Below are 57671 nucleotides of genomic sequence, written 5' to 3' on the forward strand. Positions count from 1 at the left end.
ATGAGTTGACCTGGCTGACCAATCCAGCCGCCCGCGCGCTTAATCCGGACGAATTATCCGCAAAGCCCGTCGATGAATTAATGCTGGTGGTGAAAAAGGCTTATCCTAATGCCCAGGTGATGGGGGCGATGTCCTTTGAACCCTATCTGGTTAATGCGATTACCTTTACGGATGCGGATAAGCCCTATGCGATCGCCTATGTAAATCAATACACGGGGAAGATCCAGCAGATCAATGAAGGCCTCACTTTTATTGGCTTTATGCGTTCCCTACACGGTTGGTTATTATTCCCTTGGCAGAGTGGTTATAGCCTAGGTTATTACCTAGTGAGTGTGATGTCGCTATTGATGTTGGCCTCACTCGTGACGGGGCTAGTGGTTTATAAACGCTTCTGGCGCAGTTTTTTTGCCCCTAAACTGCGACTCACGCAGGGGAAAAAGACTTTACTCGCCGATTTACATAAATTGTCGGGTGTGTGGTCTATCTGGTTTATCGCTATTATGAGTGCGACGGGATTATGGTACTTAGTCCAAGCGATTTTTTGGCATGCCGATATTGATATCGAACCCCATGCACCTATGATTGCCGCCGAACAAGTTCCGCTGTTGCCGCAAGGTGCTACGCCATTGCCGAGTGCCAAAATCGCCTTTACCGAGGCACTAAGTTTAGCAAAGCAGCGCTTCCCCGATTTTCAACCCAGCTATGTGATGTTGCCTGAGCATCAACGGGATATGTACCATTTAAGCGGTAGCGGCGATCATATTTTTTACGACCAATATTCCTATAATCTCAGTATCAATCCGTGGACGGGGGAAATTGCCAGCGCTTCATCGCCCGAGACCATGACGGGGATGCAAACCTTAATGCACATTGCCGATCCGCTGCATTACGGCACCTTAGGCGGAATTTGGACTAAATTTATTTGGTTTTTCTTTGGGCTTGTCCTTTCTGGCATGTCGATTACCGGTTTTATGATGTGGGGATTACGCCATGTTCGCGCCTTTAAACAATCTGAAACCAAAGACTTAGCCGCAGATATGATAGGGGAGGTTCGCTAATGGCATCATCATCCGTGTTTTGGTTAAAACATAAGTACAAACTCAGTGGGTTGATTTTGCTCTTACCCTTAGTGTTTCTCTATCAATCGTTAAACCCGACATTTCCCCCCGCGTGGCCGAGCCAGCAGCTAGGTGAGTTTAAGATTGCACCTATGCCCTTAGATTTGAAGGCACCCTATAAGCACCATGATGATTATGTTAAAGATTTTATGTTGATTTTTGAACAGGGGAATGTGGCTCATATCCGTCAAGCTTATGCCAATATCGGCCCCGAGGCGTTGCCGCTCGAGAGGCTACAAGCGGGTGAAAATGGGGTGTTGCATGGCAGTAAACATGGCCAGCATGTGCATGCGATTACGGGCGCCAAGTTAGCGGTAACGGACAGTTTGTGGGTATCCATCCAAAATTGGCAGGGTGAATGGTTGGTCAGCCAATGGCCAGTGCCCGAGACTGTATTAGCACAATAATTTTTAAGTAATCGCTTAAGCAGCAAAATAACCCTCAAGAGTGAATAGTTGCTTGAGGATCATTTTTATGGGGATGTTGGCGTGATTATGCTGTCTATTCTATGCACGAGCACACTGATTGCGGACATATAGCATCATCCTTACACTGTCGATATTGCCTTGATTGTGAGCTTATTCTTCGGGATAAACCTTCTCTTTAAACTCGCATAAATCTTCAATAATACAGCTGCCACAGCGGGGTTTGCGGGCAAGGCAAGTATAACGACCATGCAGAATAAACCAGTGGTGCACATCGACTTTAAATTCGGCGGGTACCACTTTTAGCATACGATCTTCCACTTCGACCACGTTTTTGCCCGGGGCAAATTTAGTGCGATTGGCGAGGCGGAAAATATGAGTGTCGACGGCGATAGTGGGCCAGCCAAAGGCGGTATTGAGCACCACATTGGCGGTTTTACGGCCCACACCGGGAAGGGATTCGAGGGCTTCTCTGTCTTCTGGCACTTCACCGTTGTATTTTTCGATTAAGATCTCACAGGCTTTGATCACATTGATGGCCTTGTTGTTATACAGGCCAATCGTCTTGATGTATTCCTTTAAACCCTCGACACCTAGGGCATAGATACTGTGGGCCGTATTCGCGACGGGAAACAGTTTATCCGTCGCCTTATTCACGCTCACATCCGTGGCCTGGGCCGATAATGTTACCGCCACCAGCAATTCAAAGGGGCTGGAAAAATTCAGCTCGGTTTCGGGTTTGGGATTGTTTTCACGAAGTCGAGTGAGGATCTGGATGCGTTTTTCTTGGTTCATGGGATTCCTGCGCTGTGTGGGTTGTTACTTTTGCGGTTTAACTCCACTTTTTATATTGTGCTATGGGGCGCGAGTATTTAGCGCCCGTTTATCCGTTTGTTAACCGACCTTAGTGATCCGCGCCCGTGTCACGCTCGGCTGCACCGCCGCCTCAGGTTGACGTTCTTTCAGTTTTTTATCGATCACATTCTTAAGGGCGATGAATAAACCCATAATGATAAAGGCGCCCGGAGGTAACATGGCGAGCAGGAAGGGCGTATCGACTTGCCATACGTGCATGGTTAAAGACTTAGCCCAAGGGCCGAGTAGTTGATCGGCACCATCAAACAGTGTGCCTTGGCCAAGAATTTCCCGCGTTGCACCCAACAGGGCAAGCACTAAGCTAAACCCCAGCCCCATCATCAGGCCATCGAAGGCGGCGCTAAAGGGGTTATTACGGGAGGCAAAGGCTTCGGCTCGGCCGATGATAATGCAGTTGGTCACAATCAAAGGCAAAAAGATCCCTAGGGATAAATACAGGCCGTAGGCATAGGCATTGATCAGCAGTTGTACTGTGGTCACTAGGGCTGCAATGATCATCACAAACACCGGAATACGGATCTCCTTGGGCACATAATCACGCACCAGTGAAACCAAAATATTCGAGCCAACCAGCACTAGCATAGTGGCGACACCGAGTCCAATGGCGTTGGTGAGTGTGGCGGTGACGGCAAGTAACGGACATAAACCTAATAGCTGCACTAGGCCGGGGTTATTTTTCCACAGCCCTTGCCAAGCAATATCACGATAATTAGTCATGGTTGGCCTCACAATTTAGTGGCTGGCTGAAAATCTGCGTTTGATTTTGATTGAAGTACCATAGCGCACGTTTAACGGCTTTGACATAGGCGCGTGGGGTAATAGTAGCACCAGTAAATTGATCAAAGTCACCACCGTCTTTTTGCACTTGCCATTGCTTGTCATCTTCAGATTGAAGCACTTTACCGACAAACTGGGTTACCCAATCGGATTTGCGTAACTCGATTTTGTCACCCAGCCCAGGGGTCTCTTGATGGGAAAGCGTGCGCACGCCCAGCACTTCGCCTTGGGTATTAATACCCACAATCAGCTTGATATTGCCGTTATAGCCATCCGGTGCTATGGCTTCCATGGCGATAGCAACGGGCTTGCCGCTGTGGGTGGCAATATACGCAGGCATAGGTTCATCTGTGCCTAAGGCCTCTTTATCCTGTAGCAGAGTGCACTGCGCCGTCAGTTCATTATCGTGTATTGCATCGGGGATCAATTGATGCAGTACTCGCATTAATTCCTGCTGTTCTTGCTGTTTTATTTGGTCAAAGGTTTGTTGATTGACGACGGCGACGAGGCCGGTACAGATCAAGGCAAACAGTGCCAATAAAAAACCATTTTTAATCATTGGATTGTTCAATATTCTTTCCTCAAGCTTGCTTCTCTTGCCCGCAGAGTGACCCTTAACCGACAGAATGGCCATAGGTACGAGGCCGTACGTAATAGTCGATAAAAGGGGCGCACAGATTCCCCAGTAATACGGCAAAGGCGAAGGCGTCAGGGTAACCGCCCTGAGTGCGGATGATATAGACCAATACTCCAATCAAGGCGCCGAAAATAAGGCGTCCGCGTGGACTGGTGGCCGCGGTAACGGGATCGGTTGCAATAAAGAATGCCGCTAACATGGTTGCACCGGAAAACAGATGGAATAGGGGACTCGCTTGAGTGTCTGGGGACAGCAAAAAGCCAACACTCGATGCCACAAACAATCCGAACAATACGCCAGTGCTGATATGCCAGCGGATCGCTTTCAGTTTAAGCAACACTAGACCGCCGGCGAGATAGGTTAAATTTACCCAGAACCAACCCACGCCAGTACTGCCATCAAAAATGGCCTTGGCCATACTTTCAGTGCTCGTTAATCCCATGGATAAATCGGTTTTTAGGGTATCGAGTGGCGTTGCCATGCTGATGCCATCGATCCCTAAACGGAACTGTTCCATATTCACCGCGCCAACATTGAAGATCAGTTGTAGGCTTTCAAGCAGGCTGGGTGAATGCAGTGCTATGGTACTCGGTGCTATCCAAGTGGTCATTTGTACGGGAAAAGAGACTAACAACAGTACATACGCTGCCATGGCAGGGTTGAACAGGTTATGACCTAAACCGCCGTAGAGGTGTTTGACTATGATAATGGCAAAGGCTGTGCCCATCACTATCATCCACCAAGGTGCCAACGGTGGGATGGCGACACCAATTAACATCGCGGTCAGCATAGCGCTATTGTCGCTAAGGCTGGCTTTGATGCTGCGATGACGCAATTTCATCACCGCGGCCTCGCAACTTAGGGCCACAAGTATCGCCAGCAGCACTTGAACGAGTGTGCCCCAACCAAAAAAGGCACATTGCACCACAAGGCCGGGGAGTAAACATAACATCACCCTTTGCATAACCGTCGAGGTATGCAAATTACGGGTAACATGGGGTGATGAGGCTATTTTAAACGCCATTCTGATCCCTTTTATCTGATCTTGAGTCGCCAATCTTTAAGTTGCTGATTTTAAAATAAATTATGCTATTCATTTGAATCACTCGTCGCATCCGCTTCCCTTGCCACTTTTTTCGCCTTTGCCTTGGCAACGGCTGCCGCTATCCTAGCTTTTTTTAGCGCGTCTGCGTCCTCTGCCGGCAGTATTGCATTGACCTCTACCACAGTTTGAGTCGCAGTGACTGCCTCTACGGGCGTGTTATCGACTGTGCTATCCGTGTCTGTTACGGCAAGTGTTGAGTCCGCCTGCGCGGCTTTTTTCGCTTTTGCTCGGGCGACGGCGGCAGCGACTCTGGCTTTTTTATCATCCTCAGGACTCAGTGCAGCTGTGCTTGGTTCAGGCTCTGTGGCAGGTGTCTCCACAGTTTGAGCTGTAGTTGCTTTAGTCTCTGATGTTTGATCTTCGCTTAGGATATTACTCTGCTCGGCCGCTTTCTTGGCTTTAGCACGGGCAACAGCTGCGGCGACTTTGGCTTTTTTATCGTCCTCAGTGTTCGAGCCTACTACATTGGGTTCAGTGTGGCTTGCCTCAGTGTTGTTTGCATCCAAGGGGGGCGTTTCACTAGCGTTAGCATTCTGCTGTGCGGCTTTCTTTGCCTTAGCGCGGGCGATGGCTGCAGCAACGGCGGCTTTTTCCTTAGGCACTGCATCGGTTAGGGCTGCGGTTGCAGTTGCCGTGTCGCCCGATGCCTGCGCCGCGGCGGCTTTTTTCGCGGCGATACGAGCCATCGCCTCGGCGACGGCATTTTTATCTGTGCCCGTCATGGTGGCTTGTCGACGCTCGGCGGCTTCTTTGGCTTTCGCTTCGCGGGCGAGTTTTTCGTCCTCTAGGCGATGTAAGCGTGCTTCGAAGCGGTGTTTAGCCCGTTCAGCCTGTTGTTTCTCATCGGCGGCTTGTTTCAACGCGGATTTAGCGATGCGATAGTATTCCACCAAGGGAATATCACTCGGACACACATAGCTACAACAACCACATTCAATGCAATCCTTTAGGTTGTAACTGGCGGCTTTGTCATATTCCTCGGCTTTCGCATGCCAAAACAGTTGCTGGGGTAACAGCAGTGCAGGGCAAGCATTGGCGCATTCACCGCAGCGAATACAGGCCTTTTCTTCTGGCGTCGCGCCAATCTCTTGGCTACTCGGTACTAAAATGCAGTTCGTGCCCTTTAAAATCGGCACTTGGATGGTTGGCAGTGCATGGCCCATCATAGGCCCGCCAATAATGACTTTTTGCGCCGCTTCGGCCTTAAATCCGGTTTGGGCCAGAACATGCTCAACGGGCGTACCTATGGGCAGCCAATAATTACCGGGTTTACCGACATTTTGCCCTGTGACTGTGACGACTCGCTCTATAAGTGGCTTACCTTGGGTAACGGCCTGATGAATAGCAAAGGCGGTACCGACATTATGCACAACTATGCCAAGTTTGGCTGGAATGGCGCCCGAGGGGACTTCACGGCCGGTGATGATCTGAATCAGCTGTTTTTCACCGCCCGAGGGGTATTTAGTCGGAATAACCGTCACGCGCACTGTGCCTGCAGGGATTGGACTGTGTTTGACCGCCTCTTGCATGGCGCTAATCGCTTCGGGCTTATTATCTTCGATGGCGATAACGATGCGTTTTGGTATTAATAACCGATAAATAATACCAATACCCGCGAGGATATCTTGGCTGTATTCGCGCATTAATCTGTCATCGGCGCTGATATAGGGCTCGCACTCGACACCGTTGATGATCACTAAATCGATTTCACTGACGGGATTGAGTTTGATATGGCTCGGAAACGCGGCGCCGCCCATGCCCGCAATACCTGAGGCATGGATTTTCTCGATAATCTGTTGATCGTTAAGGCTTTCAAGCTCACTCTGGGCTAACTCGCACCAGGTATCTTTGCCATCGGCGGCGATCACACAGGTATTGACGGGCAGGGCCGAGGCATGATTACTGGCCCTTGGTTCAATCGCAATAATAGTGCCAGAGGTGGGCGCATGTACGGGCAAATGCCAAATAGACGTGCCTTGGGTTAATGGCATTCCCTTTCGCACTTTATCGCCAACGCTAACCGCAAGTGTACAATTTTCGCCGACCTGTGGCACAGGCACTAAATATTCCTGCGCTAAGGGTAACTGTCCTATCGGCGTCGTATTGGAGAGGAATTTGACTTCGGGTGGATGAATACCGCCGAGTGAGCGCCAAAGGGTTCCTTTATCGAGTTGATCTAATAAAGTTAGCACCGCTTATCCTCTCTTTTCTTCGTGCTGGCTCTCTTGGATAAGAGTCACGGGAATCGTATTTAAACGCCAGTTCCAATTTTTAAGATTCTGAGTCACAGGGATCATATCAATACAGTCGACGGGGCAGGGTTCAACGCAGAGATCACAACCTGTGCAATCAGTGGTCAGCACTGTATGCATCAATTTGCCCGCACCTATGATGGCATCCACGGGGCAAGCCTGAATACATTTAGTGCAGCCAATACACTCATCTTCGCGGATGTAGGCGACTTTTTTAACCTGAGATTGCGCCTCGGCATTGAGCGGCTCGGGATCGACGCCCATCAGGCTAGCCAGCTTTTCCATGGTGGCAGTGCCACCCGGAGGGCATTTATTGATGTTATCGCCATTGGCAATGGCTTCAGCGTAGGGGCGACAGCCGGGGTAACCACATTGGCCGCATTGGGTCTGTGGCAAAATGGCTTCTAGCTCATCGACAATGGGATTACCTTCAACCTTAAATTTAAGGGCGGCAAAACCGAGTAACACCCCAAAGACCAAGGCCAGTAGGGTCAACAATATGACTGCAATTACAATGGTGGACATCTTACTTAACCAATCCTGTAAATCCCATAAAGGCCAGCGACATCAGGCCCGCGGTGATCATGGCAATGGCGCCGCCCTTAAAGGGTAAGGGCACATCCGCGGCGGCTAAGCGTTCACGCATAGCCGAGAAGAGAATTAACACTAAAGAGAAGCCAACCGCCGCACCAAAACCGTAGATAGCCGATTGAATAAAATCGTGTTTTTCGTTCACGTTAAGCAGGGCTACACCCAATACCGCACAGTTTGTGGTGATTAGTGGCAAATAAATACCGAGTGCACGGTGCAGGGTTGCACTGGTTTTTTGTACGACCATTTCAGTAAATTGCACGACAACGGCAATCACTAAAATAAAACTCATCGTACGTAAATAGCTCAGATCAAAGGGGAGTAATAGGTATTGATTCACGAGATAGCTGAGTATCGAGGCTAAGGTCAACACAAACGTGGTGGCCATAGACATACCAATCGCGGACTCCAATTTACTGGAGACCCCCATGAAAGGACATAAACCTAAGAATTTCACTAAAACGAAATTGTTGACCAGTACAGTGCTGATCAACAACAGGAGATATTCACTCATCTCAATACTTGTCTAAACGGATCTTGGCCGTATTATCGACTTTTCCGTTTGTATAAACAACATATAGAATGCAGGGTTAACCATCTTTACTGTAAATATTGGCGATGAATTAACCGAGTGTACAATTAAACTTGGTCGCTAATAGTTAATGCCTGGGGCTGGGCAATATAATAGCCCTGCAGGCCATCGACTAAGAGTTTTTCGAGGGTTAATTTTTCCTCCTGCCGCTCGACACTGGTCGCTATGACGCGAATACCAATACGCCTTGCGACATCTACCATCATACGAACGAAAAATTTATTATTGCTATCTTCATCAATGGCGGTGGAATAACTACCATCGAGCTTAATGTAGTCAGGGCGCACCTCGTTGAAGAATTTGAAGGAGGTAAAGCTCATCCCAAAACGTTCGATGGAGACCCTAGCGCCTACACTGTGCACTTCCCGGACAAACTTGAAACTGGCACCTAAATTTGCCTGCATACCCGCCTCGTTGATCTCAAATACCAAACGTGAAGCGATAGATTTATGTTTGCCTAAAATATCTTTTAGCCAGCCAACAAAGAGTTCTTGGTGGGCTGAAAACGCACTCATGTTGATGCCAAAATTACCGCTGAAGGTGGGGTTTTCCTTAAGCATTTTTAATGTGCTGATCACTACTAATTTATCTAATTCCGTACTTAACCCGTGGCGTTCGGCCATAGCAATCACTGTGGTGGTCGGTAAAAATTTGCCCTCACTATTATAGAAACGGGCCAACAGTTCGCGATATACCTCAACATCGTTGCGGCAGGGCTGGATCGGTTGTTGGTAGAATTTCAAGGCTTGGCGAGTGATGAGATCAAGGATTGCCAGTTTCCAACGATCATCGCCAAAATGTTCATCACCATTGAGTTTTTCTTGAATGTGGTAACTATTTGGCCCCAAGGTTTGGGCAATACTCACCGCAGTATCGGCAAGGGTGAGTAGGGTAACGGGATTAGCCCCTTGCTGATAGGGAACTAAACCTGTGTGCGCTGTGGACTCAGTCTTGATTATCTGTTGGTATTCATCGAGAAAAATTTTGAGTTGTTCTAAAAATTTAGACCCATCCTTAATCACAACATCGGGAATGAATACGGCAAAATCGGCGCTAGAAACGCGGAAACATTCGGCATTTGGGTATTTCGAACAGGCCTTACGAATACAATTGGCCACGTTAGATAAATAATCATCCCCTGCGGTGCGCCCCTGCAACTGATTGACATGGGCGAGTTCTGTGGCCTTTACCATCGCCAGCAGACCCAATTGGGGGACGTTGGGCTGACTAATGTTCTCTAATTTACTGGTGAAACGCGGGCGACTACCAAAACCGGTAATAGGATCCTGATAGGCGGCCCGATGCAATTTTTCGTTTTCCTGGGTGAGTTTATCTAATTGCGTTTTAAGTTGAGTGCGACACTCTTCTAACGCCAGCTTTATCGGGCTCATCTCACCAGAGAGTTTGGATGTGGCAATGGCGGAAAAACTCATGTCAGGAAGATGGGAAATATACTGGGCGGCATAACCAATGGTGGCTTTCATCCTCGCCATTAATGCCACAAAGATGCCGAGCAAAATCAAATAAGCGACTAGCAGCATTAGCCCCAATTTCTCTGTATTATTAATGGCCTCTTCAATGGCTTGATTGGCGCTGAGTTTGATCTGTAGACGACCCGTCGCAATTTTTTGGGTATGGGCTAAGTTAAGGGGGAATAAGCCCGCAAGTGGATGGTCATCCTTCGCCGTGAGGCTGCCCTCGGTATGATTAAGCTCGCCATCGGTATCATCCACATATTGAAAAAATTGGAACCGATAGTCACTCGATAGCAGTTGATACAGCTCTGCGCCACTGCCTTGCCATTGGGCAAAACCGCCAAGGTGTTTTTTGAAGCCATCGAGTTCTTGCTGTTGCTGGATTTGCAATTGGCTATTCTGGCTCTGATAAAACCAACCCAATAGCGCCAAAAAGATCAGTAATAAAAAGACGGGATATGATTTTGACATGGCCATAAAAAATCCGCTCTCAACTTATGGGAGTATAAAGACAGCAAAGCCCATGCAATGTAACTAGGCTATCTTTGCAATAGGCTATCTGTGTGATGATACTCAGAATTTTGGTTAATAAATTGATCACAGTGTAACTGTATTTGATTTAAAACAGAAATTAAAAAGAGAATGCCAAATGGTCAAAAACGGAGTGGAGTAGGAGATTATGCGAAAGATTGGCTCCCCTGACTGGACTTGAACCAGTGACATACGGATTAACAGTCCGCCGTTCTACCGACTGAACTACAGGGGAGTAGAGGGTGCGATATGATTATCGACTTTTAAACACATGCTTGACTTAAAATGGCTCCCCTGACTGGACTTGAACCAGTGACATACGGATTAACAGTCCGCCGTTCTACCGACTGAACTACAGGGGAGTAGAGGGTGCGATATCGCTATCGACTTTAATAACACATGATTGCTTTAAAGTGGCTCCCCTGACTGGACTTGAACCAGTGACATACGGATTAACAGTCCGCCGTTCTACCGACTGAACTACAGGGGAATCATTTTAACGCGGCAGTGAAATAGTAAGTGGCTCCCCTGACTGGACTTGAACCAGTGACATACGGATTAACAGTCCGCCGTTCTACCGACTGAACTACAGGGGAATCGTTGTTACTCTTACTGCTTGTTCCTACGCATTGATACACTCGCTGAAAATGGCTCCCCTGACTGGACTTGAACCAGTGACATACGGATTAACAGTCCGCCGTTCTACCGACTGAACTACAGGGGAATCGTTTCACACAGTCGTATCGACTCGTTGAGAACGGAGCGCATAGTAAAACGCTCTGTGGGATGAGTCAACTCGAGTTACTAAAAAAAGTGTAATTATGCTGTTAAGTGCTCATCTAATGTGCATCGTGGTGTAGAAATCATCATATTGATGAAGAAATAACTTAACTTTTCGCAAGATAGCGTTTCTTGCTGGGATTATTTGCTGGGTTTGAGGAGGGGTAAAAACAGAGCGGCCTTCGCTCGGCTAGAACCCTGCACTGCAAGAGTCGAGAATAGGTTCTTGGTTCTAGCAGAGAGTGAAACGGTTCCTCCTTTTTATACAACCCTTAAACAAGGAGGCTGTGTCGTTAGTGCATCACTGTGATCGTTATAGCATTTAGGATCTCGCACTCTAATTAGGAGCTAGCACTCTTACAAGGCGCAGCCCATCCTAACGAGCCCTCGTGAACTACACTGTTTTTGATCTAAGGGCTATGGAGACAAGTAGCAACATTTATCAAATGTAATTAAATTACCAAATGTTGTTTTGGTGTTATTTAGGGAGAGGGTAGTGCTCTATCCCGCATGGATCCTAGGTTATTTTGACTTATCAACAAAATCTGTGGATAACCCTGTGGGTTGTGCTTTAAAACAGGCGTCAAAGCCTTGCAGTATGGGCGATGGACTTAAATTGCACTATTTTGGCGACAAAAAAATAAACTCAATAAATCCAATGTTATACCAAATGCAACCGCTATTTTATTTGGTCTTCCGTCAGGTTGCAATTTTGTAATAGAGTAAAAGCCCACTCTTGTGTATTAAATTGCCATTTCCATTGCGTTTTAGGGTGTTTTTTAGCCAATTTCGGCCTCAAAAAGGTGTGGTCAAAAAATTTCATTTTTCAGCCATAAAATTGTCATCTTGTGACGGTATCGGGAGCCGGTATTGGTATATTGCGCCGATAACTGCTGGAGCTTAACGGGCGACTTGATTAGAATGGGGACGACTAACCACAAGGATATGTACGAGTGTCAGAATCTGTTTTTCAGCTTGAATCACAATTTGCCCCTGCGGGTGATCAGCCCACAGCTATCGCGAAATTAATCGATGGTCTAGAGTCAGGACTCGCCTGCCAAACCTTGCTCGGGGTCACGGGGTCGGGTAAAACCTTCACCATTGCGAATGTGATTGCCAAATTGGGGCGGCCAACCATTATCATGGCGCCGAATAAAACCCTTGCAGCACAGCTTTATGGCGAGATGAAGGAATTCTTCCCCCATAATGCGGTGGAGTACTTTGTCTCTTACTACGACTATTACCAGCCTGAAGCCTATGTACCCGCTTCTAATACCTTTATTGAAAAAGATGCCTCTGTGAATGCCCATATTGAGCAGATGCGGCTCTCGGCAACTAAGGCACTGCTAGAACGTAAAGATGTGGTACTGATCGCTTCTGTCTCGGCCATCTACGGTTTGGGTGATCCCGATTCTTACCTCAAAATGCTCCTGCATCTGCGCCAAGGCGATACCATGGGGCAGCGGGATATTCTGAAGCGGTTGAGTGAACTGCAATATACGCGCAACGATATTGAATTGCAGCGCGGTACTTTCCGTGTCCGTGGTGAAGTGATTGATATTTTCCCAGCAGACTCCGATCGCTATGCTATTCGCGTCGAGTTATTTGACGAGGAAATCGAGCGTTTAAGTGAATTTGATCCCCTGACGGGGCAGATCATCAAACGCATTGCCCGCACGACGGTTTATCCTAAGACTCACTATGTGACCCCGCGGGAGAAAATCATCGCCGCCACTGAGTTCATTAAAGAAGAACTGCGCGAGCGTAAACAGTATCTACTCGATAACAATAAGTTAATTGAAGCGCAGCGGATCCATGAACGGGTGCAATATGATGTGGAGATGATGGTCGAGCTGGGTTATTGTTCCGGCATCGAAAACTACTCCCGTTATCTGTCGGGCCGTGCCCCGGGCGAAGGGCCGCCAACACTACTGGATTATTTGCCCGCCGATGGTTTACTGATCATCGATGAATCCCACGTCACAGTGCCGCAAATCGGCGCTATGTATAAAGGCGACCGTTCCCGTAAAACCACGCTCGTGGAATACGGTTTCCGCTTACCGTCGGCGCTGGATAATCGGCCACTGAAGTTTGAAGAGTTTGAGCAGTTGATGCCGCAGACCATCTATGTGTCTGCCACCCCTAATCCCTACGAGCTTGAAAAGAGCGGCGGCGAGATTGTTGAGCAAGTCGTTCGGCCGACAGGTCTGTTAGATCCCGAATTGGAAGTGAGGCCCGTTGGCATACAAGTCGATGATTTATTATCGGAGGTCGCTAAACGTGTCGCCGTCAATGAGCGGGTATTAGTCACGACGTTAACCAAACGAATGTCGGAGGATTTGACCGAATATCTAGACGAGCACGGGGTAAAAGTACGTTATTTGCACTCGGATATCGATACGGTCGAGCGGGTCGAGATCATCCGCGATCTGCGTTTAGGTAAGTTCGATGTGCTGGTTGGAATTAACCTGCTGCGTGAGGGCTTAGACATGCCAGAGGTCTCCTTAGTGTGTATTTTGGATGCCGATAAGGAAGGTTTCCTGCGCTCCGAGCGTTCGCTCATTCAGACCATTGGCCGCGCCGCTCGAAATGTGAATGGCAAAGTGATCCTCTATGCGGATCGCATCACTAATTCTATGGCAAAGGCGATGGGTGAAACGGAACGTCGCCGTGAAAGGCAGCGTGCCCATAACTTGAAACACGGCATTGTGCCTAAAGGTGTGGTGAAACGGATCACCGATGTGATGGATGTCGACGATGGTCGTGATAGTAATACGGTTTATGGCAAAGTGGCTGAGCCTAAGTCTCATTACCATAGAGCCGATGCGGCTGAGTTGAGCCATCAAATCGATCAGCTTGAGAAGAAGATGCATGAACATGCGCGCAACTTAGAGTTTGAACAAGCGGCGGCAATGCGTGATGAAGTCAAGCACCTGCGGGAGCTGTTGATCAAAGCCTAGATTGATTCTTGTGCTCAGCATTAAAAAAGCCGTCCAGCAATCTTGCTGCGACGGCTTTTTTAATATTTTGACTTGGGTTAAGCAGAGATTTTTGATGGGCTCATTTTTAGCTTGATAAACATCACTAAAGCGCAAATCAGTCCGCAGAGTAAGCCGACCAGATGCGCCTCGGTTGCTACGCGCGCACCTATCATGGCGGTGACATCACTGCTGGCACCATAAAGCTGTTCGTAACCGACCTTGATGATAACGCCAACGAGCAGCAGATAGCCTGAGCGCAGCTTACGAACAATATCCTGCACTGCGCCGTAGGCGAACAAGCCATGCAACATACCGCTTAAGCCGACATAGCCGAGCAATTGCGGATAGCTTAAATACAAGCCTATACCCTCAAGCAAACATAACACGAAAAATAGTGCACTTAAGCCTTTGAGATGATAATGAAAATGGTGCAAAAATAGCACCACCCACAGTCCTGCAAGGTTCATCAAGAGGTGCCAATGGTTGGTATGCAGTAGGTTCCCGGTAACGAGTCGCCACCATTGACCATCTGCAATGGCACTGCGTCGATAGGGCAATAGTTCATCGATAGAAGGCGTAGCCAGCCCTGCGAAGTACAAGCCTCCACAGAGCAAACTGACGACCAATGCTACCCAGTAGGGGCCAAGTTTCACGCTTGTGGCTCGGCTTTTTCACTGGCTTGCGCAAGCGAAGCCATAACCGCCGCTTTATTCTGTAGATAGTCATCTAATCCACGTTTGCGAAGATGACAGGCAGGGCAATCGCCGCAACCATCGCCAATCACGCCGTTATAGCAGGTGAGGGTATGATGACGCACGAGATCGAGCTGTTGATATTTATCCGCCAGTGCCCAGGTTTGTGCCTTATTAAGCCACATCAGTGGGGTAACTATCTGGAGTTTTTTGTCCATCCCTTGTACTAGGGCCGATTCCATGGCTTTGACAAAATCGTTGCGACAGTCTGGATAGCCAGAAAAGTCGGTTTCGCACACGCCAGTGATAATGGCATCCGCACCTAACTGATAGGCATAAATGCCTGCTAGGGTTAAAAACAGAATATTACGCCCGGGCACAAAAGTATTAGGCAGGCCATTTTCCATTAATTCGTGTGAAACGGGGATCGCATCGCGGGTGAGGGCAGATATAGCTAACTCATTGAGTAAACTCACATCCATCACTTTATGGCTGGTGATGTTTAGACGTTTTGCGAGGGATTTTGCGACTTCAATCTCTTCGCGATGACGTTGACCATAGTCGAAGGTGATCCCGTGGACTTCATCGTACTGGGTGAGGGCCTGAATAAGACAAGTGGTTGAATCTTGTCCACCACTGAAGACTACGACAGCCTTTGAAACCCTAGCTGTTGACCCTAACGCGTTTGCGCCTAATTTGTTTGCCATAAACCGATCACCGTTCACTGAACTGAACACAAAAAAAGAGGCCGCTAGTGTAACTCAGGCATTAGGCCTTGAAAACTCTTTGCTCCTAGCACAACGCCTGAGTTGTCAGTGTAAAAACTTGCAGCTTGGCTTAAAATCCTCTATAAATGCCGCCCCAGAAAAATGGAACGCCAGCATGAACTATCCCGTCAACGAAGTCTTTGAAACCATTCAAGGTGAAGGTGTCTTTACCGGAGTGCCCGCCCTATTTGTGCGCCTACAAGGTTGCCCCGTGGGATGCGCTTGGTGCGATACTAAACAGACTTGGGATGTCCTTGAGGCCAATAATGTCGCGCCAGAGCAAGTGATTAGCGTGGATGGTACCGTTGGCCGCTGGGCAAATCACAGCGCCCAGAGCCTTATCGCGGCCTTTAAGGCTAAAGGCTTTACCGCGCGCCATATAGTGATCACCGGCGGCGAGCCTTGTATGTACGATTTACGCGACTTAACCGAAACCTTGCACAGCCAAGGCTTTGCCACCCAAATTGAAACCAGCGGCACCTTTGAAGTGCTCTGCGACGATAGCACTTGGGTCACGGTTTCACCTAAGGTGAATATGAAGGGCGGTTATCAAGTTTTGACCCAGGCCCTTAATCGCGCCAATGAAATTAAGCATCCTATCGCCACCGAAAAACATTTAGATGAACTAGATGAACTATTGAAAGATATCGATATTTCATCCAAGACCATCTGCCTACAACCGATTAGCCAAAAGCCCAGAGCTACGGCACTGGCGATGAAGATCTGTATCGCCCGCAATTGGCGCTTATCTATCCAAACCCATAAGTATTTAAATATCGACTAATATCAAAGCGTTAGTCTGGATTTATACAAAACGCCCCATACAAATATGGGGCGTTTTTGTTATGTTTAATCTCTTGGAACAAATATTGATGCGATAGGGCATGGGAGCATTAAACAGTATTTGAAAGTGATAGCGAAAGCTTGGCTATGTTGACTGCTACCGTGCTTGGCAATGTAAAGTGAGGCTAGTATAGAATGAAGCTAGAGGAAAAACTAAAGACGAAAATATAGTTACACTAAGGTAAGCAATGGACTAAGAAATGGTGGAGGGAGAAGGATTCGAACCTTCGAAGGCTGAGCCGTCAGATTTACAGTCTGATCCCTTTGGCCACTCGGGAACCCCTCCACAAAACTTTCTTTTACAAACGCTTAAACATTTGGCCGTGTTTAAGTTTACTGCAGATTTAACTCATATCACTACGAACAAAGCCACATATGACGATTGGGATAAGATGGTGGAGGGAGAAGGATTCGAACCTTCGAAGGCTGAGCCGTCAGATTTACAGTCTGATCCCTTTGGCCACTCGGGAACCCCTCCACGAATATCTCAATCGTTGTCGTGCTTACTTCAGTGCAAATGGTGGAGGGAGAAGGATTCGAACCTTCGAAGGCTGAGCCGTCAGATTTACAGTCTGATCCCTTTGGCCACTCGGGAACCCCTCCTCAATTGCGGCCGCCATAGTAGTCAGAAACCTTTTGCATGTAAAGGGCCAAGATAAAAATTTTCCTAAAGTTATGTCTCAACTGGTCGATTAACTAACAACGAATTGTTTTAATGATGTTTTTTTATGCATATTGATGTTCCTTTAGTCAACGAAGCCCAAATCGGCACCCGCTTAAATGCGGCGATAGAACACAACAGGCGAGGAGAATTTGCCCTGTTGTTGTCCTTATTGTCGGCTGACGCTCGGGACATGGCGCAGTTTCAATGGCAAAAAGAACTTGATAGTGCACAAAAATTACAACGTCAGTTCGAACTACCGCCCAAACATCCCTTATTGGTGGACTTATCCCTAGGCGAACCGATAGTCGATAATAGCCCGCTTTTTAATCAAGCAGGGGCGAGGGCATTTCAATTACAACAGGCGATATGCCCAGAGGCGTTGGTTATCCGTGGTGGTGAGTCGATGGCAATGGCCGAAGTGCTTAGTAACTGCGACTTGACCACTCAATTACGCCAACGTGGGCAACTCACCTCCCCTAAAATTGACATTATGCATTTTGCCGATCAATTAGCGATCCAGCGCAATTTAGTTCCCCTATTAGCCACAGCTTAAGGGGCAAAGTCACCCTAAAATCGCCATTAGTGACATTTATTAACATAATGCATCTGACAAGCGTGAGCTAAACCTGAGTCTGTCCAGTTTGGATTGCCTATAATAGTGGGCAAATTATCCCACGCTCGCAGGCTTTATCCTCCAAATGGATAAGTAGCGTTTACACGACGGCTCAAGAGAGGAATGTTCAATGAAAGGTATTATTGCGGCCCAGGCCCACACAGTGAATGACACATGCACAGATTGCGGCAGCTTTGTCGATATTGGCGCCGTCATCGATGAACACGATACCCTGTTAGAATTGCAGTTTAACGGGGCTAATGCGCAGGCCGATGCCGATGCAATGAGCGATCGAGCTAAGGCGCGTTTTAGTCAAACCCTAGCAAAGACTGTGCCGACAGATTCTGGCGTGAGTTTACAGTTAACCTTTGATGTCAGTGCCGAAAAAATGATTTTTCAATTAGAAAATAGTCTGTAGTTGCTTAATACCCAAACAACCTAAGGTGCTCTGAAACTCGTATTTTCAGGTTGTTTGAGCATATCGCTCTGGTGCAATAGTGATTTAATTTGTAATTAAATATGCTCGATATTGCTGTGTTGAACGAAGATAGTGTAATCTGCTTCGACAAAAAATAAGCACATATTGGCTCAATTAATGCGCTACCCCCGATAGAGTGCATTAGTCGCAGCAGTACAGTAGTTACCCAACACGAAGTTTTGTAGGGATCAGCGTGAAGCGACGTCAACATCAGCATTTATTGGAGTCTTTAGTACATTCGGCGGCTAAACAGCAGGGCGATTTTGCTAAGACCGCAGAGTTAGCGACAGAGTTATTGTGTCAGAATTTAACGGTTTCCTTGGTGTCGGTATGGCTGTTTTCCGCCGATCAACTGAGCCAATCTTTGGTGGCGCAATTTGGATCTATGATGCTGCAAGAGGTACATAGACCTCAATTGCTCAAGGATTGTCCCCGTTATCTGCAGGAACTCAAAAACCACCGTCATATCGATGCGGGTAATACCTTAGTCGACCCGCGCTTAAGTGAGTTGACTGGGGTTTATTTTGAACCAAGGCAAGTGCTCTCTAGCCTCGATGTTGGGATCCGCATAAATGGCCACCTTGAAGGCGTACTCTGCATCGAACGCGCCCAGTTGACCCACCATTGGCACGATAGTGAAATCCACCTCGCTTGCCAAATGGCCGATCAATTAGCCCTCACCTTAGCCACTAAATATACCTACGATAAAGAAGAGCGCCTTAGTCTGTTTCGCTGTGCAACCGAGCAATCGCGGCAAATGAGTATGTTGATCAATCTGCATACGGAAAAGGTCGAGTATGTAAACCAAGCCCACGCGGATATTACCGGCGTTTTGCGGGATAAGAGCATTGGTTCGAATCTGCGGGAACTCGCGTTATTCAAGCAACATAGTGAACTGGCCGAGCACACCCTTGCACAAATTTACCGTGGGGAGCAGGCCAAGGGTGAAGTGCAATTTAGCCGTGTCGACGGCAGCCGTTATTGGCTTAAATTTGTTGTCAGCCAGTTTATCACCGACCGCGGCAACCATTACGCCTTAGTGTCGGGGGAAGAAAGTACCGATGAACACAATTATAAGGCGGAACTCGAGCGTTTAGCGTGGCGCTGCAGCTTGACGGGACTCCATAATCGTAGTCATTTCAATCGGGTGCTAGAGCGCACGACGCAGGGACTGTTACTCCTCGTCGATCTGGTTGGATTTAAGCGTTTTAACGATACCTACGGCCATGAGAATGGTGACAGTCTATTAATTGAAATTGGACGGCGCTTAAAACATTTTTCTGAGGTCAATAAAGCCACTGAAATTGCTCGAGTAGGGAGCGATGAATTTGCTGTGTTACTGACGGACAGCCACGCCGTCTATGATCTCGACTATTTTAGTACACGTTTATATCAACATTTAGCCATGCCTATACTGATCGGTCGTGAGCAAATAGAGCCTAAACCCGCCTTAGCCGTGGTCGATATCGCCTCTGTTGCCAATTTATTCGCGCCTTTGACCTGTGCAGATATTGCCGTGCAATATGCGAAAAAGAAAAAGGGCACCGCAATTCAAGTATTTAACAGCACATTACTCAGTGCTTTTAAGGAAGATGCACAAATTGAGCGCGATCTGCACAGTGCCATACGTGGGCGGCAGTTTGAACTCTATTATCAACCCCTAAGGGATCTTGAGCAGCAAACCTACATAGGTGCCGAGGCGTTGATCCGTTGGCATCATCCGAAGAAAGGGGTACTTTACCCCGGTGCCTTTATTGATATCGCCGAACAATCGGGGATGATCAATGCGATTGGTAGCTGGGTGCTTGAGGCCGCTTGTCGGCAGTTAAACCTTTGGCAGCACCATAATCCCGATTTGAGCATGCATGTGAATGTGTCTGCACGGCAATTCTTCAGTGGCAATTTGTACGAACAGGTGTGGCAGTTGCTGACTCGCTATCGCTTGAAGCCCAAAACCTTGATCCTCGAAATAACTGAAACCGAGTTAATGGGCGATATTCGCCATGCAACTATTTTGTGTCAAGAGTTAGCCGAGTTAGGGGTTGGGTTGGCTATCGATGATTTTGGCACTGGCTACAGTTCGATGCGTTACTTAAAACAGTTCCCGATCAGCAAGTTGAAAATCGATCGTTCCTTTATCTCCGATCTGACGATAAGCCGTGAGAGCCGTGAAATTGTGTCTGCGATTATCGCTATGGCGAGTGCACTGAATATTTCGTTAACGGCAGAGGGGGTTGAAACCTCAGAGCAGGAAGACTTTTTGGCGAAGAGTTTCTGCCATCAAGCACAGGGTTATTTGTATAGTCCTGCACTACGAGAGCCTGAATTTGCCCAGTTTTTATTGTCGGCGCAAAACACACCTATGGTAACGCACTAATTGTCCGTTCCAATACAGCCTAATACTGTGTGTGATAACCCGATTCAAAGCTATAGACGTTTTTAAAGCGTCTTAAGGCAACATTGCTTAAACTTTTTACCGCTATGGCAAATACAGGGATCATTTCTGCCGGGTAATGTAGTCCTCATCTGCCTGCCCTGGGTGTAATACCAGCGCCCCTGCTGATGGACAAACTCCGAGCATTCATAGATAGCATCTATCTCACCCTCGAGCTTGTACCAAGCCTTAAAGGTTACTGTCCCCTCCCTGTGCCCTGTGATGCTCAGTTGTTCGCTTGCACCGAGTACATCGAGCCCAAGCCAGTGGGGATGGGGCCCACTCTGAAGGCCTGCTAGGGTCAGATCCCCCAGAAACTCGGGATGGTGAGTCTTAATAATGTAATCAAAATTTTTCAACACAAACGCGCAGTAACGCGAACGCATAAGCTGCTCGGGTGAATCCGCTATCCGCTCCCCACAATCCACATGGATATGCAGTGGTTTACAGCAATCTTGATAGTGTTTTGCACTGCCGCAGGGGCAGATAATATCTGAAGCCATAGGTATAAAATTTAAAAATTAGCTATAAAATAATGGAGTTCGGCTATTTTGTTTTTTTGCTGTCAGGCAAAGGAGAGAACTGACGACCATAGTATAAGTTAGGCACTGGCTTAGCATTGAGATAGAAGCTAGGCTCTGCACGGTTATTCATATCTAAGGTGACACTCCAGCGAGTCGAAGCCACTTTTTGGGTACCAATAACAAATTTGCCAGCAAATTCACTCACAGGTTCTCCCGTCTCTTCGGCGGGGTAGAATCGTACTAAATAATAGCCAGTATCTATGGCGCTGTTGCCGACCATTTTACGTTTCAGTATGCGAAAGTCGATATCAATCCGTGCTTTCTTAGTGCGGATTTTGTCGAAAAACTTTTGATAGATCGCCACTATGCTATCGCGGCCGTAATAGATTTCTTTACTTTGGCTTTCAGAGAGATAACTGGCATCCTCAGTGTAAATTTCGCCAGTGACTTCTGGGGAGAGTTCGGTAAATGCCTGAGTAAAGAGTGAATAATTGGCATTGATCAGTTGATCCGCCGTTGCAGTCGTTTTGAATTTAGCTGGATTGGCGAAACTTGGGGTCGACAATAGGCATATCAGGGCTAGCAGCAAAAATCTCATTACATTATTCTAATCAAGCAATCATGGCGCCACTATAATGGAGGCGCCCACTGAACTAAAGTGTTGAATGTTTACAAAGTGTGTTTCTGCACTAAAAATGTGCGGTAATACTAAAGTAGTGGAAGGAATGTGCCATGCTGGACGATGGAACCGCACTGTTTTTTGAAGAAATGACGGGTGTTGTGCCACTTAAGGGCGATGTAAAGGCGGTGAATTCACAACCTAAGGCATTAACGGTTGAGCAAATTCAGCGCCGTGATGCGCTGCAACGTGAGGCCTATTTGGCCTGTATGCCCTTGGATTTAAGTTTGATCCCGATAATTGCGCCCGATGATATTGTCAGCTTTAAGCGAGAAGGGGTGCAGGGCGCGGTATTTAAGCGCTTAAGGTTGGGGCAGTACAGCATTAAGATGGAGTTAGATGTACATGCCTACCGTTTGAGTCAGGCCCGTGATGCGTTACTCAATTACCTGTTAGCGGCGCAGGTCCATGGAGAACGCTGCGTCATGCTCATTCATGGCAAAGGCCATAATAGTAGACCCGTCGCTGGACTGCTGAAATCGGCGGTATGTCATTGGTTATCACAACTCGATCTGGTGCTTGCCTACCATTCGGCAAAAATGGAGCAGGGGGGAACTGGGGCCCTGTATGTGATGCTAACGAAATCTGAGCAGCATAAGCTTGAAAATAAAGAAGCTAACCGTAAGGGTATGGGCTGGCGGTAAGGGAGTGCTGTTTAGTGGAAAATAAAAATGCCCAATCGATTTGGGCATTTTGTTTTATATGTCACAAGATGACGACATTACCAACCACATTGACGATTAGCGGTGGTGTTTTGCTCATCAAGCCATATTTTCAGTGGCGCGAAGTAATCGAGGACGGCTTTTGCATCCATAGCGTCTTTGCCAGTGACTTCTTTCAAGGCGACAGGCCAGGGCTGACTCGAGCCTAACTCTAACATTTTATTGAGCTTTTCACCGGCAGCTTGATTGCCATAGATACTGCATCTATGAACTGGCCCTTTATCGCCCGCAGTTTCACATAGTGCTTGATGGAACTGGAATTGCAGAATATGGGCAAGGAAGTAACGCGTGTAAGGCACATTGCCTGGCACATGGTATTTAGCTCCTGGGTCAAAATCTGCTTCACTGCGCTGAGTCGGCGCTTTTACGCCTTGGTATTTCTCCCTTAAATCCCACCAGGCTTGGTTATATTGTGCCGGAGTGATTTCGCCACTAAAGACCTTCCAGCGCCATTGATCGATCATTAAGCCAAAGGGGAGAAAGGCAATTTTATCTAGGGCTTGTTTGAGCAATAAACCTATATCCTTAGAGGCATCGGGTACATCTTCTAGTAAGCCAATTTGCTTCAAATAGCTTGGTGTGATGGAGAGGGCTATGGTATCGCCAATGGCCTCATGGAAACCATCGTTAGCACTGTTTTTAAACAGGAAGGGTTGCATTTTATAGGCGCGCTGGTAGAAATTATGTCCCAGCTCATGGTGAATGACGGTAAAATCTTCGGCGGTTTTCTGGATACACATTTTAATGCGGATATCGTCGAGATTATCCAGATCCCAGGCCGAGGCGTGGCAAACCACATCACGATCCCGTGGCTGAACAAATAAAGAACGGGCCCAGAAGCTTTCGGGGAGGACGGCAAAACCTAAGGAAGTGAAAAAGCTTTCTGCTTGCTTCACCATCCTGTGCTCGTCATAGCCTTTTGCTTCTAAGAGTTCGGTGACATCATAACCCGGATCGGCATCATCGGGTGCCACTAAGTCATATACGTTGCCCCATTGCTGGGCCCACATATTACCGAGTAAATGGGCGGGGATCGGACCCGTCGTTGGGGCGTTGGTATCCCCATATTCTCGGTTGAGTTCTCCCCTCACATAACAATGTAATGACTCATAAAGGGGCTTGACTTGTCCCCATAGACGATCGAGTTCCTGTGAAAAATCATCGGGTTTCATATCATACTGGCTGCGCCAAAGCTCAGACAGATTGGCATAACCAAGATCCTTAGCGCCTTCATTGGCTAATTCGACTTCCCGCTGGAATAACGGGCGCATAGGTTTGGCGATTTCACGCCAACCTTTCCATGCTTCTAACAGTTTGGCGGGATCGCGAGATTCGGCCATCAGAGTCGAAAGCTCCGGTTGAGTCATACACTTACCATCGGCAAAACAGTATTTTCCTTTGCCGTATAAGCCATTCAATTCGGAGCTTATCTGGGCAAGCTCGGCATTTTTCGACGGATCGAGCGGTGCGGGTAACACTAAGGCGCTGCGCAATATGTTGAGCTTACGGGCATTAACGGGATCGAGGTCCACATTGGCGTACTTAGCCGCCTCGGTGGCAAATTTTACCGATGCCGCACTGATTCTCTCACCCACGGCGGCGGATAGCGCTGCAGTATCATCGGTAATAAAATTGCTGTAAATCCACTCGGCTCGGTTGGACTCTATGGATAACTGCGCCATTTGGGCTTCGGCATCATTAATAAAGGCAATGGCCTGCGCCTTATCTGGCACAACATTCATTGTTGCAGTTTGTGAAGGAACCGTGCTTTCGGTTTTGTCTTGTGCATCATTACACGCGGTTAATCCCAGTGCTAACGCGACAGTGAAGGCGATTTTTGTGGGACGATTCAATAGAATAGCCATGTGTTGCAATCCTTTGTTGTTTTTGTGTTACGCATTTTACCTAACAAAGGTGTTTTTTGCACAAGGCTTAATGGCTTTCTTTATTGTTTGTGGTGGTGAGTTAATATTTTGTTGGCCTTGTCGTTACTAAAGCAGCTTATTTGGCCATTTTTAGTTTGACATCCTGAGTGTCAATGTTTAATTTAAACGAGTGTTTTAAATTATTTCAAGGTCACGGAATGGCAAGTCGATCCGATACAAAAACGAGAATTCTTGATGCCGCAGAAAAACTGTTCGCCGAAAGAGGCTTTTCCGAAACCTCCCTGCGACTCATCACCAGCAAAGCTGAGGTGAATCTGGCATCGGTTAATTACCACTTCGGCTCTAAAAAAGAGTTGATCCGTGCTGTATTAGCCCGTTATTTAGATGTGTTTATGCCTGCTGCTGCGGCTGAAATAAAGCGATTAAATGCCGCGTCTTCACAGGCGAGCCTAGAGGAAATATTCTCTTCTTTAGTTAATCCGCTGTTAGATCTTAATAAGTTACGTACTGAAGGCACCACGATTTTCCTGCAGCTTTTAGGCCGCGGTTATATCGAAAGCCAAGGGCACTTGCGTTGGTTTATCACAACACATTATGGGCAACATTTAGATACCTTTGTCAGCGCCGTTTCGGCCAGTGCGCCCCATATTCCACCCGCAGAGATGTTTTGGCGCTTACACTTTACCCTAGGCACTATCGTGTTCACTATGGCCTCAGCCGATGCCTTAAATGATATTGCTGCGGCGGAGTTTGGTGAGCATAACGACATCGAAGCCGTTATCCGTAAAGTGATTCCCTACATGGCGGCTGGTGTTTCAGTCCCCGTTGCATCTTAATAAAAGGTCTTGATCATGTTAACGATTATAATCCTTGCCCTGATAGCCGTTGTCCTGTTGTTTGCGGTCAAAAATATCAGAAAGCAATTTATTACCCAGCCCGTATTTCATTTTTTCAAAAAAGTATTACCGCCATTATCCGATACTGAGCGTGAGGCGATGGAAGCCGGCGATGTGTGGTGGGAAGGGGAGTTATTCCGTGGCAACCCTAACTGGAATACCTTGCACAGCTACGGCAAACCTGTGCTTAGCGCCGAAGAAAAAGACTTTATCGATAATCAAGTGATGACGGCACTGACGATGATCGATGATTTCGACATAGTGCATAACCGTAAAGATTTACCACCTGAACTGTGGGAATACTTCAAGAAAGAAGGCTTCTTCGCGCTGATCATCCCGAAAAAATTCGGTGGTAAAGCGTTTTCGGCCTATGCCAACTCTACTATTGTCAGCAAGTTAGCCAGCCGTAGCGTCAGCGCCGCGGTAACGGTTATGGTGCCAAACTCCTTAGGCCCCGGCGAGCTATTGACCCACTATGGTACCAGCGAGCAGAAAGAACGCTGGTTACCTGCTTTAGCCAAAGGCGATGAAATTCCATGTTTTGCGTTAACTGGTCCCGAAGCGGGCAGTGATGCTGGTGCAATCCCCGATGTGGGTATTGTGTGCCGTGATACCTTTAATGGCGAAGAAATGATCGGCCTTAAACTCACCTGGGATAAGCGTTATATCACGCTGGCTCCTGTGGCGACGGTTCTCGGTTTAGCATTTCAAATGCGCGATCCTGAAGGTCTGCTTGGGGATAAGAAAAACTTAGGCATTACCTGCGCGTTGATCCCCACGGATCATCCTGGTGTGGTCATTGGTCGTCGCCATAATCCACTGGGCATGGCGTTTATGAACGGCACCACCCAAGGTAAAGAAGTGTTTATCCCGCTGGATTGGATTATCGGTGGCCCTGAGTTTGCTGGTAAAGGTTGGCGTATGCTGGTCGAGTGTTTATCCGCCGGCCGCGGCATTTCACTCCCCGCCTTAGCAACGGCCTCTGGCCATATGGCGACTAAGACGACAACGGCCTACAGCTATGTGCGTCACCAGTTTGGTATGGCAATTGGCCAATTTGAAGGGGTGCAAGAAGCACTTGCCCGTATTATTGCCAACACTTACCAGTTAGAAGCTGCGCGTCGTTTAACGACCACTGGTATCGATCTTAAGGTGAAACCCTCAGTCGTGACTGCCATAGCTAAGTTCCACATGACGGAGTTAGGCCGCTCTGTGATGAACGATGCGATGGATATTCAATCGGGTAAGGGCATTCAATTAGGGCCGAAAAACTATTTAGGCCACCCTTATATGTCGAATCCGATTTCAATCACTGTGGAAGGGGCGAATATTTTAACCCGTTCCTTGATGATTTTCGGACAAGGTGCGACTCGCTGCCATCCTTACGTGCTGGCTGAGATGGAAGCGGCCGCGATGGAAAATCAGCATGAAGCGCTGGAGCGATTCGATTCATTGTTGATGGGCCATATGGGCTATGCGACGCGTAATGCTTTCAGTGCTTTGTTTAGTGCGCTAAGCGGTAGCCGCTTTGGCAGCGCGCCAGTGAGTGGTGAAACTAAGCAGTATTATAAAGATATGACGCGTATATCCTCGGCCTTAGCCTTGATGACAGATTTATCAATGCTGATCATGGGCGGCGATTTAAAGCGCAAAGAAATGCTCTCGGCCCGCATGGGGGACGTATTGAGCCAGTTGTATTTAGGTTCTGCCACCCTAAAACTGTTTGAAGACAATGGTCGTCAGCAGGATGATTTACCCGCGGTGCGGTATGTAATGGCCAACCGTTTACACTTAGCTGCGAAAGCATTGGAAGACACTATCCGTAACTTCCCAAATCGTCCTGTGGCATGGTTACTGCGCGGTTTAATCTTCCCGCTCGGCAATCACTTCAATGCGCCAAGTGATAAAATGGTCACCGAACTGGTAGGGGGGATGTTAAAACCAGGGCCAGCCCGTGAGCGTATTACCTTCCTCTGTCCTGAGTTTGAAGGCGATATCGGGGGAATTGCCGAGGTTGAACAAGCCTTTGTGGCACAATATGCCTGTAAAGATATCTATAAAAAACTGAAGAAAGCCCAGCGCGCCGGTGAGTTGCCAGCCAAAGTGCCTAATCTCATCTTGTTCGCAAAAGCACTCGAAACCGGGGCCATCACCGCCGATGAAGAACAAAAGTTACAGCATGCCGATAAACTGCGCTTAGCGGCTATTAATGTGAATGATTTCGAAGCGTTATAGAGATTGTAACTGGCGTCTAGTCCAAGCGGTTTAATAAATTGTACTATTGAGCCGTTTGGATTTTCCTCTGATACCGCTGTAACTGAATTGCAGAGATAAAAAAACCACCTTTATAAGGTGGTTTTTTATTGGCTGGTTTTCTAATCCGCGTTAGTGACAAGAAGAAACTTAAGCAACGATCAGCACTTTACAGGTGTTTGTACCACCGATGGTTTCCATTGCATCACCTTTGGTCATCAGCACCATGTCACCGCTATTCAAGTAACCTGCCGCCGTTAATGCTTCTAACGCTTTTTGCGCTAGCTCATCGGCTGGGTGGATAGTTGAGTCGAAGTAGATTGGCAATACGCCGCGGTACAATGCCATTTTAGCTAAGGTTGTCGCGTGGCGCGATAAACCAAGGATTGGCAATGAAGAGCTGATGCGCGACATCAGTTTCGGTGTTGCACCCGATTCGGTTAAGGCGATAATCGCTTTAACACCTTCTAGGTGGTTAGCGGCATACATAGTAGATAATGCAATCGTCTCTTCAACTGAGGTGAAGCGTGCATCTAATCTATGTTTAGACACTATCACACTTGGGTGAGATTCGGCGCCCAGACACACGTTTGCCATCGCCTTAACGGTTTCTTCAGGAAAATCTCCCGCTGCCGTTTCGGCCGATAACATCACAGCGTCAGTGCCATCGAGCACAGCGTTTGCTACGTCCATCACTTCGGCGCGGGTTGGCATAGGGCTTGAAATCATCGATTCCATCATCTGAGTGGCAGTGATGACGACTTTGTTCAGTTGGCGTGAACGGGCGATGAGTTTCTTCTGCACGGCAACCAGGGCCGCATCACCGATTTCAACCCCTAAGTCACCTCGGGCAACCATCACAACGTCAGAGGCGAGGATCACATCATCCATAGCTGCATCGCTGGCAACCGCTTCGGCACGTTCTACTTTGGCAACAATAAGGGCATTACTGCCGGCTTGTTGTGCTAATGAACGGGCATAGTCAAGATCGGCACCACTACGTGGGAAAGAGACCGCCAAATAATCCACTTGGATCATGGCTGCTGTAAGAATGTCAGCCTTATCTTTTTCCGTCAGTGCGGCCGCAGATAGACCACCACCTTGTTTGTTAATGCCTTTATTGTTAGATAAAGGACCGGCAACTGTCACTGTGGTGTGGACTTTACGGCCTTCAACACGTTCGACACGTAATTGAACACGGCCATCGTCTAGCATCAGGATATCGCCAACATTCACATCGTCAGGTAACTGCTTATAGTCGATACCCACTTGGTTCTCATCACCTTCGCCTTTCGCTAATTCAGCATCTAAGGTATAGGCTTGACCTAATTTCAATTGGACCTTTTTGTTGTCCTTGAAAGTAGAAACACGAATTTTAGGGCCCTGTAAATCGCCAAGAATGGCAACATGAACACCCAACTCTTTAGCGATTTCACGCGCTTGAGTCGCTCGTTTTAGGTGATCTTCAGGGGAGCCGTGGGAAAAGTTTAGACGTACAACATTCGCACCTGCCGCGATGATGCGGCGTAGATTATCATCACGATCGGTAGCGGGACCTAGAGTGGTGACGATTTTGGTTCTGCGGAACATAAGGATACTCCGTTAAAGTTAAAAAAATCTTGGGACTATATTACCATGCTATTCCAGATTATGTAGTAAAGTTACAATCAAATTGATCTAAAGTTATGTTTCAAATTTGTGAGGCATCGCTGAAATTTGCACTAAAAATGGCTAGGAGGTAGATTTGCACTAGCCATTTTTAGGATAGGAAGTGAATTACAGTATCGGATCTTTATTGATACGAGATTCCTTCAGCACTTCTTTAACGCGTTTAAGGTTGTCACGGAAACGAGGGCCGCGGCGTAGGGTAAAACCCGTTGCCAATACATCTATAGTCACCAATTGGGCTAAACGCGAGGCCATTGGCAAATACATATCGGTATCTTCAGGCACCTCCATTGTCACAGGCAGTGTACATTCCATCGACAAAGGTGAATTGCGTGCGGTAATACCTATTACCGCTGCGCCGTTTTCTCTGGCCAAACGTGCTATTTCAATCAATGACTTAGTGCGACCAGTGTGGGAAATGAGCACCACGACATCACCTTCATTGCTGTTGATGCAGCTCATACGCTGCATGAGAACATCGTCAAAACAGATCACAGGCACATTAAAACGGAAAAATTTATTTTGCGCATCATGGGCCACAGAGGCGGAAGCGCCTAAGCCAAAGAAAGAAATGGTCTTAGCTTGAGTCAGAATATCAACCGCTTTGTTAATGGCTGAAACATCTAAACTTTGGCGGGCGGTATCTAACGAAGCCATTGAAGATTCGAAAATTTTTGTCGTGTATGACTCGGGAGAATCATCTTCCTCAACATGGCGGCTCACATAAGGCGTACCGTTAGCAAGACTTTGTGCCAGATGTAACTTAAAATCAGGGAAGCCTTTGGTATCTAAGCGGCGACAGAAACGATTCACAGTAGGTTCACTGACATCCGCCATCTTAGCCAGTGTGGCGATGCTGGAATGAATCGCTGTTTGTGGAGATGCTAAGATCACCTCTGCAACCTTGCGTTCTGACTTACTAAAATGGGTGAGGCTTTTTTGAACCTTTTCTAGGGTATTCATACGCGTACGTCCGCTAAATTGAGAATGTAATTTTATTTATTTTTATTTAGTGGGGCAGAGCAAAATGGTTACACCACTAAATCGCTGCTTTGTAGTAATTTTTTAGTACAATTTTGAAATAAGATTTTACTACCTTCAGTAATTTAAGCACAAAAAGCATATCAGATTTATGCCCTAAGTGCCTAGTTAGCCAAAATGTTAATATTGATAAAAATAGATGCATTTAACAAATTCTGTTGTTATATTACAACAAAAGTGTGGATTTCTTCATCGGTATGAAGGGACACGACATACAAAGGAGAGCGTAACGCAATGGGCAAAACAACATCAGGCGCCAAAGCTTGTGACTTCGTACTCTTTGGTACTAAAGGCGACTTGGCACGACGCAAGTTGTTACCTTCTTTATACCAGTTAGATAAGGCTGAACTTCTCGATAAAGATACGAAAGTGATCGGGGTCGCAAAAGATGAGTTTAGTCAAGATGAATTTAGAGAATTAGTCATTCTTGCGTTAAACACCTTCGTCAAAGAACCCCTTTGCGAAGCAACACTCCAACGCTTCCTGTCCCGCTGCTACTATATAGGCACTAACTTTACCGATTCGGTTGGCTACAGTGCCTTCCATGATTTGCTCAAACCAGAAGAGCGAGTGATGGTCAGCTACTTTGCGACACCCCCCGCTATTTTTGGGGATATCTGCCGCTGTTTACATGAACAAAACCTTATCCACAGCGATTCTCGCGTGGTACTCGAAAAACCCATCGGCTCCGATTTAGCATCCTCCCACGTTATCAATGATCAAGTTTCCGCCTATTTTAAAGAACGTCAGGTTTACCGTATCGACCATTATTTAGGTAAAGAAACCGTCCAAAACTTGATTGCGCTGCGTTTTGCCAACTCTTTGTTCGCTTCTAAGTGGGATAACCGCACGATCGACCATGTCCAGATCACAGTAGCTGAAGAAGTCGGGATCGAGGGACGTTGGGGTTATTTCGATAAAGCGGGTCAAATGCGTGACATGATCCAGAACCATTTGCTGCAAGTGCTGACACTGGTTGCCATGGATCCACCGGTGAACTTAGACGCCGACAGTATCCGTGATGAAAAGGTAAAAGTGCTTAAGTCACTGCGCCCCATCAATGCCGACAATGTGTATGAAAATACCGTACGCGGTCAGTATAGCGCCGGTTTCTTAAAGGGCAGTCCAGTTCCTGGCTATTTAGAGGAAGAGGGCGCAAATCTACAGTCTCACACTGAGACCTTTGTGGCGCTGCGGGTCGATATCGACAATTGGCGCTGGGCTGGAGTGCCTTTCTATTTGCGTAGCGGCAAACGCATGCCGTTTAAGAGTTCTGAAATTGTGGTGTATTTTAAAAATCCACCCCATAACCTGTATCGCTCAAGCTACCGTAATCTGCCACCGAACAAGCTGACTATTCGTCTGCAGCCCCATGAAGGGGTTGAGATCCAGATGATGAACAAGGTGCCAGGGCTAGAGCAGAAGCAGCGTTTACAAACCACTAAACTCGATTTGAGCTTCTCGGATACCTTTAAAAACGAACGTATTGCCGATGCCTATGAGCGTCTATTACTCGAAGCTATGCTCGGTAATCAAGCCCTGTTTGTGCGCCGCGATGAAGTGGAGCAGGCATGGACTTGGGTCGATGGCATTATCCAATCCTGGGAACAAAGTAACGAAAAACCAAAACCTTATCCTGCGGGTACTTGGGGGCCGGTGGCATCGGTTGCCTTGATCACCAAAGATGGTCGTTCGTGGGATGAATAGGGGGCTTCGATGATAAAAGAAACCGTATTTAAATCTTTCGATACCCCAGCGGCGCTTGAGCTACAGCTGGCGAATAAAATTGCCAGTCAGTTACAGGAAGCCGTCGATGTCCGCGGTAAAGCGAGCCTAGTGGTTTCCGGTGGTTCGACACCGCTTAAGTTATTCGAATTACTCAGTATGCAATCGATTGACTGGAGCGATGTTTATATCACACTTGCCGATGAGCGTTGGGTGGATGTGGAAGACAGTGCGTCTAACGAGCGTTTAGTGCGCGAGCATCTGCTGCAACATCGAGCGGCTAATGCCAAGTTTCGCGGACTAAAGAATATGTTTTCTACCGCAGAAGCGGGCGCCGATATGGCAGCCGAGTCTCTGTCTAATTTCCCACGTCCCTTCGATGTGGTGGTGCTAGGCATGGGAAATGATGGCCATACCTGTTCATGGTTTCCCTGCAGTGCGGAGCTAAACGAAGCGTTATCGACGCAGGCGCTGTGTGTGGCAACTCACCCGACAACGGCTCCCCATGGCAGGATCACCTTGTCCAAAAGTGCGATCCTTAATAGCAGGCAAATTTATCTGCATTTGGTCGGGGAACAGAAATTATCCGTATATCGTCAAGCCTTAGAAAATGATGATGTTAATGCTATGCCTATCAGAGCCGTATTAGCGCAGCGTAAAACGCCCGTTGATGTGTTCTGGAGCGCTTAAGGAGTCACAATGCACTCAGTAATCATGCACTCAGTAGTTCAAGCCGTTACCGACAGAATTATTACCCGTAGCAAAGCGTCACGCGCAGCTTATCTTGCCGCATTGAACGATGCCCGTAACCATGGTGTACACCGCAGCTCCTTAAGTTGCGGTAACTTAGCCCATGGTTTTGCCGCCTGTAACCCAGACGATAAAAATGCATTGCGTCAGCTGAATAAGGCGAATATCGGCATAGTCACGGCATTTAACGATATGTTATCTGCACATCAACCCTATGAAAACTATCCTGAACTGCTGAAAAAAGCCTGTCAGGAAGTCGGCAGTGTCGCGCAGGTAGCGGGCGGTGTTCCGGCCATGTGTGACGGTGTGACTCAAGGTCAGCCCGGCATGGAGTTAAGCCTACTGAGCCGCGAAGTCATTGCCATGGCAACGGCGGTGGGGCTATCCCACAATATGTTTGATGGTGCCTTACTGCTCGGCATTTGCGATAAAATCGTACCTGGCTTGCTTATCGGGGCGCTTAGCTTTGGTCACTTACCTATGTTGTTTGTGCCCGCTGGTCCGATGAAATCCGGTATTCCTAATAAGGAAAAAGCCCGCATTCGCCAGCAATTTGCCCAAGGTAAAGTGGACAGAGCCCAATTACTGGAAGCTGAAGCCCAGTCTTACCACAGTGCGGGGACTTGTACCTTCTACGGTACCGCCAACTCGAATCAGCTGATGCTTGAAGTGATGGGCCTGCAGTTACCTGGCTCATCCTTTGTGAATCCAGACGACCCACTGCGTGAAGCCTTAAACAAAATGGCGGCCAAACAGGTTTGTCGTTTAACCGAAATGGGCACTCAATACAGCCCCATTGGTGAAATTGTTAATGAGAAATCCGTCGTCAATGGCATAGTGGCGCTGTTGGCTACGGGTGGTTCGACCAACCTGACTATGCATATTGTCGCTGCGGCCCGGGCTGCTGGCATAATCGTGAACTGGGATGATTTTTCCGAATTATCCGATGCGGTGCCATTGCTGGCCCGCGTGTATCCAAATGGCCATGCGGATATTAACCACTTCCATGCGGCTGGCGGTATGGCTTTCCTTATCAAGGAATTACTCGATGCGGGATTACTGCACCAAGATGTGAATACTGTGGCGGGCTTTGGCCTTCACCGTTACACCCAGGAGCCAAAACTGCTCGATGGGGAACTGCGTTGGGTCGATGGGCCAACCGTGAGTTTAGATGCCGAAGTATTAACCTCGGTCGCATCACCTTTCCAAAATAACGGTGGTTTAAAACTGCTGAAGGGTAACCTTGGCCGCGCCGTAATTAAAGTGTCTGCCGTTCAAGCCCAGCACAGGGTGGTGGAAGCGCCAGCGGTCGTGATTGACGATCAAAACAAACTCGATGCGTTATTTAAAGCCGGCGCTTTAGACAGGGACTGTGTGGTGGTGGTGAAAGGACAAGGCCCAAAAGCCAATGGCATGCCCGAGCTGCATAAGCTCACGCCACTCTTGGGCTCGCTGCAGGACAAGGGCTTTAAAGTGGCACTGATGACCGACGGTCGTATGTCTGGCGCGTCGGGCAAAGTGCCTGCCGCCATTCACTTGACGCCAGAAGCCCTCGATGGCGGCTTAATTGCCAAAGTCCAAGATGGTGACTTGATCCGTGTCGATGCGCTCACCGGTGAACTAAGTCTACTGGTGTCCGAGGCTGAACTGGCTGCAAGAGCCGTTGGCGAAGTCAATTTACATCGTTCACGTTATGGCATGGGGCGTGAGTTATTTAGCGCACTGCGTGCAAACTTGAGCAGTCCTGAAACGGGTGCGCGCTGTACTAACGCCATCGATGAACTTTATTAATACTAAGGAAGAATAACGCAATGCTTGAGAATAACTGGTCATTACAACCGCAAGATATTTTTAAACGCAGCCCTATTGTTCCTGTGATGGTGATTAACAAAATAGAGCATGCGGTGCCCCTCGCTAAAGCACTGGTTGCCGGTGGGATCAGTGTGTTAGAAGTCACTTTACGCACCCCATGCGCCCTTGAAGCCATCACTAAAATTGCGAAGGAAGTGCCAGAAGCCCTAGTCGGCGCGGGAACCATTTTAAACGAGGCCCAACTCGATCAAGCGATTGCCGCTGGTGCACAGTTTATTATCACACCGGGTGCTACGGTTGAACTGTTGAAAGCGGGTATGCAGGGGCCCGTCCCCTTGATCCCTGGCGTTGCCAGTATTTCTGAGGTGATGGCGGGGATGGCGCTCGGTTACACTCACTTTAAATTTTTCCCGGCCGAAGCCTCGGGCGGAGTGGATGCACTGAAAGCCTTCTCGGGCCCGCTAGCAGATATTCGCTTCTGCCCAACGGGTGGCATTACCCCAAGCAGCTATAAAGATTATCTAGCCCTGAAAAATGTCGATTGTATTGGTGGTAGCTGGATTGCGCCAACGGATGCAATGGAGCAGGGTGATTGGGATCGTATCACTCAGCTTTGTAAGGATGCCATCGGCGCTTTATAAACGAGTTTAATGTTGCGATAAAATAAAAAACCACCGCAAGGTGGTTTTTTGCCTTTCATCTTTCCATTTTGGTAAAGAAGCTAATTCTAGAGAAAGTCTAGCTTTGATAAAAAGTAAGGCAGCAATATCCTAGCCTACATTTCCTTACTCAATTCAATATTCGAGCCCGCTTTAGGGCTAAATAGCTGCTGATATAGTCGCCCTGCAAATTCATCCGTCATCCCCGAAATATAGTCGGCCAACACTCTGTGACTATTCAGGCCCTGCTGTTCGCTCTCGCGCCAGCGCTCTTGGGTGTTCAACGGCAATAAACGTTCGGGATCGGAAGCAAAAGCTTCAAATAATCCCATCACAATCTGTTGGCCCTTATATTCGAGCATTTGCATTTCTGGCTTACGAATTACATATTTATACACCAATTGCTTAAGCACATTGAGTGCAATGGCAAATTCGGGTTCAAGGTTGGCATTAAAGCGTAGCAAAGGTTCTTCAAAGTCCAGATCTTCGGTAATGATAATGGCCGTAACAAAACCATTGACCAGTGTGCCTATGGCATCTTTGCGCTGATGATGCTCATGGGAGAACAGTTTATTACCAATATCGGCTAACTCCTGCCTAATCCAAGCATCATTACTGTGGGTGAGTGCGGGGGCGACATCCTGTTGCCATTGGGATGATGTGACTATGCCCATAACGATGGCATCTTCAAGATCATGCACCGCATAGGCGATATCGTCCGCCAATTCCATAATTGAGCAGTCGAAGGATTTAAACTGGGTTCTCAGGTGAGGATAGTGGTGCAGAGCCGGGTGAGAGCTTTGCTGGGCCGAAGTAAAACGCGCTCTATCCGACTCCGATAAGGGTTCAAGCACCCAGGCAAAAATGTCATTATCGTCGTCAAATATGCCCTTAACGGGTGGCCATTGTGAGGGTTTAAGCTGTCTGTGGCTGGTGATCTCCGTATGCTCACATGGGATAAATAGCTGTGAGTGCGGCGCGGGGTACTTCAAAATCCCCAGCATAGTGCGACGGCAAAGATTCATTCCAAAATCTAAGGTGTAGGGCTCAAGCTTAGATAAAATGCGAAAGGTTTGGCCATTGCCCTCGAAGCCGCCATGGTCGCGCATCATGTAATTCAACGCTACTTCACCACCGTGGCCGAAGGGTGGGTGGCCAATATCGTGGGCAAGGCATAAGGATTCCAGCAGGCTCATGGAATCTAATAAGCGCTTATGCTCTGGATATTTACGGATTAACTGGGCGGCGATCCCCGTGCCAATTTGCGAAACTTCGAGTGAATGGGTTAACCGCGTGCGATAGAAGTCATTCATGCCAACGCCGAGCACTTGAGTTTTCGCCTGCAGGCGACGAAAGGCGGCGGAGTGGAGGATACGCGCCCTGTCTCTTTGGTAAGGACTGCGGTGATCGTTGCGTCGTTGTTTATCTTCACCATGGCGACGCTCTTGCCAAACATTTGAAGTCATAGGTATTCCTAACGGCTGTAGAACATCAAAGCATCTTGTTTATTTCGTCCAAATTCAGGGTAAAACTCGGGACAAAACAATCCATAAAGTATTTCACCGCGGGATCGGCATTGGCAGCGAGCATGGCCTCTAGGCGTTTACGGGCGGTATTAAACTCAGTATTACCGGCGCGATTTTCCTCTAGGCATTTAAGGTAAGCACATAAGGTATCGGCGGATTTCACTATGGTCTTGTAAACGGGATCGGCGTAATCACTGATAAACAGGCTACGATAATCCTCTTTAAACTCATCGGGCACCATATCCAGCATGCGCTGCTCGGCAATGGCCTCGATTTTTTTATACTCGGCTTCGATTTCTCTATTGAAGTATTTCACCGGTGTCGGTAAATCCCCCGTGAGTATTTCACTGGCATCATGGAAAATGGCCAGACTCGTGGCCTGATGGGGATCGAGCCTAGTGCCGAACTTTTTATTGCTGATGATGACGAGCGCATGGGCCACCATGGCAACCTGCAATGAATGTTCTTGTACATTCTCAGGACGCACATTGTACATCAAGGGCCAGCGTTGAATGAGTTTCATCCGAGCTAAATGGGCAAATAGGTGGCTCATAGTGATCCTTCTATCGAACTAACTGGGTAACGCAATGATCTGCAACGGAAATAGCTTAAATCTATTAGGGCAGATTTAACGTTAATATTGACTTAGACTATCACAGCCGCGAGTGACAAGTGAGCGAAAATCCTAGGGATTTTATGAAAATGTAAAAATAAAGCGATCTCGAGGATCGCTTTACAGACCAACAGTTAGCTTATCCCTGACTATTGTCGATAGGTTTCAAGGAAAACCCCAAACTCGGTCAGTGCTTTAGTGAGATCTTCCTTATAGGGTAAGAATACGACCCGCAAATGATCGGGCTCAGGCCAGTTAAAGGCGGTACCTTGAACGAGCAAGATTTTCTTTTCCCTCAAGAGATCGAGCACTAAACGCTCATCATCCCGCAAATTAAATTTCTTCATATCCAATTTAGGGAAAGCATAGAGTGCACCCTTAGGTTTTTTCACGCTCACGCCTGGAATTTGGTTGAGCAACTCATAACAGGCATCCCTTTGAACCGTCAGCCGTCCACTTGGCAGGATCAGTTCATTAATGCTCTGATAACCTCCTAGGGCCGTTTGGATCGCATGCTGGTTTGGCACATTGGCACAAAGACGCATAGAGGACAGCATTTCTAAGCCTTCGATGTAACTTTTAGCAGCCTTAAGATTGCCAGATAACATCATCCAACCGACACGAAAGCCTGCCGCGCGGTAGGCTTTCGATAACCCATTAAAGGTCACGGTTAAAATATCGTCGGAAAGGCTGGCCGCCGGAATATGCTTAGCCTCGTCATATAAAATTTTGTCGTAAATTTCATCGGCAAATAGGATTAGGCTGTGCTCGCGGCAAAGTTCGACCACTTGCAGCAGTAATTCTCTGCTGTATACCGCTCCCGTTGGATTGTTCGGGTTGATCAGCACTATGCCGCGAGTACGTGATGAAATTTTGCTTTTAATGTCGTCAAGATCGGGAAACCAATCCGCATCTTCATCACAGCGATAGTGCACGGCTTTGCCGCCCGCAAGGTTGGCCGCCGCCGTCCACAGGGGATAATCGGGTGAGGGGATTAAGATCTCATCATCGGTATTGAGTAAACCTTGCATGGCCATCACGATAAGCTCGGACACACCATTACCAATATAGATATCTTCAATATCCACCCCAAAAATCCCTTGGGCTTGATAATGCTGCACTATGGCCTTACGGGCAGAGAATAATCCTTTCGACTCACAGTACCCTTGAGCACTGGGCAAATTGAGGATCACATCACGGACAATTTCTTCCGGCGCTTCGAAACCGAAGGGCGCCGGATTACCAATATTCAGTTTGAGGATCCGGTGCCCCTCGTCCTCTAAACGTCTGGCTTCCTTATGTACTGGGCCGCGGATGTCATAGCAAACAGTATCCAGCTTATTGGATTTGATGATAGGGCGCATTTACACCTCGAAACATGCAGTTAATTTAGGCTTAAGTTAGCGCACCATAACGAAATTTTATCGGTTAAGGAAGAGGCCTAAAGCACAGATAGTCACTTTTTTTTCATAAAATGGGTTAGTTAAATATGCTTTAACCGTCAATTAATGAAATGCATACAAGTTTTAAATTCTAAATATTATTCGATACTTGGTTTAAATGACTGTTGCAATTGCTGTCACAGGGTGGATTGAAGCACTGAAATAGTGCTTGAGTAAAGTTGTTGAGCAGATGGGTCTTACTTACTGATTTTATTTAACACTTTTTTAATAAATAGGGATAATGCTATGTTTAAGCCAATATTGATAATTAGGCAAATTAACTGAATGCTTATTAAGCATCTCCTCCCAAGTAACTTTTTGGTTTATTCTAATTAAAATTCTTTTATATCATAATGTTATTCTTTAATTTGGATGGAAGGGTAAAATTATTTTTACTTAGAATAAATTTATAGTTGACTCAATATTCGATGCGCTTTATTTTCTGCGCGATGTTTTTGGCAAGGCACCTCAGATAGCAAGCTTTTAGCGGGTTTTATCAGCAGGGTCATCATGAAACAGCTGTGTTGGCGTTCTGTATCGAGGTGATTTCAGACGCTGTTCTAAAAACTTTTGCCTTTTAGGCGACTTATTTAGAGGACCTAAGTGCATGTCTGAACCGACAGCGTTAAGTCTTATTCCACCTTTGGTGGTGTTGGTGCTAGCTATTTGGTTACGCCGTCCCATTCTGTCCCTTATTATCGGTGCGGTAATCGGTTTTCTGTTACTCGATCCTGTTCAAGTGTTAAATAATTTCGCCAGTGTCTCCTTAAAAGTCATGGCCGATGAAACCATTGGTTGGTTGATTTTAGTCTGTGGCTGTTTTGGTGCCTTAATCGCGCTGTTAGTGCGTACTGGTGGCGCGCTGGCGTTTGGCCGTAATGCATTAAAATTTGCTAACGGGCCCAGATCCTCCCTGTTTATGACCTTTATCCTCGGCATTGTGATTTTTATCGATGATTATCTCAATGCGCTGACCGTGGGTGAAACCATGAAGCGTGTCACGGATAAGTTTAAGGTGTCCCGTGAAATGCTCGCCTATGTTGTCGATTCGACGGCGGCCCCTGTGTGTGTGTTAGTGCCTCTATCGACCTGGGCGGTATTCTTTGGTGGCTTGTTGGTCGATAACGGTGTGGCTGCGGAAGGCCAGGGCATTAGCGTCTATATGCAGGCCATCCCTTACATGCTATACGCTTGGCTTGCGGTGATGATGGTGTTACTGGTGGTGTTAGGCATAGTACCTGCCATTGGCCCAATGAAAACGGCGCAGCTGCGTGCCGCTCAAGGCGAACCCGCACAGGCACAGGTGGATTTTGACCAAGTGCAGACCTCCGATGAATATGCGGTGAAAGCGATTGAAGAAGAATTTAAGCATGCCGACAATCAGGGCAAATTGCATAACTTCCTCGTGCCAATCCTGCTGCTTGTTGCCTTTACCGTGTATTTCGATATTGATGTGTGGAAGGGACTATTAGCGACTCTAGTGATCACATTGCCTTACTATGCGGTGCAGCGTTTGATGCCATTATCCGAGATGATGGATCAAATGATCGATGGCTTTAAGAGCATGCTACCCGCCATTGGAACTGTGATTGCGGCGTTCGTCTTTAAAGACGTGTGCGATCAGTTATTGCTGCCGCAGTACGTGATTGAATCCTTAAGCCCCTTTATGACGCCTAAGTTGCTACCTGCAGTCGTGTTTTTATCCATGGCGATCCTCGCATTTGCGACGGGGTCGAGCTGGGGGATTTTTGCGGTGACTATTCCAATCGTGATGCCATTAGCGCAATCGGTTGGGGCGGATATCCCGTTAGTGATAGGGGCATTATTATCGGCATCATCCTTTGGTAGCCAAGCATGCTTCTACTCTGACTCAACCGTATTGGCGGCACAGGGCTCAGGTTGTAATTTAGTGAGCCATGCGGTGACTCAGTTGCCCTATGCGCTGATCGCCGCTGTACTGGCGTTTATCGGCTTTATTGTGATTGCGTAAATACTTTCAGGTTTAGAATCAGAAACCAGCTGCGGCTGGTTTTTTTATGTCTGCCGTAATTTGGTTCAACGCTTAAAATGGGTAAAAGGTGAGTAGCTAGGCTTGAACTAGGATAAAGGCGATTATAGGCATTGCAGACTGGATGCTGTTATTGTCAAATTATATTTTACGATTTTGTCATTTATATTTTACGTTTTTTATCTTCACTATATAGCTTTTTAACTGCAAGCCTGATTATACTTTCGCTCCTTCATGGTGTTATTTTCAACATTAGTGGCTAATGGATCAAATGGACTCAACCCTTCTTACTGCGTTTTTCCAGCACGGTACCATACGTGATGTCGAATGTTTATTCCCTGATATCTCTGGCTATCCGAGGGGGAAACTGATGCCCGCCCGAAGCTTTGCTAAGGGGGCTGAGCTTCGCATTGCCCAAGCGATTTCGATGCAGGCCATTACCGGGGAGTATTCCTACGATCCCATCTTTCCCGATGCCGATCCTGATCTCCTATTAGTCCCCGACTACAGCACCCTAAAAATGGTCCCCTGGAGCACAGTGCCGCGGGCATTTGCTATCCATGACTGCGTGTTGCTCGATGGCACTTTATGTCCATTTGCGCCGCGCTCCATTTTAAAAAATGTGCTGGCCCGTTACCAAACCCTCGGACTCACGCCCGTAGTTGCCCCCGAGATTGAGTTTTATCTGACTGAGGCCAATACCGATCCCAGTGTGCCATATCAGGCGCCAGTTTCAAAAAGTGGCCGAGCTGAAAACGGCCAATCTGCGTTTAGCATGAATATGCTCAATGAACTCGCGCCATTTTGGGATGAGTTTAATGCCGCCATTGATGCGATTGGGATCAAGGGAGATACTTGGATCCATGAGATGGGGCTCTCGCAGTATGAAATTAATTTAGTGCATGGCGATCCGTTGGCTCTTGCAGATCAAGCCTTTATGTTTAAATATGCGGCGAAAGAAATCGCGATTAAGCATGGCTTGAATGCGATTTTTATGGCGAAACCCATAGCGGGTCAACCCGGCAGTTCTATGCATTTACATCAAAGTGTCGTCGATGATAAAGGTAACAATATTTTCAGCCATGCTGATGGTAGTGACAGCGAACGTTTTCAGCACTACATCGGCGGATTACAGAAGTATCTGCCTGATTTAATGTTGTTATTCGCACCGAATATTAATTCCTTTAGGCGTTATATTTCCGGCAGCCAAGCGCCGATTAATTTAAGCTGGGGCGTCGATAATCGCACCACAGGTTTACGAGTGCCCTTAAGTGCGCCGGTGGCGAGACGGATAGAGAATCGCATTGCGGGCGCCGACGCTAATCCATATCTGATGATTGCCGCATCTTTGGCTGCGGGTCTTGCGGGAATGGAAGAAAGACTCGCACCCAGCGCGCCAGAAACCGGTAGCGCCTATGAGAGCAGCCATGACCTAGCGCAGACATTTTTAGCTGCGTTAACGCAAATGCGCCAAAGTGGCTCGGCACGACGCTTACTCGGGGATGATTTTGTCACTGGCTTTGTATCGGTGAAGGAAATTGAGTTTCAAAGTTATTTGAGTGAGATAGGCGCATGGGAGCGACGTTTCTTAGGGCCGCAATGCTAGTGTTTACTTGATTAACGCGATACGTCACAAAATGCTTAGTTAAAAAACAGCAACAAAAAAGCCAGTGCAAGCACTGGCTTTTCTTCGTCTGGAAACAGGAAGGGCGATTATACGCGCTTCTTGAATTCACCAGTACGAGTGTCGATTTCAATCTTGTCGCCAACTTTTACGAAGTCAGCAACGCTGATTGTGCCGCCGCCAGTGATAGTGGCTGGCTTCATCACTTTACCTGAAGTATCACCACGGGCTGAAGGCTCAGTGTAAGTCACTTCACGTACGATAGTGGTTGGCATTTCAACGGAGATAGCTTTGCCATCGTAGAAAGTCACTTGGCAAGTTTCTTCCATACCGTCAACGATATAAGCCGCTGCATCACCTAAGTTTTCAGCTTCTACGTCGTATTGGTTGTACTCTGCATCCATGAATACAAACATAGGATCAGCAAAGTAAGAATAAGTACAGTCAAGACGATCTAGGATGATGTCTTCTAACTTATCTTCACCTTTGAAAGTCGTTTCTGTACCAGAGTTAAGCAGTAAGTTTTTCAACTTTAACTTAACGATAGCAGCGTTACGGCCAGAACGGGTTGTTTCAGTTTTCTGTACAACCCATGGGCTGCCATCTAACATGATCACGTTACCAGGACGGATTTCATGAGCAGTTTTCATTACACTATTTCCTATATTTAGATTTTTCTGTTTTCGCGCAGTATCTTAGCCGTTTTTAACGAACTGGACTAGTCGAGTAGCGAGATCTGCAGCATTTAATGCATTAATTGGCCATTGTTTAGCATGGTGCAACAAGGGCAAATTAACAGGATTAAGGTTTTGCCAGTGAAGGCTCACGGCAGATTGCTGTGCTTGGTTGAACGCAAGATTCAATTCAGACCAATAACACGCAATTTTAGGTGGCAGATTATCGCAGTAAAGTTTGAGAAAAGCTTCTAATTTTACGAGGTGATAATCATCTTCTTGGGGATAAATGTGCCAAATGAAGGGTTTTGCGGCCCATTGGGCGCGTAAAAAAGAGTCTTCACCGCGCACGATATTAAAATCACAGCTCCAGAGTAGGCGATCAAACCCCTGTTGATCTGTCATAGGCAAAATGTGCAGAATCAAATTGCCATGGACTATCTGTTGGCCCGGTACTAGGGCGGCAATATCACAGGGGAGTAGATGCGTCAGGCTATTTAAGCTGCGCCCCTTGGGGATCAACGCATGGATTTTTTCGCTCGATTGCTGCCATAACGCGCATAAGGCGGCTAGCGCCTCGGTCTCATAGCTAAAGATGCTAATGACTTTGTCCTGCGCCTGAATCCCCTTAAGACCTAGCTTAGTAAAAAGCTGCAATTTATGGGTAGGATTGGCTTGCCATGCATCGCGCTCTGCAAACAAATGTTGCTCGCAGATGAGTCCACCCGTTTTGGTGCCAAAGCCTGGAAAGTAGAAATATTTCTTCAAGCCACTGGCCTGTAATGAAGGCAAACCATGGCAGCCTTCTACCCAATCTTCGGCGCTTAAATACTCTAAATTCAGCCAGATAGGTACGGATTTTGGGTCTACTTGATGTAAATGCACTAGCTGGCTTTTTACCTGTTCGGGTAATTCACAGGCAAAGGCCTCGATGAGCACAGAACCAGCGACAAACGCGATGGGAAGAGGCTTAGTCCAATGAATAATATTCACACCATTAAAGGTTTGAGCGGCTTTTAGCGGATCGAGTGCTGGTAATATATGCGAGAAGCTCATCAGATCGTCTACCCACAAATTGACTGGGATCTGATGCTCACTGGCCATTTGTTTGGCTAAACGCCAAGTGACGCCAATATCGCCGTAGTTATCGACGACGGTGCAAAAAATATCCCAATGATTGGAGCGGGGTGTGTTGATCATGAGTATGTCGTTATTCAGTGGTGGAACGAGTCAATTCTCTATGGCTATGCATAAAAAAAGCGGCGTCAAGGCCGCTTTCATCGAATGGCTAGCCGAATTAATCTTCTAGTTCAGCTAAGCACATTTCTTCGTAAATTTGCTTAACCCAAGCATCGACACGTTCTTCGGTTAGCTCTGGTTGACGATCTTCATCGATACCTAAACCGATAAAATGGTCGTCATCGACTTGGCCCTTGGAAGCTTCGAAGTTGTATCCCGCTGTTGGCCAATGGCCGATGATAATGCCGCCGCGAGCCTGAACAATATCGCCTACCATGCCCATGGCATCCAGGAAATACTCGGCGTAGTCTTCTTGGTCACCACAACCAAAAATGGCGACAAGTTTGTCGGTGAAATCAATTTGCTCAAGCTCTGGGAAAAAATCGTCCCAATCGCATTGGGCTTCGCCATAATACCAGGTTGGGATCCCGAACAGCAGCAGGTCATATTCTGCGATCTGTTCTTTGGTACTCTTGGCGATATCTTTCACCTCAACCATTTTTTTACCCAGTTTTTTCTGGATCATCTTGGCGACAGCTTCGGTGTTGCCTGTGTCGCTACCGAAAAAAAGACCTACAGTTGCCATTGTCTATCCTTTAATATCTAGTTCACTTATATGTTAATCTTGCTTTATCGATTGTTCAGCATTCAATTTGTTGCTGAAGAATGAATTCGATTAACTGGCTACGGCTGATGTTACTGGCCAATGCCTGCTCATTCAAGGCGTCGTACAAATCTTGTGACACCTTTAACTCTATTCGCTTTAATCCGTTGGCTTTATCCCGCTGGATCTGGTTGCGCTTATTGACCTTGAGCTGCTGACTACGGGACAAAGGATTGCTACGTGGGCGGCCCCGGCGCTTTTCATTGGCAAAAAGGTCAATGGTGGTTCTGTCTGTTGCTTCTTTTGCCATGTTCTTGTTGTTTAACCGATCCCTGAGCCTTCCCAGGACATCTGGATAATACCTTTTGCAATAAACCCGGCGCAGCCGAGAAATAACACTAACCAAACAATAAATCGACCAAATTTAGGCACATTACCCTGTTTGAGCACATCATGGATGGCCATGCCGATAAAGAAAAATATCGCTGCAAAAAACAGGTTCAGGCCAATGGTTTCAATTTGTTCCATGTACTGAGATAACATACTTTCTTAGTCCTCTAGAGTCTTCTAAGGCTAAAAGAGGCGCGAATATATCACATCAAGATGGCGGCTGCTATATGATTTAGGTCGTGGTTCTGTGTCATTTACATTGCCTGTTTGTCAATAAATTCAGACACAATTCGGTTAAATATGGCGGGTTTTTGTGCATGTAACCAATGGCCGCAACCTTCGAGGGTTTTCGCCTGTGCCGATGGGAATTGCGTCATGATGGCATTTCTATATTCACCAGTGACATAGTTAGAGTCTCCTCCGCGGATAAAGAGACTGGGCCCCTGGTAAACTTGGCGATGTTCTCCCCCCTGATTATGCCAACCAATAATATGGGGGTAACACGCTTTTAACCCGCTTAAGTTCATTTTCCAGCGAAAGCCAGTCTCAGTCCGTTGCAAATTTTTGAGTAGAAATTGGGCTGTCGCTTCATCAATGCCATTATGGGTTAAATGGGCCAAGGCAAAACGGCGATCGGTATGGCCTTCTAATGGCAGACTTTCCAGGGCCGCAAACACTATGTCGTGCCTTGGCTCATAGGCCACAGGCGCAATATCGGCCGCCACCATGCTGATAATGCGTTCGGGATAGGCTAGGGCGGTGGCCATGGCAATTTTGCCCCCCATGGAATGGCCGACAATATGGGCGCGCTCGATTTGGCATTCATCCAACAAATTAATCATGGCCTTAGCTAAGCTTGGGTAATCCATGTGTGCCCAATGTTCACTCAAACCATGATTGGGGACATCAACTCGGATCACCTGATGATTGGTTTCGAGTACTTGGCCTAAGCTCTTAAGGTTATCTAAATTGCCGAATAGCCCATGGATAAGGAGGACCGCTTCTCCTTGACCTGAGGTTACAAAATTCATGGAGTTACCTGTGCTGTGGTGCAAAAAGTTTTGCGAATTGTGCCCCTAATGCGTTTAGTTTGACAAGAGTCCCACGGTTTTTGCCCTAGGATAACCCTGAACTTGGCTGCTTTTTCAGCGATTGCCTGCGTTGTGATAATTTGATGTGCGATTTCACGCATTTTTAGATTAATGATGCTTTATCAGATTGATAGAGATAGATACACTGGAGGGCGATCGCAACGATCTTTTTTGCTAGGATCGCCCGCGGTACATTTTTTTCGGTTATGCCTATCGAATAACAAAGGATAATAAGGTTATGAAATATATCGAAGTGGATGAAGAGCTCTATCGTCATATTGCCAGCAAAACAGAACGCATTGGTGAGAGCGCCTCTGACATTCTTCGTCGATTACTCGGCCTGTCCGTCAATGCGGTTGAGCAAGCCGAGCCAAAGGCTATCAGTCAGCCTAGTTTGGAAGTTGAGCCCCTAGCTCCGCACGTTGAAGTAAAAGAGATAACACCCTCTGTGATGGATTTTACCACCTTAGTGGATGAACACAGATTGTCATTGCAAAAAGGTGCCGTTGGGCGTTTCTTATTTTTACTCGAGAGTTTATATCAGCAAAGCCAAGTGTCATTTTCACAGATCCTGCAGATCCAAGGCCGCGATCGCCTCTATTTTGCCCGTTCACGTGAAGAATTACTGCAGGCGAGCCCTTCGGCGAATCCGAAGGAAATCGGCAGCAGCGGCTTTTGGGTGACCACAAACAATAATACCGCGAAAAAACGCGCTATTTTATCGGAAGTGTTAGTGCAGTTTGGCTGCGATGCACAAGTCGCCAGCACTATCGCCGAACGCGTATAAGATTTATCAACGCCGTAACTATAGGGCGTTTCACACTATTTAACCGATTTTCCAGTAGGAGAGGATCAGGTGGCAATACATCAACGGGCAGGACAAACCGCAAATCAGACGGATCTGGTGAATATTCCAAAACTGATGAGCCATTATTACAGCATCAAACCCAATGTGGATGATGCCAGCCAACGGGTGACCTTTGGCACTTCGGGCCACCGTGGCAGTGCTTTTCTGGGAAGCTTTAACCAAGATCATATCTTGGCCATTACCCAAGCTGTGGTGGACTATCGCCAATCGGTGAATATCGATGGGCCGCTATTCCTTGGTATCGATACCCATGCCTTATCCTATGCCGCCTATGTCTCTGCAATTGAAGTCTTGGCCGCAAATAAAGTGACAGTGCGCATCCAACAAAACGATGGTTTTACGCCGACCCCCGTCGTTTCCCACGCGGTCATTTGCGCTAATCGTGAGGCCAATATCAATGGCACCGCTCAGAGTGATGGCCTGATCATTACTCCGTCCCATAATCCTCCCCAGGACGGTGGGATTAAATATAATCCTCCCCATGGCGGTCCAGCCGAAGGCAATATCACCGCGTGGATTGAGTCGCGGGCAAATGATTATCTACGCGGCCAGCTTAAGGGCGTGAATAAACTCGCCTATGCCGATGCACTGACTTCGGGCTATGTGCATGCTATCGATTTAATCAGCCCCTATGTGGCCGATTTAGAGAATGTGATTGATATGCAAGCCATCGCTAAAGCTAAGCTTAAGTTGGGAGTCGATCCATTAGGCGGCTCGGGCATCCATTATTGGGCGCCGATTGCTAAGCACTATGGTATTGATATCACCTTAGTGAATGATAGAGTCGACCCAAGTTTTAGCTTTATGCCACTGGATAAGGACGGCAAGATCCGTATGGATTGCTCGTCTCCCTATGCGATGGCCGGTTTGCTCGCCCACAAAGATAGCTTCGATTTATGTGTCGGTAATGACCCAGACTACGACAGACACGGCATCGTCTGCCCAGGTACGGGCTTAATGGATCCGAATCATTATCTTGCCGTCGCCATCGATTACCTGCTGACCCATAGGCCCGAGTGGAGCGATAGCTTAGCCATAGGTAAAACCTTAGTATCGAGCGCGCTTATCGATAAAATTTGTGCCTTCCACGGTAAAAAACTGCTCGAAGTGCCTGTGGGCTTTAAGTGGTTTGTCGATGGTTTAGCCGAAGCCACCATCGCCTTTGGCGGTGAAGAGAGTGCGGGAGCGGCATTCCTACGCCGTGATGGCAGTACTTGGTGCACCGATAAGGACGGTTTTATTTTAGTACTCTTGGCCGCAGAAATGCTCGCGGTCACGGGTAAAACCCCAGGGCAACGCCATCAGGAATTAGTTGCCCAATTTGGCCAAAGTTTCTATAAGCGCATCGACAGTCCGATTAGCCTTGAGAACAAAGCCAAATTTGCCAAACTCAATGCCGATACCTTAAATGCAACTGAACTTGCGGGTGAGAAGATTGAAGCGGTATTGACCCATGCGCCGGGCAATAATGCATCGATTGGTGGCATTAAAGTGACCACGGCCAACGGTTGGTTCGCCGCGCGCCCATCGGGCACCGAAGCCTTATTTAAGATCTACGGTGAAAGCTTTATTAGCGAGCAGCATTTAGCTGAGATCATTAAGGATGCGCAGGCATTAATCGATAAGGCACTAAACGCTTAAGTGAGCTTTGAGAGATAAAAAAAAACGCACTCATGTTAACCCGTGAGTGCGTTTTTTATTTGGCCCGATTTAAGGCCAACGCGTATTAATACTCGATATGACAACTTGGTAAGTTGTTCTTATCAATATAATTTTGGTGATATTCCTCCGCCACATGGAATTGCTGTAGTGGCACTATCTCAGTCACTATATGGCGCTGTCCCCAACGGCCAGAGCGGGCAAAGGCGAGTTTCGATGCTTCAGCCGCGGCTTTTTGCTCGCGATCATGGAAGAAAATGGTGCTGCGATATTGAGTGCCAATATCGCCGCCCTGCATGTTCAAGCTCGTGGGGTTGTGGTTTTTCCAAAATACCTCGAGTAAGTCTTCATAACTGACAAGGGCGGGATCAAATTCCACTTGTACCACTTCGGCATGGCCCGTGTTGCCTTTTTTCACTTCTTCATAGGTGATAGCGGCGTTATTGCCGCCCATATAGCCGCAGGTGGCATTCAATACGCCGTTCACTTGCCTAAAAAAATACTCTACGCCCCAGAAACAGCCGGCACCAAAGGTTGCTAACGCCATAATCAAATCCAATAGAAGTCTAGATGGCTAAGAATTGTGATGAATCTCCTGCCTAAAAGCAAGTATCGGAATGAAAATTTATCCCATACTGAACGCTGCCACCGATCCGCCGAGCTTTTTTATCAATCGGGTTAGCTGAGTTTTTTACTTCAAAATTCAGTTGTATGACCAGAATGACCGAGATACGCCCTAAAAACTTGTGTTAGTATTGATGCGCTTTTAAAGGTAAGTACAGCCGATTACCGTCATGCACGGTTTTATTGCACTTGATACTGAGTTTTATTGAACTGAATACTGACCTTTAGCACACCATTATAAGGAGAATTCTGTGTTACAAGCTCTGTTAGATTCAAAGGATTTTTTAGCCTTGACCCTCGCCAATCCCGAACGCCTCGTCGATGAATTCAGCTTTACACTTGGGGAACATACCCGAGTGGAAGTATGGGATACGGGGGTAATTGTTTTTGAGCCTGCCCAAAGCGAAGGTAAAGATATTATCCTCTCCTGCGGTGTCCATGGTAATGAAACCGCCCCGATTGAACTCTGTAATACCTTAATCAAACAGCTTCTCCAGCAAAAAATCATCGCTAAACAACGCACGCTTTTCCTTATCGGTAACCCTTTAGCCATCAACAATGGTACCCGAATTATCGACGAGAATATGAATCGTCTCTTTAGTGGCGAGCATTCCAATCCACCGGGCTTAGCCAATCCTGAGCGAGTGCGGGCAAAAAAGCTTGAAACCTATGTTGACCGCTTTTATACCGCAGCGGCAGAGGGCCGCCATCGCATTCACTACGACTTACACACGGCGATGCGCGCCTCAAAGCATGAAAAGTTTGCCATTTATCCCTATCGCCCAGGGCGCGCCTTTAGCGGCGAGCAAATTATGTTTTTAGCCGCAAGTGGTGTCGATACTGTACTGTTTCACCATGAACCCACCACGACTTTTAGCTATTTCTCCTCGGAGCAGTATGGCGCCGATGCTTTTACCATTGAGCTTGGCAAGGTCTATCCCATGGGACAAAACGATATGACGCGTTTTATTGCCGCCCAAGAGATGTTTATGCGCTTGATCACGGCTAAGCCATTGGAGTTGGATGTATTTGATGCCGATAAGGTTAACTTATATCAAGTTTGTCGGGTGATTAACAAACATGTTGATGATTTTGAATTTACCTTCGCCACCGATGTCGAAAATTTCAGATCATTCCCTCGGGGCTTTGTGCTTGCGCGGGAAGGTGGACAAGAAATCAAAGTCGAACAAGAATTTGAAGCCATAGTATTTCCCAATGCTAAGGTGCCGATTGGCAATAGAACCGTGATTTGCCTGATCCCTGCAGTCAATCCGAATGTTCGCTAAGATTGTAAAGCAATATATACATGCAATCCGGGGATAACTTGCGGTTCGGACTGTGCCAACGGTTGATAGGTAGTTTACGTTAACGTAATGTTCGTCCGGCATATTCGTATAAATTAGGCGCCGCAACTCTTTTGCGGCGTAACGAGATAACAAGAGCACAATATGAGCAAAGCAACACTCAACACTGATACAGTGCACCGTGTCGGCTTCTTGGATAAGGCATCGCTTCACATTCCTATCCTGAGAATTCTACAGGCCGATGGCACTACCTATGAAACCGCGGTTTTGCCTGTAATAGATGAAGCCTTAGCCACCAAAATTTACGATACCTGTGTGTTCACTCGGGTGCTCGATGAACGTATGTTAGGTGCCCAACGTCAAGGGCGGATCAGCTTCTACATGACTTGTACGGGTGAAGAGGCGGCGATTGTTGGTAGTGTTGCAGCACTCGATCAAGAGGATGTTATCCTCGCGCAATATCGCGAACATGCGGCGCTGCGTTACCGCGGCTTTACCACTGAACAGTTTATGAACCAAATGTTCAGCAATGAGAAAGACCTTGGAAAAGGTCGTCAAATGCCTATCCATTACGGCTCTGCTGCATTGCACTATCAAACCATTTCTTCACCCTTAGCCACGCAAATCCCACAGGCGACAGGTGTCGGTTACAGCTTGAAGATGCAGGGCAAGCGTAATGTCGCTGTATGTTATTTTGGCGAAGGCGCTGCATCGGAAGGGGACTTCCATGCGGGTTTAAACATGGCGGCGGTATTAAAATGCCCTGTGATTTTCTTCTGCCGTAACAACGGTTATGCCATTTCAACCCCAACCGAAGAGCAGTTTGCTGGCAATGGTATCGCCAGTCGCGGTGTGGGTTATGGCATGCATACCATTCGTGTCGATGGCAACGATATGCTTGCCGTTTTGGCCGCGACCCAGCAGGCTCGTGCCTATGCGATTGAGCATAATGCGCCAGTACTAATTGAAGCTATGACTTACCGCCTTGGTGCTCATTCATCATCAGACGACCCCTCTGGCTATCGTTCGAAAGATGAAGAAGCGAAGTGGCAACAACACGATCCGGTGAAACGCTTCAAGCTATGGCTTATCAATAAAGGTTGGCTAGCCGAAGCGGATGATGTGAAATTGCATGAGCAATACCGCGAGGAAGTATTAGCTGCGGTAAAAGTGGCAGAAAAAATACCTGTGCCTATGTTGGATGAAATTATTGAAGATGTGTACGACAAACCAACGCCTGCACTGAAAAAACAGCTCAGCGAACTTAAAGAACACATCAAAAAATATCCGCAATCCTATCCCAAAAGCGCAGGGAGGCTATAAGCCGTGGCTGAAATGAATATGTTACAGGCCGTTAACGAGGCCTTATCTATCGCCATGCAAGCCGATGAGCGCATGGTAGTGTTTGGCGAAGACGTGGGCCATTTTGGCGGAGTATTTCGCGCCACTTCAGGGCTTCAAGAAAAATTTGGCCGCTCCCGCTGTTTTAACACCCCGCTGACAGAGCAAGGTATTGCGGGTTTTGCTAACGGTTTAGCCTCCAATGGCATGACCGCCGTTGCTGAAATTCAATTCGCCGATTATATCTTCCCGGCGTTTGATCAAATCGTCAACGAAGCTGCCAAGTTCCGTTACCGCAGTGGTAATGAGTTCAATGTGGGCAGTTTAGTGTTCCGTACGCCCTATGGCGGTGGTATCGCGGGCGGCCATTATCATTCACAATCGCCCGAAGCCTATTTTACCCAGACACCGGGATTAAAAGTGGTGGTGCCACGTAATCCCGAGCAGGCCAAAGGTTTGTTATTAGCCTCGATCCGCGATAAAAACCCTGTGGTATTTTTTGAACCTAAGCGTTTGTACCGTGCATCCGTGGGTGAAGTGCCTGCGGGGGACTATGAAATCGAACTGGGCAAGGCCGAAGTCGTTCGTGAAGGTAAAGACATTACCCTAGTGGCGTGGGGCGCGCAGATGGAAATCCTTGAAAAAGCGGCGGATATGGCGGCTAAAGAGGGGATTTCCTGTGAGGTTATCGATCTTCGCACCTTAGCGCCTTGGGATGTAGACACTATCGCCGATTCCGTTAAAAAGACCGGGCGATTGCTTATCAACCACGAAGCGCCGCTAACGGGTGGCTTTGCGGGGGAAATTGCGGCAACGATTCAACAGGAGTGTTTCTTATATCTTGAATCGCCCATTAGCCGAGTGTGTGGTTTAGATACACCGTATCCACTCGTCCATGAAAAAGAATATATGCCCGATGCGCTTAAGACCTTTGAAGCCATCAAAGCATCAGTGACCTTCTAGGAGTCCGGTATGATTAAAGATTTTATTTTGCCGGACATTGGTGAAGGCGTTATTGAATGTGAACTCGTGGAGTGGTTGGTTAAAGAAGGCGACACAGTCGTTGAAGACCAACCCATAGCCGACGTGATGACGGACAAAGCACTAGTGCAAATTCCAGCGCCCTTCGCCGGCGTGGTGACTAAGTTGTATTATGCAAAGGGTGAAATTGCTAAGGTGCATGCGCCGCTCTATGCCGTGAAAATCGAAGGCGCTGAAGCCACTCCAGCACCACTTGAGGCGGCACCAACGCCTGCTGCGACGGTTCAGACCCCGGCGAGTTCATCTAGTATCGAAGAATTCCTACTGCCCGATATTGGTGAAGGCATTGTGGAATGTGAGCTGGTTGAATGGTTAGTGCAGGAAGGCGATACCGTGGTTGAGGATCAACCCATTGCCGATGTGATGACAGATAAAGCCCTAGTGCAAATTCCAGCCATTAAAGCGGGGAAAATTGCCAAGCTGCATTATCGTAAGGGGCAGCTCGCCAAAGTGCATGCGCCTTTATATGCCATTGAAGTTGAGCAGGCGGCATCTGTTGGCACAACTGCAAATACTGTGGCTGGGGCGCATGCGGCACCAGCCCCGCAGGTTGTGAGTGCCGAACCCGCCCGTCAAGGTAAAGCCTTAGCGAGCCCTGCGGTTCGCCGTATGGCGCGGGCATTAGATATCGATTTAAGCCAAGTACCTGGCAGTGGCAAGCATGGCCGAGTCTATAAAGAAGATATCACTCGTTACCAAACACGGGGCGCCGATAACCCAATTTCTGCCACGGTTCAATGCCAAGCAACTTCCCATACCCAAGTGGAATCGCGTTTAGCGGCACCTCAGAAGGCGGATATTGTAGAGCCTATTCGCGGCGTAAAAGCCGTGATGGCACGCATGATGATGGAATCGGTATCGAGCATTCCACACTTTACCTATTGCGAAGAGTTTGATTTAACAGACTTAGTGGCTCTGCGTGAAAGCATGAAGGTTAAGCATTCGTCCGATGAAGTGAAGCTGACCATGATGCCTTTCTTTATGAAGGCCATGTCGCTGGCATTAACTCAATTCCCGGTGATGAATAGCCAAGTGAATGCCGATTGCACTGAGCTGACCTATAAGGCGCGTCACAATATCGGCATGGCGGTGGATTCTAAAGTGGGTTTATTAGTGCCCAACATCAAAGATGTGCAGGATAAAAGCATCTTAGAAGTGGCGGCAGAAATCACCCGTCTGACCCAAGCTGCCCGCAGTGGCCGCGTGGCGCCAGCGGATCTGAAAGACGGCACGATATCCATCTCTAACATTGGCGCCTTAGGTGGCACAGTGGCGACGCCTATTATCAACAAACCTGAAGTGGCGATTGTGGCCTTAGGTAAGTTGCAAACCCTGCCGCGCTTTAATGCGAAAGGGGAAGTCGAAGCCCGCCAAATTATGCAAGTGAGCTGGTCTGGCGACCACAGAGTGATCGATGGCGGTACCATTGCTCGCTTCTGTAATCTGTGGAAACAGTATCTTGAGCAGCCACAAGAGATGCTATTAGCGATGCGCTAAGCCTTTAGCACGTGGATTTGACAGTAAAAGGACGCTTTAGGGCGTCCTTTTACTTTGCTTTGCACAAATATGGGTTAATCTTTTGATCCCGATTACGTATAATTCCCGAACGTTGTTATCCTGATGGATGTGTTATGAGTCAGTTAGCCCAAAGCCCATTTGCTCCAACCATAGAAACCATTGATTACCCGTTTCCGCCTAAGCCTGTGCCTCTGTCCGATGCGCAAAAGGCCGAGTATAAGGCCCGTATTAAACAGCTGCTCATTGAAAAAGATGCCGTGCTGGTTGCCCACTATTATACCGATCCTGAAATTCAAGCCCTTGCCGAAGAAACCGGCGGCTGCGTTTCAGATTCCTTAGAAATGGCACGCTTTGGCCGCGATCATCCCGCAAAAACCTTAATCGTTGCTGGGGTCAAGTTTATGGGCGAAACTGCGAAGATTTTAAGCCCAGAAAAAACCATTTTAATGCCGACCTTAGAAGCCACTTGCTCATTAGACTTAGGCTGTCCAATCGATAAGTTCAGTGCTTTTTGCGATGCACATCCCGATCATACTGTGGTGGTTTACGCTAACACTTCGGCTGCGGTTAAAGCCCGCGCCGATTGGGTGGTAACCTCAAGCATTGCCCTTGAAATCGTTGAGCATTTAGACAGCGAAGGGAAAAAGATCATTTGGGGGCCAGACCGTCACCTAGGCAGTTATATTGCCAAACAGACGGGCGCCGACATGTTGATGTGGCAGGGCGATTGTATCGTTCACGACGAGTTTAAGGCTAATGCATTACGAGACTTAAAGAGCGTTTACCCAGACGCCGCTATTTTAGTGCACCCTGAATCACCCGCCAGTGTAGTGGCGATGGCCGATGCTGTGGGGTCTACCAGTCAGCTGATCAAAGCCGCGCAGACTATGCCGAATGAGCGTTTTATCGTGGCAACCGATCGCGGTATTTTCTATAAAATGCAGCAGGCGGCGCCGGGTAAAACCTTAATCGAAGCGCCAACGGGCGGTAACGGTGCAACCTGTAAGAGCTGCGCCCACTGTCCTTGGATGGCGATGAACGGTTTGCAGGCAATTGAAGCATCACTTAGCGATAATGATAAAACTATCCATGAGATCTTTGTGGATGAGGACTTAAGAGTAAAAGCGCTTATTCCGCTGACGCGTATGCTGGATTTCGCAAAAACACTGAATATGAAAGTGAAGGGGAATGCCTAAGTATCGCTAAGTCCGTTCCTTAGCTGTTTAAAAATCCCCGCTCTAGAGTGGGGATTTTTTATAACTGCCGTTTTACCGAATGCAATAAAAAGCCCCGCAAATGCGAGGCTTAATTGAGTAACGCGGTATCTAGAGACTAGATTGCTTTACGCTGACTTATTTGGCGTTCATCAGGGCAACCGCGTTATCTAACATACGGTTACTGAATCCCCACTCGTTATCATACCAAGACATCACTTTCACTAAACGGCCGTTCACACGGGTTTGAGTAGCATCAAAGTTTGAAGAGAACGCATTGTGGTTAAAGTCGATAGACACCAATGGCTCTTTATTTACCGCTAATACTTCGCTGAGTGGCGCAACGCTGGCAGCACGTTCGATAATGGCATTCACTTCTTCAACCGTAGTATCACGGGCAGCGATGAATGATAAATCCACTAAAGACACGTTAACCGTTGGTACACGTACCGCTAAACCGTCGAATTTACCTTGTAATTCAGGTACAACCAAACCTACGGCCGCTGCTGCGCCCGTTTTAGTTGGGATCATCGATAGCGCCGCAGCACGGGCACGGCGTAAATCTGTGTGGTACACGTCTGATAAACGTTGATCGTTGGTATAAGCGTGAATGGTGGTCATCAGGCCTGATTCAATACCAATCTCGTCATTTAACGGCTTAGCAAAAGGCGCTAAACAGTTAGTGGTACATGACGCATTTGAAATCACAGTCATATCTGACGTCAGCACGTTGTTGTTCACGCCGTAAACTACGGTTGCATCAACATTTTTACCTGGAGCAGAGATAATCACTTTCTTCGCGCCCGCGGTTAAATGCGGTTGCACTGTTTCTTTAGAGGTGAAGATACCTGTACATTCGAACACCACATCAACTTGCAGCTCGCCCCATGGCAATTTTGCAGGATCACGTTCTTGGAAGGTCAGGATCTTATCACCATTGACATAAATGGCTTCGGCATCATGGTCCACTTTCGCATTGAAACGACCGTGAACAGAATCGTATTTTGTCAGGTGGGCGTTGATGGAAGCGTCACCTAAATCATTAATAGCGACAATCTTAATTGGATACGCTTTTTCGCTTTCATATAAGGCGCGTAATACGTTTCTACCGATACGGCCATAGCCATTTATTGCTACACGGATAGTCATCTCATATCCCTCTGGTGATTATAAAATTCAACTGGTAGTAAAATTACCAAACTGACAGCTATCGTCAAGTTAAATCGGCATTTTACCGCGGTTCTGATTAACAAATTAGGTATTTTTTTTACATTGGTCGCGAAACCATCATTTTTCACGCGTAAATTGAGTAAAAAATTACAAGATGGCAAACATTTTGCCATAGGTTGTTTAGTCTGTTTTCTCGTCAGGCGCAGTAGGTAATGCCTCGCTCGTTGTCGGCGCTTGGGCAACTGCGTGGGGATCAAGCCATTGTCTTACTGGGTTCTTTGAAAAAGTGCCATCTTTAAGCGCATCGATAAGGGCTTGAGCCTTTAAATCAAGTTCAGTCGCCAGCGTTTTATTGCCATTGATCAAGGCTAGCATCTTATCCTCAGAATACTTCTGCTGCGTAAGTAGTAAATTTGCCTTGGTCAGCATATAGGTTTTTTCGAGTTCCTGGGTTTGACGATAGGTTGAAGCGAGC

Annotated in this window: 50 protein-coding genes and 8 tRNA genes (2 of these 58 cut by a window edge); 23 read left to right on the top strand and 35 right to left on the bottom strand. The window is 47.4% G+C overall.

The window, feature by feature from the left end:
- Together COW15_RS11835 and COW15_RS11840 are read left to right on the top strand one after the other, a co-directional pair.
- Nucleotides 1–1058, top strand: partial view of a PepSY-associated TM helix domain-containing protein gene (locus COW15_RS11835; RefSeq protein ID WP_293632762.1) — the 3' portion only. The gene continues 112 nt to the left of window position 1, outside the view; the window shows 1058 of its 1170 coding nt (coding positions 113–1170); the start codon falls outside the window, past its left edge; the stop codon is at nucleotides 1056–1058.
- A complete protein-coding gene (locus COW15_RS11840) occupies nucleotides 1058–1525 on the top strand; it encodes a hypothetical protein (RefSeq protein ID WP_293632763.1) in 468 nt (155 codons plus the stop codon). The genes COW15_RS11835 and COW15_RS11840 overlap by 1 nt, the downstream gene beginning before the upstream one ends.
- Nucleotides 1526–1696: 171 nt before the next feature.
- Here COW15_RS11840 and nth read toward each other — a convergent pair whose 3' ends face one another.
- The 13 genes from nth to COW15_RS11905 form a co-directional block, all read right to left on the bottom strand.
- Nucleotides 1697–2338, bottom strand: a complete 642-nt coding sequence (nth, locus tag COW15_RS11845; protein WP_293632764.1) for an endonuclease III — start codon at nucleotides 2336–2338, stop codon at nucleotides 1697–1699.
- A 99-nt stretch (nucleotides 2339–2437) separates the two neighbouring features.
- Nucleotides 2438–3136: an electron transport complex subunit E gene (locus COW15_RS11850; protein ID WP_293632765.1), complete on the bottom strand. Its 699-nt coding sequence runs from the start codon at nucleotides 3134–3136 to the stop codon at nucleotides 2438–2440.
- Complete coding sequence (rsxG, locus tag COW15_RS11855) at nucleotides 3129–3767, bottom strand: electron transport complex subunit RsxG (protein ID WP_293632766.1); 639 nt, start codon at nucleotides 3765–3767, stop codon at nucleotides 3129–3131. Before rsxG ends, COW15_RS11850 begins: the two co-directional genes overlap by 8 nt.
- A 43-nt stretch (nucleotides 3768–3810) precedes the next feature.
- Nucleotides 3811–4857, bottom strand: a complete 1047-nt coding sequence (gene rsxD / locus COW15_RS11860; RefSeq protein WP_293632767.1) for an electron transport complex subunit RsxD — start codon at nucleotides 4855–4857, stop codon at nucleotides 3811–3813.
- A gap of 65 nt (nucleotides 4858–4922) precedes the next feature.
- Nucleotides 4923–7130 carry an electron transport complex subunit RsxC gene (rsxC, locus tag COW15_RS11865; protein WP_293632768.1) on the bottom strand — a complete coding sequence of 736 codons (2208 nt, stop codon included), beginning with the start codon at nucleotides 7128–7130 and terminating at the stop codon, nucleotides 4923–4925.
- Between the two features lie 3 nt (nucleotides 7131–7133).
- Nucleotides 7134–7715: an electron transport complex subunit RsxB gene (rsxB, locus tag COW15_RS11870; RefSeq protein ID WP_293632769.1), complete on the bottom strand. Its 582-nt coding sequence runs from the start codon at nucleotides 7713–7715 to the stop codon at nucleotides 7134–7136.
- Nucleotide 7716: 1 nt separating this feature from the next.
- Entirely contained in the window at nucleotides 7717–8295 is a 579-nt protein-coding gene (rsxA, locus tag COW15_RS11875; RefSeq protein ID WP_037458575.1) for an electron transport complex subunit RsxA, read from the bottom strand.
- Between the two features lie 125 nt (nucleotides 8296–8420).
- On the bottom strand, nucleotides 8421–10325 hold the full coding sequence (locus COW15_RS11880; protein WP_293632770.1) for a GGDEF domain-containing protein: 1905 nt from the start codon (nucleotides 10323–10325) through the stop codon (nucleotides 8421–8423).
- Nucleotides 10326–10538: 213 nt separating this feature from the next.
- Nucleotides 10539–10614: transfer RNA gene (locus tag COW15_RS11885), tRNA-Asn, on the bottom strand.
- A 51-nt stretch (nucleotides 10615–10665) separates the two neighbouring features.
- Nucleotides 10666–10741 (bottom strand) — tRNA-Asn (locus COW15_RS11890).
- 52 nt (nucleotides 10742–10793) lie between these two features.
- Nucleotides 10794–10869, bottom strand: a tRNA-Asn gene (locus tag COW15_RS11895).
- A gap of 30 nt (nucleotides 10870–10899) precedes the next feature.
- Nucleotides 10900–10975 (bottom strand) — tRNA-Asn (locus COW15_RS11900).
- A 52-nt stretch (nucleotides 10976–11027) separates the two neighbouring features.
- A tRNA-Asn gene (locus tag COW15_RS11905) sits at nucleotides 11028–11103 on the bottom strand.
- 1009 nt (nucleotides 11104–12112) lie between these two features.
- Here COW15_RS11905 and uvrB point away from each other — a divergent pair.
- A complete protein-coding gene (gene uvrB / locus COW15_RS11910) occupies nucleotides 12113–14119 on the top strand; it encodes an excinuclease ABC subunit UvrB (RefSeq protein WP_293632771.1) in 2007 nt (668 codons plus the stop codon).
- Nucleotides 14120–14196: 77 nt separating this feature from the next.
- Here the strand turns inward: uvrB and rrtA are convergent, their stop codons facing one another.
- Together rrtA and queC are read right to left on the bottom strand one after the other, a co-directional pair.
- Nucleotides 14197–14793, bottom strand: coding sequence for a rhombosortase (rrtA, locus tag COW15_RS11915; protein ID WP_293632772.1), 597 nt, complete (start codon nucleotides 14791–14793; stop codon nucleotides 14197–14199).
- Nucleotides 14790–15539 (bottom strand): 7-cyano-7-deazaguanine synthase QueC, encoded by a 750-nt coding sequence (gene queC, locus COW15_RS11920; protein ID WP_293632773.1) that lies wholly within the window; start codon nucleotides 15537–15539, stop codon nucleotides 14790–14792. Before queC ends, rrtA begins: the two co-directional genes overlap by 4 nt.
- A 175-nt stretch (nucleotides 15540–15714) precedes the next feature.
- Between queC and queE the strand changes: the two genes are divergently transcribed.
- Nucleotides 15715–16383 carry a 7-carboxy-7-deazaguanine synthase QueE gene (queE, locus tag COW15_RS11925; protein WP_293632774.1) on the top strand — a complete coding sequence of 223 codons (669 nt, stop codon included), beginning with the start codon at nucleotides 15715–15717 and terminating at the stop codon, nucleotides 16381–16383.
- Nucleotides 16384–16643: 260 nt separating this feature from the next.
- Here queE and COW15_RS11930 read toward each other — a convergent pair.
- The 3 genes from COW15_RS11930 to COW15_RS11940 form a co-directional block, all read right to left on the bottom strand.
- Nucleotides 16644–16728, bottom strand: a tRNA-Tyr gene (locus COW15_RS11930).
- A gap of 107 nt (nucleotides 16729–16835) precedes the next feature.
- Nucleotides 16836–16920: transfer RNA gene (locus COW15_RS11935), tRNA-Tyr, on the bottom strand.
- A gap of 40 nt (nucleotides 16921–16960) precedes the next feature.
- A tRNA-Tyr gene (locus COW15_RS11940) sits at nucleotides 16961–17045 on the bottom strand.
- A 125-nt stretch (nucleotides 17046–17170) separates the two neighbouring features.
- On the opposite strand from COW15_RS11940, the gene COW15_RS11945 reads away from it, so the two are divergent.
- The 3 genes from COW15_RS11945 (at nucleotide 17171) to COW15_RS11955 (ending at nucleotide 20574) form a co-directional block, all read left to right on the top strand.
- Entirely contained in the window at nucleotides 17171–17659 is a 489-nt protein-coding gene (locus COW15_RS11945; RefSeq protein ID WP_293632775.1) for a VC2046/SO_2500 family protein, read from the top strand.
- A 190-nt stretch (nucleotides 17660–17849) separates the two neighbouring features.
- Nucleotides 17850–18137, top strand: a complete 288-nt coding sequence (locus COW15_RS11950; RefSeq protein WP_293632776.1) for a DUF406 family protein — start codon at nucleotides 17850–17852, stop codon at nucleotides 18135–18137.
- Nucleotides 18138–18390: 253 nt separating this feature from the next.
- A complete protein-coding gene (locus COW15_RS11955; protein ID WP_293632777.1) occupies nucleotides 18391–20574 on the top strand; it encodes a GGDEF domain-containing phosphodiesterase in 2184 nt (727 codons plus the stop codon).
- Between the two features lie 62 nt (nucleotides 20575–20636).
- Here COW15_RS11955 and COW15_RS11960 read toward each other — a convergent pair whose 3' ends face one another.
- Both COW15_RS11960 and COW15_RS11965 read right to left on the bottom strand, forming a co-directional pair.
- Complete coding sequence (locus tag COW15_RS11960; protein WP_293632778.1) at nucleotides 20637–21134, bottom strand: YchJ family protein; 498 nt, start codon at nucleotides 21132–21134, stop codon at nucleotides 20637–20639.
- Nucleotides 21135–21177: 43 nt separating this feature from the next.
- Complete coding sequence (locus COW15_RS11965) at nucleotides 21178–21753, bottom strand: DUF4440 domain-containing protein (RefSeq protein ID WP_293632779.1); 576 nt, start codon at nucleotides 21751–21753, stop codon at nucleotides 21178–21180.
- 134 nt (nucleotides 21754–21887) lie between these two features.
- Between COW15_RS11965 and smrA the strand changes: the two genes are divergently transcribed.
- The gene (gene smrA, locus COW15_RS11970; RefSeq protein ID WP_293632780.1) at nucleotides 21888–22478 is read left to right on the top strand and encodes a DNA endonuclease SmrA; all 591 of its coding nucleotides are present in this window, start codon (nucleotides 21888–21890) and stop codon (nucleotides 22476–22478) included.
- A 77-nt stretch (nucleotides 22479–22555) separates the two neighbouring features.
- Here smrA and COW15_RS11975 read toward each other — a convergent pair whose 3' ends face one another.
- Nucleotides 22556–24421: a M2 family metallopeptidase gene (locus COW15_RS11975; RefSeq protein ID WP_293632781.1), complete on the bottom strand. Its 1866-nt coding sequence runs from the start codon at nucleotides 24419–24421 to the stop codon at nucleotides 22556–22558.
- A gap of 218 nt (nucleotides 24422–24639) precedes the next feature.
- On the opposite strand from COW15_RS11975, the gene COW15_RS11980 reads away from it, so the two are divergent.
- Nucleotides 24640–25278 carry a TetR/AcrR family transcriptional regulator gene (locus tag COW15_RS11980; RefSeq protein WP_293632782.1) on the top strand — a complete coding sequence of 213 codons (639 nt, stop codon included), beginning with the start codon at nucleotides 24640–24642 and terminating at the stop codon, nucleotides 25276–25278.
- Nucleotides 25279–25293: 15 nt separating this feature from the next.
- Nucleotides 25294–27573 carry an acyl-CoA dehydrogenase gene (locus COW15_RS11985; protein WP_293632783.1) on the top strand — a complete coding sequence of 760 codons (2280 nt, stop codon included), beginning with the start codon at nucleotides 25294–25296 and terminating at the stop codon, nucleotides 27571–27573.
- 168 nt (nucleotides 27574–27741) lie between these two features.
- Here the strand turns inward: COW15_RS11985 and pyk are convergent, their stop codons facing one another.
- Both pyk and COW15_RS11995 read right to left on the bottom strand, forming a co-directional pair.
- Nucleotides 27742–29181, bottom strand: a complete 1440-nt coding sequence (pyk, locus tag COW15_RS11990) for a pyruvate kinase (RefSeq protein WP_293632784.1) — start codon at nucleotides 29179–29181, stop codon at nucleotides 27742–27744.
- Nucleotides 29182–29367: 186 nt separating this feature from the next.
- Nucleotides 29368–30222: a MurR/RpiR family transcriptional regulator gene (locus tag COW15_RS11995; protein WP_007648285.1), complete on the bottom strand. Its 855-nt coding sequence runs from the start codon at nucleotides 30220–30222 to the stop codon at nucleotides 29368–29370.
- A gap of 312 nt (nucleotides 30223–30534) precedes the next feature.
- On the opposite strand from COW15_RS11995, the gene zwf reads away from it, so the two are divergent.
- Genes zwf through COW15_RS12015 form a run of 4 tightly spaced genes read left to right on the top strand, consistent with a single transcriptional unit; the run spans nucleotide 30535 to nucleotide 35228 of the window.
- A complete protein-coding gene (gene zwf / locus COW15_RS12000; RefSeq protein WP_293632785.1) occupies nucleotides 30535–32007 on the top strand; it encodes a glucose-6-phosphate dehydrogenase in 1473 nt (490 codons plus the stop codon).
- Between the two features lie 9 nt (nucleotides 32008–32016).
- Nucleotides 32017–32715 (top strand): 6-phosphogluconolactonase, encoded by a 699-nt coding sequence (pgl, locus tag COW15_RS12005; protein ID WP_293632786.1) that lies wholly within the window; start codon nucleotides 32017–32019, stop codon nucleotides 32713–32715.
- Nucleotides 32716–32739: 24 nt separating this feature from the next.
- Nucleotides 32740–34566 (top strand): phosphogluconate dehydratase, encoded by a 1827-nt coding sequence (gene edd / locus COW15_RS12010; RefSeq protein ID WP_293632854.1) that lies wholly within the window; start codon nucleotides 32740–32742, stop codon nucleotides 34564–34566.
- Between the two features lie 20 nt (nucleotides 34567–34586).
- Entirely contained in the window at nucleotides 34587–35228 is a 642-nt protein-coding gene (locus tag COW15_RS12015; RefSeq protein WP_293632787.1) for a bifunctional 4-hydroxy-2-oxoglutarate aldolase/2-dehydro-3-deoxy-phosphogluconate aldolase, read from the top strand.
- Nucleotides 35229–35362: 134 nt separating this feature from the next.
- On the opposite strand, the gene COW15_RS12020 is transcribed toward COW15_RS12015, so the two are convergent.
- The 3 genes from COW15_RS12020 to COW15_RS12030 all read right to left on the bottom strand — a co-directional run bounded on the left by COW15_RS12020 (nucleotide 35363) and on the right by COW15_RS12030 (nucleotide 38749).
- Complete coding sequence (locus COW15_RS12020) at nucleotides 35363–36712, bottom strand: anti-phage deoxyguanosine triphosphatase (RefSeq protein ID WP_293632788.1); 1350 nt, start codon at nucleotides 36710–36712, stop codon at nucleotides 35363–35365.
- A gap of 25 nt (nucleotides 36713–36737) precedes the next feature.
- Nucleotides 36738–37325 (bottom strand): 5'-deoxynucleotidase, encoded by a 588-nt coding sequence (gene yfbR / locus COW15_RS12025; RefSeq protein ID WP_293632789.1) that lies wholly within the window; start codon nucleotides 37323–37325, stop codon nucleotides 36738–36740.
- Nucleotides 37326–37534: 209 nt separating this feature from the next.
- Nucleotides 37535–38749 carry a pyridoxal phosphate-dependent aminotransferase gene (locus COW15_RS12030; protein WP_293632790.1) on the bottom strand — a complete coding sequence of 405 codons (1215 nt, stop codon included), beginning with the start codon at nucleotides 38747–38749 and terminating at the stop codon, nucleotides 37535–37537.
- Nucleotides 38750–39434: 685 nt separating this feature from the next.
- On the opposite strand from COW15_RS12030, the gene COW15_RS12035 reads away from it, so the two are divergent.
- Both COW15_RS12035 and COW15_RS12040 read left to right on the top strand, forming a co-directional pair.
- A complete protein-coding gene (locus tag COW15_RS12035; protein ID WP_293632791.1) occupies nucleotides 39435–40817 on the top strand; it encodes a Na+/H+ antiporter NhaC family protein in 1383 nt (460 codons plus the stop codon).
- A 289-nt stretch (nucleotides 40818–41106) separates the two neighbouring features.
- Nucleotides 41107–42441 carry a glutamine synthetase family protein gene (locus tag COW15_RS12040; protein ID WP_293632792.1) on the top strand — a complete coding sequence of 445 codons (1335 nt, stop codon included), beginning with the start codon at nucleotides 41107–41109 and terminating at the stop codon, nucleotides 42439–42441.
- Nucleotides 42442–42548: 107 nt separating this feature from the next.
- On the opposite strand, the gene efp is transcribed toward COW15_RS12040, so the two are convergent.
- The 6 genes from efp to COW15_RS12070 all read right to left on the bottom strand — a co-directional run bounded on the left by efp (nucleotide 42549) and on the right by COW15_RS12070 (nucleotide 46397).
- On the bottom strand, nucleotides 42549–43109 hold the full coding sequence (gene efp / locus COW15_RS12045; protein WP_007648268.1) for an elongation factor P: 561 nt from the start codon (nucleotides 43107–43109) through the stop codon (nucleotides 42549–42551).
- A gap of 45 nt (nucleotides 43110–43154) precedes the next feature.
- Nucleotides 43155–44333, bottom strand: a complete 1179-nt coding sequence (earP, locus tag COW15_RS12050) for an elongation factor P maturation arginine rhamnosyltransferase EarP (RefSeq protein WP_293632793.1) — start codon at nucleotides 44331–44333, stop codon at nucleotides 43155–43157.
- Nucleotides 44334–44430: 97 nt separating this feature from the next.
- The gene (gene fldA / locus COW15_RS12055) at nucleotides 44431–44958 is read right to left on the bottom strand and encodes a flavodoxin FldA (RefSeq protein ID WP_011789429.1); all 528 of its coding nucleotides are present in this window, start codon (nucleotides 44956–44958) and stop codon (nucleotides 44431–44433) included.
- Between the two features lie 55 nt (nucleotides 44959–45013).
- Nucleotides 45014–45286 (bottom strand): LexA regulated protein, encoded by a 273-nt coding sequence (gene ybfE / locus COW15_RS12060; protein WP_293632794.1) that lies wholly within the window; start codon nucleotides 45284–45286, stop codon nucleotides 45014–45016.
- An 11-nt stretch (nucleotides 45287–45297) separates the two neighbouring features.
- Nucleotides 45298–45519 carry a DUF2788 domain-containing protein gene (locus tag COW15_RS12065; RefSeq protein ID WP_007648263.1) on the bottom strand — a complete coding sequence of 74 codons (222 nt, stop codon included), beginning with the start codon at nucleotides 45517–45519 and terminating at the stop codon, nucleotides 45298–45300.
- Between the two features lie 101 nt (nucleotides 45520–45620).
- Nucleotides 45621–46397, bottom strand: a complete 777-nt coding sequence (locus COW15_RS12070; RefSeq protein ID WP_293632795.1) for an alpha/beta fold hydrolase — start codon at nucleotides 46395–46397, stop codon at nucleotides 45621–45623.
- 298 nt (nucleotides 46398–46695) lie between these two features.
- Between COW15_RS12070 and seqA the strand changes: the two genes are divergently transcribed.
- Together seqA and pgm are read left to right on the top strand one after the other, a co-directional pair.
- Nucleotides 46696–47244, top strand: coding sequence for a replication initiation negative regulator SeqA (seqA, locus tag COW15_RS12075; RefSeq protein WP_293632796.1), 549 nt, complete (start codon nucleotides 46696–46698; stop codon nucleotides 47242–47244).
- A gap of 69 nt (nucleotides 47245–47313) precedes the next feature.
- Entirely contained in the window at nucleotides 47314–48966 is a 1653-nt protein-coding gene (gene pgm, locus COW15_RS12080; RefSeq protein WP_293632797.1) for a phosphoglucomutase (alpha-D-glucose-1,6-bisphosphate-dependent), read from the top strand.
- Between the two features lie 85 nt (nucleotides 48967–49051).
- Here pgm and msrA read toward each other — a convergent pair whose 3' ends face one another.
- Nucleotides 49052–49531: a peptide-methionine (S)-S-oxide reductase MsrA gene (gene msrA / locus COW15_RS12085; protein ID WP_293632798.1), complete on the bottom strand. Its 480-nt coding sequence runs from the start codon at nucleotides 49529–49531 to the stop codon at nucleotides 49052–49054.
- A 328-nt stretch (nucleotides 49532–49859) separates the two neighbouring features.
- On the opposite strand from msrA, the gene astE reads away from it, so the two are divergent.
- The 5 genes from astE (at nucleotide 49860) to nadA (ending at nucleotide 56008) form a co-directional block, all read left to right on the top strand.
- Nucleotides 49860–50894 carry a succinylglutamate desuccinylase gene (gene astE / locus COW15_RS12090; protein ID WP_293632799.1) on the top strand — a complete coding sequence of 345 codons (1035 nt, stop codon included), beginning with the start codon at nucleotides 49860–49862 and terminating at the stop codon, nucleotides 50892–50894.
- Nucleotides 50895–51056: 162 nt separating this feature from the next.
- Entirely contained in the window at nucleotides 51057–52235 is a 1179-nt protein-coding gene (locus tag COW15_RS12095) for a thiamine pyrophosphate-dependent dehydrogenase E1 component subunit alpha (RefSeq protein ID WP_293632800.1), read from the top strand.
- 3 nt (nucleotides 52236–52238) lie between these two features.
- Nucleotides 52239–53216: an alpha-ketoacid dehydrogenase subunit beta gene (locus COW15_RS12100; RefSeq protein WP_293632801.1), complete on the top strand. Its 978-nt coding sequence runs from the start codon at nucleotides 52239–52241 to the stop codon at nucleotides 53214–53216.
- Between the two features lie 9 nt (nucleotides 53217–53225).
- Complete coding sequence (locus tag COW15_RS12105) at nucleotides 53226–54791, top strand: dihydrolipoyllysine-residue acetyltransferase (RefSeq protein WP_293632802.1); 1566 nt, start codon at nucleotides 53226–53228, stop codon at nucleotides 54789–54791.
- A gap of 134 nt (nucleotides 54792–54925) precedes the next feature.
- Nucleotides 54926–56008 (top strand): quinolinate synthase NadA, encoded by a 1083-nt coding sequence (gene nadA / locus COW15_RS12110; protein ID WP_293632803.1) that lies wholly within the window; start codon nucleotides 54926–54928, stop codon nucleotides 56006–56008.
- 156 nt (nucleotides 56009–56164) lie between these two features.
- Here the strand turns inward: nadA and gap are convergent, their stop codons facing one another.
- Nucleotides 56165–57175: a type I glyceraldehyde-3-phosphate dehydrogenase gene (gene gap, locus COW15_RS12115; protein ID WP_253988077.1), complete on the bottom strand. Its 1011-nt coding sequence runs from the start codon at nucleotides 57173–57175 to the stop codon at nucleotides 56165–56167.
- Between the two features lie 201 nt (nucleotides 57176–57376).
- Nucleotides 57377–57671, bottom strand: the 3' portion of a protein-coding gene (locus tag COW15_RS12120) for a DUF2989 domain-containing protein (RefSeq protein ID WP_293632804.1). 605 nt of this gene lie beyond the right edge of the window; the window shows 295 of its 900 coding nt (coding positions 606–900); its start codon lies off the right edge, out of view; the stop codon is at nucleotides 57377–57379.

The sequence above is a fragment of the Shewanella sp. CG12_big_fil_rev_8_21_14_0_65_47_15 genome (genome assembly GCF_002783505.1).
Lineage (GTDB): Bacteria > Pseudomonadota > Gammaproteobacteria > Enterobacterales > Shewanellaceae > Shewanella.

Excerpts from the sequence above, each read along its gene's own strand:
- pgl (WP_293632786.1), top strand. The coding sequence starts at position 32,017 with ATGATAAAAGAAACCGTATTTAAATCTTTCGATACCCCAGCGGCGCTT.
- COW15_RS11945 (WP_293632775.1), top strand. The coding sequence starts at position 17,171 with ATGCATATTGATGTTCCTTTAGTCAACGAAGCCCAAATCGGCACCCGC.
- COW15_RS12040 (WP_293632792.1), top strand. The coding sequence starts at position 41,107 with ATGGACTCAACCCTTCTTACTGCGTTTTTCCAGCACGGTACCATACGT.
- COW15_RS11950 (WP_293632776.1), top strand. The coding sequence starts at position 17,850 with ATGAAAGGTATTATTGCGGCCCAGGCCCACACAGTGAATGACACATGC.
- queE (WP_293632774.1), top strand. The coding sequence starts at position 15,715 with ATGAACTATCCCGTCAACGAAGTCTTTGAAACCATTCAAGGTGAAGGT.
- COW15_RS12070 (WP_293632795.1), bottom strand. The coding sequence starts at position 46,397 with ATGAATTTTGTAACCTCAGGTCAAGGAGAAGCGGTCCTCCTTATCCAT.
- ybfE (WP_293632794.1), bottom strand. The coding sequence starts at position 45,286 with ATGGCAAAAGAAGCAACAGACAGAACCACCATTGACCTTTTTGCCAAT.
- COW15_RS11880 (WP_293632770.1), bottom strand. The coding sequence starts at position 10,325 with ATGGCCATGTCAAAATCATATCCCGTCTTTTTATTACTGATCTTTTTG.
- gap (WP_253988077.1), bottom strand. The coding sequence starts at position 57,175 with ATGACTATCCGTGTAGCAATAAATGGCTATGGCCGTATCGGTAGAAAC.
- COW15_RS11980 (WP_293632782.1), top strand. The coding sequence starts at position 24,640 with ATGGCAAGTCGATCCGATACAAAAACGAGAATTCTTGATGCCGCAGAA.
- COW15_RS12030 (WP_293632790.1), bottom strand. The coding sequence starts at position 38,749 with ATGCGCCCTATCATCAAATCCAATAAGCTGGATACTGTTTGCTATGAC.
- COW15_RS11840 (WP_293632763.1), top strand. The coding sequence starts at position 1,058 with ATGGCATCATCATCCGTGTTTTGGTTAAAACATAAGTACAAACTCAGT.
- COW15_RS12020 (WP_293632788.1), bottom strand. The coding sequence starts at position 36,712 with ATGACTTCAAATGTTTGGCAAGAGCGTCGCCATGGTGAAGATAAACAA.
- yfbR (WP_293632789.1), bottom strand. The coding sequence starts at position 37,325 with ATGAGCCACCTATTTGCCCATTTAGCTCGGATGAAACTCATTCAACGC.
- seqA (WP_293632796.1), top strand. The coding sequence starts at position 46,696 with ATGAAATATATCGAAGTGGATGAAGAGCTCTATCGTCATATTGCCAGC.
- msrA (WP_293632798.1), bottom strand. The coding sequence starts at position 49,531 with ATGGCGTTAGCAACCTTTGGTGCCGGCTGTTTCTGGGGCGTAGAGTAT.
- COW15_RS11975 (WP_293632781.1), bottom strand. The coding sequence starts at position 24,421 with ATGGCTATTCTATTGAATCGTCCCACAAAAATCGCCTTCACTGTCGCG.
- rsxA (WP_037458575.1), bottom strand. The coding sequence starts at position 8,295 with ATGAGTGAATATCTCCTGTTGTTGATCAGCACTGTACTGGTCAACAAT.
- earP (WP_293632793.1), bottom strand. The coding sequence starts at position 44,333 with ATGATCAACACACCCCGCTCCAATCATTGGGATATTTTTTGCACCGTC.
- nth (WP_293632764.1), bottom strand. The coding sequence starts at position 2,338 with ATGAACCAAGAAAAACGCATCCAGATCCTCACTCGACTTCGTGAAAAC.
- COW15_RS12105 (WP_293632802.1), top strand. The coding sequence starts at position 53,226 with ATGATTAAAGATTTTATTTTGCCGGACATTGGTGAAGGCGTTATTGAA.
- zwf (WP_293632785.1), top strand. The coding sequence starts at position 30,535 with ATGGGCAAAACAACATCAGGCGCCAAAGCTTGTGACTTCGTACTCTTT.
- COW15_RS11995 (WP_007648285.1), bottom strand. The coding sequence starts at position 30,222 with ATGAATACCCTAGAAAAGGTTCAAAAAAGCCTCACCCATTTTAGTAAG.
- pyk (WP_293632784.1), bottom strand. The coding sequence starts at position 29,181 with ATGTTCCGCAGAACCAAAATCGTCACCACTCTAGGTCCCGCTACCGAT.
- edd (WP_293632854.1), top strand. The coding sequence starts at position 32,740 with ATGCACTCAGTAGTTCAAGCCGTTACCGACAGAATTATTACCCGTAGC.
- COW15_RS11960 (WP_293632778.1), bottom strand. The coding sequence starts at position 21,134 with ATGGCTTCAGATATTATCTGCCCCTGCGGCAGTGCAAAACACTATCAA.
- COW15_RS11850 (WP_293632765.1), bottom strand. The coding sequence starts at position 3,136 with ATGACTAATTATCGTGATATTGCTTGGCAAGGGCTGTGGAAAAATAAC.
- nadA (WP_293632803.1), top strand. The coding sequence starts at position 54,926 with ATGAGTCAGTTAGCCCAAAGCCCATTTGCTCCAACCATAGAAACCATT.
- COW15_RS11965 (WP_293632779.1), bottom strand. The coding sequence starts at position 21,753 with ATGAGATTTTTGCTGCTAGCCCTGATATGCCTATTGTCGACCCCAAGT.
- efp (WP_007648268.1), bottom strand. The coding sequence starts at position 43,109 with ATGAAAACTGCTCATGAAATCCGTCCTGGTAACGTGATCATGTTAGAT.
- COW15_RS12035 (WP_293632791.1), top strand. The coding sequence starts at position 39,435 with ATGTCTGAACCGACAGCGTTAAGTCTTATTCCACCTTTGGTGGTGTTG.
- COW15_RS12065 (WP_007648263.1), bottom strand. The coding sequence starts at position 45,519 with ATGTTATCTCAGTACATGGAACAAATTGAAACCATTGGCCTGAACCTG.
- COW15_RS11985 (WP_293632783.1), top strand. The coding sequence starts at position 25,294 with ATGTTAACGATTATAATCCTTGCCCTGATAGCCGTTGTCCTGTTGTTT.
- COW15_RS12095 (WP_293632800.1), top strand. The coding sequence starts at position 51,057 with ATGAGCAAAGCAACACTCAACACTGATACAGTGCACCGTGTCGGCTTC.
- rsxB (WP_293632769.1), bottom strand. The coding sequence starts at position 7,715 with ATGTCCACCATTGTAATTGCAGTCATATTGTTGACCCTACTGGCCTTG.
- fldA (WP_011789429.1), bottom strand. The coding sequence starts at position 44,958 with ATGGCAACTGTAGGTCTTTTTTTCGGTAGCGACACAGGCAACACCGAA.
- rsxD (WP_293632767.1), bottom strand. The coding sequence starts at position 4,857 with ATGGCGTTTAAAATAGCCTCATCACCCCATGTTACCCGTAATTTGCAT.
- smrA (WP_293632780.1), top strand. The coding sequence starts at position 21,888 with ATGCTGGACGATGGAACCGCACTGTTTTTTGAAGAAATGACGGGTGTT.
- queC (WP_293632773.1), bottom strand. The coding sequence starts at position 15,539 with ATGGCAAACAAATTAGGCGCAAACGCGTTAGGGTCAACAGCTAGGGTT.
- COW15_RS12015 (WP_293632787.1), top strand. The coding sequence starts at position 34,587 with ATGCTTGAGAATAACTGGTCATTACAACCGCAAGATATTTTTAAACGC.